The sequence below is a fragment of the Corallococcus sp. M7 genome (assembly GCF_054512695.1).
In genome coordinates, this window is record NZ_CM137252.1 from 5,414,139 (window position 1) to 5,469,531 (window position 55,393).

Here is a 55,393-nt window from a genome sequence, read left to right on the forward strand (position 1 = left end):
AACACCCCGCCGCGGCCTCCGCCGGGAAGGGATAGCCCTGGAACGTCACCCGCCAGTCCTTGGGGCCCAGCTCCGTGGAGGTGATCTCCACCGGCTCCATCACGGAGCGGAAGCTCAGCGCCACCCGCTTCATCGCGCGGTCCGGGCCCGCGACCTTCAGGGCCACGTTCACGACCTTGCCCACCAGCGTTTCGAAGTAGCCGCGCACCAGGTCCCGGCCCATCTGCCGCAGGGCCTCCTCGCGAGGCCGGCCCGCGTACGCGGCCTGCAGCACCAGGTTCTGACAGCGCAGGAACACCGACGCCGGATAGCTGGCCCTGGGTCTGTCCGGGTCATAGCCCGCCGCCGCCATGCGCTCGCGCAATGCGTTGTCCAACCGCACGCAGCGAAGCAGCGATTCGAACAGCGTGGACTGGATGACGACCTCGGCCGGGGACATGGGCGCTCGAATTGGGGAAACGCGTTGAAACCGGTAAGGCGCGCGACACTACCCTTTCGGGTCCTGGAAGCGAGCCCTCTGGCGATGTCACGTCCAACGCTTGTCGTTTCAAGGCTTTGGAGCGGCCAGGAGGGCAATCGAACGCCCTTGGAAACACTTTCCGGGCAGGGCCGTCCGTGAGCCAGACGATGGAAGGCGTCACGGACGAAGTGCTCATGGACCAGTTCTGCCAGGGAGACCAGCCAGCGTTCGAGGCGCTGTTCGCCCGCCACGCCGGGCGTGTGCACGGCTTCCTCGCCCGCATGGTGAGGGACGGGCCGTTGGCGGAGGACCTCATGCAGACGACCTTCCTGTCCGTCATCCGCGCCCGGGGCCGCTACGAGCGGGGCACGCGCTTCACCCCCTGGCTGCTCACCATCGCGGCGAACGCGGCCCGGGACGCCCTGCGGCACCAGCAGCACGTGGACGCGCACGCGCACGCACCGCCGGACGGGCCCACGTCGGTGGACGCACCGGATGGGGACCCGGCCATGCGCCGGCGCATCGAGGACGCGCTCCAGCAGTTGCCCCTGGAGCAGCGTGAGGCGGTGGTGCTGAGCAAGGTGGAGGGCTGGTCCTTCGAGGAGATCGCCGAGATGCGCGGCATCCGCGCGGGCGCGGCCCGGCTCCGGGCGCACCGGGGCTACGAGAAGCTGCGCGAGCTGTTGGGCGGACTGGAGGACATGTCATGAGCCCTCCGTCCGACCCTTGGCGGTCCGCCCCGCCCCGCCTGGACCCGAAGGCGATGGAGCGCGCGCTGGCGGCCTCGCGCGCGGAGCTGGCGCTGAAGCGGCCGGTGCGCGGGTGGCGTTCGCAAGCGGTGGCGCTGTTCGCGGCGTCCGCGGGCCTGGCGCTCGCGGTGATGGGCGTATTCCTGGCGCTGGGGCGCACTACGGGCTCGATGCTGATGGGCCGCGCGCCCATGCTGGCGATGCTGCTGTCCACGAGCGCGGTGTGCTCCTGGGGGGCGCTGTCCCCGCGTGGGCGCAGGCTGCGCTGGGTGGGCGCGGGCATGGCGCTGGCGAGCTCCGCGCTGCTGGTGCTGACGCGGGCCACCCCGCAGGGCCCCTCCACCCTCCCCGAGTGGGTGTGCACGGTAAGCCACGTGGCGCTGGCGCTGGTACCCCTGGTGGTGGCGCTGGTGGCGTTGCGGTCGGCGGTGTTCGACCCGCTGCGCGCGGCGGTGGCGGGGATGGCGGTGGGGACGGTGGGCGCGGTCGTGGGCGAGCTGGCGTGTGAGCAGGGCCCCGGCCACGTGGCCATCTATCACCTGGGGGCGTGGGCGCTGTTGACGCTCACGACCTGGGCGCTGTCGAAACGACTCAAACCCCGGACCTACGCACCATGAAGCACGATCCCTCGCTCATCTTGACGGAAGACGTGGACGGCGCGCCGGTACGCATGGGCGCGGCGGTGATGATCGTCCGCACCGAACAGGACGACTCCGTGTCGGAGCGATTCCTGGGCCGCGTGGGCGTCGTCGTGGCGCTGGTGTTCGACGATCCGCCCGTGCAGTACCCGGGCGACCCGCTCATCCAGGTGCGCGTGGCCGGCGTGGGCGAAGACCTGTTCTTCGCCCGGGAGATCGTCGAGGTGCCCCAGGGTCACTTCGTCGCGTTCGGGTCGTCCAGCTCCGGGTAGTGCCGGAAGATGCCTTGTTGGTTGAAGGGCTGGGCGCGCTTGGATTGCTTGTACGCGGCGATGCGGGGGCGCTCCGAGATGCGCTGACGCAAGGCCATCACGCCGGGGACCTCCGGGGCAATCCGGCGCATGGCATTGGGAAAGGCATACAGCAGGCCTTCCACCAGTTGGTACAGCGCGAGCTCCGGATAGGAGAAGTCGCGGCCCAGGAGGAACTTCCCGCCGCCCTGCGTGTTTGCCTTCAGCACTCGCTCGAAGTAGCCCAGGAACTTCGGGATGCGCTGGGTGCGGAAGTCCTCGGCGCGCTGCTTCGCGGCGTCCTTCTGCTCGTCGTAGTACTTCATGACGGCGAGCGGGTGATGCGTGTCGTGGGCCTCCGCGACCGCGTCCGCGACGGTGAGCTGGAATTGGCGCGCGTGGAGCCGCGAGCCTTCGTCCGAGGGGACCAGGCCGAAGCGCTCACCGAGGTAAGCGCAGATATTGGGCGCCTGGGATAAGACGACGTCGCCCACCTTGAGCACGGGCGGTGCGTACGCGGGCACGGGGCCCTTGGAAATCATGTCCGAGACGGCCTTGGCGCCGGATTGCAATCCCACGTCCACCCAGTCCGCGCCCGCCTCTTCCAGCACCAGCCGCACGAACTCGCCCCGGCCGGGGATGCCGGGCCAGTAGTACAGCTCGAACTTCGCGTCGCTCATCGCCGTCACCTCGCGTGATGGGAACCGGCGCGCATCCTGCGCTCGCGGGATGCGCGCTTTGGGAACCCATCCGCGGGGAGGGTTCACTCCCCCACGGTCGTGAGGTCAGTGCGTTCCGCTGGTGAACTTCAGTCCGATGATGGCGACGATCATCAGCGTCAGGAAGAACAGGCGCGAAGGCGTGGCGGGCTCATGGAAGAGCACCATGCCAGCGATGGCCGCGCCGGCCGCGCCAATGCCCACCCAGACCGCATAGGCCGTGCCGATGGGGAGCTGCTTCACCGCGAGGCCCAGGAGGCCCATGCTCGCGATGATGGCCGCGATCGTGAGCACGCTGGGAAGCGGCCGGGTGAAGCCCTGCGTGTACTTGAGGCCCAGCGTCCAACAGACTTCGAGCAGGCCGGCGATGACGAGAAGGATCCACGACGACGACATGACGCACGACTCCCGTGAAGGCGTCGTCTTGTCGTGACCGGGTACGGCGCACCTCGTCCGGGCTCGGAGGCCCCACCCCGGGGCCGCCGCACGCGACGCGGAAGCTAACCGGGATGGCGGGCATCCGCCACCCACTTGAGGTGGAGACTCAGGCTTCTTCGTCTGGCAGCAACGTGAGGAGGAGCTCGTCGTCGGGACCTAGGGGCCGCCAGCCCGGCGGTGGTGGATTGGCGCGGAGGGCTCGAATGGCCCGCTCGACCCGCTGCTCGTAGGCATCCGGAGCGTCAGTGGACCAGTAGGCGAGCGCCTTGGCGAGCTGAAATCGGGATTGATCATCCATCTCGGATGGCCATCCCCTCGGAAGGCTGTAGGCGAAGTGACGAACGAACACGTCGCGTACGAACCGTGTGACCTGCTTGCTCCGCTCCGCCTCTACAAGCAGTCCACGGAGGACCTGGACACCCGCGACATCGTCCTTCCCAAGCTCCTCGGCCAGCTCCACGAACGGCATGGCCGGATGCGCCTCGGCGAACGCGGTGAGCGACTTGAAACCACGCTCCTGAAGCCGCTCATGGATGCGGACCTTCCAGTTGCCATTCCAGGAACGCCCGTCCGTCATCGCCGGCTCCCGCGAACGAAGCACATGGGACGTCATTGAACTTCGTTCGCGGACCGGACTGAAGGGAATCAGAGGCTGTGGCTCAAGAGCCATGCGTAGACGTCGTGGCCCGCGGAGCCGTCGTAGGTCCGGCCCCAGGAGTCGTGACCCACTCCGGGATAGAGCGTCAGCAGGGCCGCCGGGTTCGCCTTGGGCGAGCAGGTGTTGTTCATCCGGTTCACCGGGTCGATGGAGCCGTAGGGCGACACCGTGCCGTCCGCCTGGCCGTGGAAGGCCCAGACCGGCAGGCCCGCCGCCGCCATGGGGCAGAGGTTCAGGCTGTTGCCGTTGCCCGCGATGGGCAGCACCGCCGCCAGCTTCGCGTAATGCACCGCCGCGTAGCCCCATGTCTGGATGGCGCCCGCCGAGACGCCCGTCAGGTAGATGCGGTTCACGTCCACCCGGTAGTGCACCTTCGCGTACTCGATGATGGCGTCGATGTCCGGCACTGGGATGAAGGCGTTGAACCGCTGCGGCGCGATGAGGATGAACGGGAAGTCGCGTCCGTTGCGGATCAGCCGCGGCGGCGCGTTCAGGTTCATCACCTTCTCCAGCGCCGCGGCGCTGCCGTTGCCCACCTCCCCCGTCCCGTGCAGGAAGACCACCAGCGGGAACTCCTCCGTGGGCGAGTCGTCGTACCCCAGCGGCAGGTACTCCCAATAGCCGTAGGTCATCCCCGGCACCGTCCCCTGGGGACGCGCCACGATCTCCCCTTGTGCCGCCAGTGCCGCCTGCGCGGAGAACAACACCCAGCCCACGCACCACATCAACAGCCGACGCTTCGCCGTCATGGAGCCTCCTGGAAGGGAAGCTTCACTCTAACAAGACAAACGAGTCATGAACCTGTTAAGCTAGAAAAACACGAAATAGCAGCAAAGACGCAAATTTTCAGTGGAGGCTTTTCAATGCGGTCCAAGCATTTCGCCGTCGTCGCTGGCGTGTCGTTGTTCGCGCTGGGGCTGAGCGCGCAGGCGGCGGAGATCTTCCGCAACACCGGAACGCTCACGGGCTGGAACTCGCTCAACCTGGAGCACAACGGTTCGCTCAAGGAGGTGACCAACGTCACCTACGAGGGCCCCACCGCCATCAAGGCCACGCAGGTCTACGACCCGAACTACACCGAGCGCTACCACTCGGAGGTCGTGAAGCACAACGTGTACCGCCGGGGCGACACGGGCTTCTATGGCTTCATGTTCCGGCTGCAGCAGGACTGGCAGTTCCAACCCCAGTCCTTCAACATCGCCCAGTTCATCGCGAACTTCTCCGACACGGGCTGCGATGGCCACATGCCCACCACCATGGTGTGGCTGTCCGGAAACCAGCTCACGACCCGCGTGAAGTACGGCACCGTCTGCGACCAGAAGACGACCACCTTCCGCAACCTGGCCACCGTCACCGCCGGCGAGTGGCACAAGGTCGTCATGCAGGTGAAGTGGGCCAGCGACAACACCGGCTTCATCAAGCTGTGGTTCGACGGCGTGAAGGTCCTGGAGCAGTTCAACCTGGCCACCACCGTGGCGGATGACCGGTACCTCCAGTTCCGCGTCGGCCTCTACGCCAATGGCTGGCACGACAGCGGGTACATGCAAGGCACCCAGGGCACCCGCAGCATCTGGATTGACGAAATCGCCGCCGGCACGACGTTCGCCGACGCCGACCCTGCGCAGTGGTAGTCCCGGTGGGCGCGGCGAGGTCCTCCCCCCGCCGCGCCGCCAACCTCACGGCAGCTGTGACTGGAACGCGCCCCAGCGCGTGTGCACCCACTGCCGGATGTACTCCACCTCCTCCGCGTGGGTCTTGAAGTCCTGGCGCAGGTGCCAGTCCGGGAAGTTGTGGTTGCCCCCCTCGCTCCCCGCCTCCGGCTTCGCGAAGTTGCGGTACTCCGTTGCCCAGCGCGCCTCGTCACGCTGCGCGTTGGGCCCCAGCTCCCGCACGTAGCCGTCGATCATCGCCTGCACCGCGGCCTCGCTCAGTTCGTTCTTCAGGGCCTGCCGGTAGCGCTCGCGCATGGGCCCCGCGATGCCCGGCTCCGCCAGCATCCGCTTGAAGAGCAGGTTGTCCGACGCGTAGGTGGGCCGCGCCGTGGCGCTGGTGCGCGTGGTGTCGTAGTTCTGCCCGAAGCTCGCGTCCAGGTCCCACGGGATGTAGCGCCAGGGGCCGCCCGCCTTCGGATCGAACGCGTGATAGGCGTTCTTCGCCTGCGAGTCATTGCCCTGGATGAGCGTATTGAAGATCCACCAGTCCTCGTAGTCGCGCGCCTTCAGCTTCGTGCCGAACTCCTGACGGAAGCGGTCGTTGCTGGAGTCCGCCACCCACGCGACGAAGTCGTGCAGCGTGCTGAAGTTGCCCGGCGGCGTGCCTTCGTCCTTCACGAAGCCGACGTCGAGGCTCGCCTTCGTCTGCCCGTTGCGCGTCAGGCGGGAGAAGTTGGCGTCCGCGGTGTCGGCCTTGTAGAGGTCCGAGTCGTCGTCGATGCCGTTCCACTCCATCAGCCGCTTGTCCACGTGGTCCGACGCCGTGTAGAGCCCGCGGTACTTGTTGTTCGCGTACACCACCACGCTGAAGGTGCGGATGCGCACGGCGTCCGGGGACAGCCGGTGCCACAGGTCGAACGCCAGCCGCGAGCGCAGGTAGGAGTTGTCATTGAACGTGGTGATGAGCACCACGCGCTTGCGGTCCTTGAAGCCGTCGCCGAAGACGGGCTCGGAGAACAGGTCGTCCTCCGCGAACTTGAGCGTCAGGCTGCGCTTGGGGAACACGCTGGACGTGGCCCCGCGGTACTTCGCCTCCATCGTGAAGCGGTGGCCCCGGTACACCACCTCCGCGGGCCGGTAATAGCCCGACGTCAGGCCCACGTCCGGGTCGAAGAACAGGTGCACCACGGGCAGCCCGTACTCCTCCGTGTAGGCCACGGGATCGACGATGTCGACCTTGCCCGGCGCGTTGTCGTTGTTGGCCACGCCCACCTTGAGCGTGCCCGTCTCGCCGGTGGTGCGCTCCTCCAGCGTGAGCATCCACACCGCGCCCTGGTTGAGCGCGGGCGTCCAGCGCAGCGTGGCGGTGGACTCGTCGAACGTGGCGCCCGCGGGCAGGTTCTTCACCCCGAAGCGCAGCCCGGCCTCCTTGAGGCCCGTCGCGCACGTCACCTGCGCGCTGAAGGACTCCCCCTCCAGCACCCAGCGCGTGTCGCCCGCGGTGGGCGCACAGGCCTGCGTGGCCGTGCCGGCGTCCCCGGCTCCCGCGTCCGGCGTCCCGGTGCCCGCGTCGGTTTGCGAACCCGTGCCCGCGTCGGACGAATGCTCCGTGCCCTCATCCACCGGGCCCGCGTCGGGCCTTGGCAGCCCTTCCGCGTCGTCGAAGCCCGCGTCGGGAGCAGTACCGGTCGTGGGAGCTCCCCCGCCGCACGCCACCACGGCAAGGCATGTCAGCCCCGCCAGTCCCCGCGCCCACCATCGCCTTGTTCGCACCGAGAAGCGTCCCCCTTGCGTCACCGGCCCGTGACAGACCGTGGAGGCAAGGGGTAGTCATCGTGCCGGAGTGCAGACACCCGCGCTCCAGGGCGATGTCTCACGCCCGACAGCGTCAACGTCAGTATGTCGCGATCAAGCCAGCGTGGAGGCTGGAGTACGTCTCCTCGGTCGCTCCGCCGTTGTTCCAACCGGTGAGCGTGCCGGGCCCGGAGAAGGTGTCCTTGAAGTGCGCCAGCCGCCAGGCCACGTCGTAGCCAAACGGCCCCCAGATGTCCCCGGACACGCCCAGCTCCGCGCTCCAGCCGAAGCTGGACACGGACGTGCCGTAGTTCCGGACCTCCAGCGCCCGCCGCCCCCCGTCCGCGTCCGGCGAGTGCCCCGGCTTGGGCGATAGCAACAGGCCGCCCGAAGCGTCCAGCCGCACCGAGCTGAACAGCGGCACGGACAGATCCAACGCCACGGACGGGAACACGCGGTGCGTGCCGGTCAGCGGGTTGTCCGTGGACTCCTCCACGTCGAACGCGCGCGTCTGGATGCCCGCGCGAGCGCCCACGTAGCCCTGCTGCGGCCGCGTCGTGCCGAAGCGGAAGTAGTAGCGGTACATCGCCTGCGCGGTGAAGGCCGTGTCCGTGGCGGACACCTCGCGCACCGGCGTCTGGCCGCCGTCCCCGGTGAGCGTCACGTCGGAGCTGGAGAAGCCCCGCTGCGCCGCCAGCAGGAACCCCAGCCCGCGCAGCACCGACGTGGTGTCGCGCGCCAGCGGCAGCACCTCCGCCTCCAGCGCCAGGCCCAGGTACGGATACGACGACGAGAAGTCCGACGTGTCCCCGAGCTGATCCTCCTCCGGCAGCCGGTCGTACGCCCCGCAGCTGTCCACGCCGGGCCGCGCGCAGAAGCGCCGCCACGTCGCCGTCAGGGACAGGTTGAGCCGCACCCAGGTGGGCGCGCCCACCTCTGGCTCCGCCTTCGACTGCGCCTTGCCCGAGGGCCCGGTGCCCAGCCGCAGCGACAGCCACGCCGGAGACTCCCGGGTGCCATGGAAGGCCGGCGGCGTCAGGACGTCGGAGGCCGCCGCGGCCGGAGCCGACAGGGCTCCGACGAGGGCCAGGGTCCGCGGCAGTCCCGAGAGGACCCTCGCGCTTCGGGTGGTCGTCATGCGCCGGTCAGGTTCACCCAGCGCCGGGGCGAAGTCCAGGCTCGGTGCTCAGGCGTTCATCACGTGACCCACGCTCGCCGTGGAAGGCACTGGCGCGGGCTGCGGAGTGAGCGAAGGCGAGGAATCCTGGGACACCACGGGAGCAGGCTGGGATTCCTGCGTACGACCCAGGAAGTCGCGCCGGTAGATGCGCACCATGGCCATGAAGATGGACGCGATGAGCGGCCCCACCAGCAGGCCCATCATCCCGAACACCGCCAGCCCGCCGAACATGGACAGGAAGACGAGCAGCGGGTGCAGCGCCATGCGCGAGCCGCACAGCCGGGGGCGGATGACGTTGTCGATGCTGCCCACCAGGAACGTGCCCCAGGCGAGCAGGAAGACGCCCTCGCTCACCCGGTTCGCCGCGATGAGGATGACGCCAATGGGCCCCCACACGAGCGCGGTGCCCCCCACCGGCACCAGCGCCACCAGCACCATGGCCGCGCCCCACACTCCGGCGTGCGGCACGCCCGCGATGAGCAGCCCCACGAAGCCCACTGCGCCCTGCACCAGCGCGGTGACGGTGTTGCCGTAGATGATGGCGTACGCGACGTCCGTGAACTCGTGGGAGAAGGCGTCGAAGTAGCGGCGCTCCAGGGGGATGAGCCGGGCCACCTCGTTCACCAGACGACGGCCGTCCAGGAAGAAGTAGTACATGGCCACCGTCATCAGGAACATGTTGACGAGCAGCTCCGTGCCGGCGCCCACCAGGTCCGCGAGCAGCCCCGCGCCGCCCGACACCGCCGTCATCAGCAGACGCTCCGTCTCCGAGCTCTCCGGATCGAAGTGCACGTAGCGGGAGAGGCCCCGGGGCAGGCTGTTGAGGAAGTGGTGGCGCAGGTCCACCTGATCCAACAGGTCCTGCGCCTGGCCCACGAACTGGAGCACCTCGCGGGCCACCATCCAGCCCACCAGCGCCAGCGGGACCAGGATCAGCAGGAACACCGCGAGGGTGGACAGTCCGGCCGCCAGGGACTTGCGGCCCTGGAGCCGCCGGTCCAAGGAGTCCTGGATGGGCATGAACAGGACGACCAGGAAGCCGCCCAGCAGCACCGGCATCAGGAACGGCAGCAAGATGCGTGAAAAGAGAATCAGCGCGAGCGCGAACAGCCCCGCGAAAATGAAATTGGACCACCGCTTCGAGTCGCCCGCCGTCACCGCCCCACCCCGTCCCCAGACCTGCCGCACTCAACGTAGGAACGGATATTCCCACCAGGAAGTCCGCCACTCCCTTCCCCACGAGGCCATCCATGACTTCTGGACGTTTCGCTCCCCTGGCGGCCGTTGCCACGGCCGTGGTGTCCAGCACCTTCCTGATGCTCGGTCCCGCCGGCTGTGACGAGAGCCAGAGCGTGGCCTGCACCGACAACTGCCCCGCCGTGGAGGGCGCGTACCCCCTGACGTTCATCGGGGACGCGGGACAGCCCGCCGAGTGCACGAACCTGAACGTGCAGCCGCTGCCCAACGGCGAGGTGCTGACCCTGGCTCGCGGCGAGGGCGGCATGCTCACGGGCACCCTGGCGGGGGTGGCGCTGACGGGTCAGGTGTACGCGAACGGCGCGCTCAACCTGACCGGCCTGCCGCCACCCAGCGGCGACGGCGGGGTGAGCACCATCTACACCCTCACCGCGACCCACACTGGATCAGCCTCGACCGAGGACGGCGGCCTGGGCCCCGGCAGCCTGTCCGGGAACTTCAACGGCCAGTTCTCGCGCGTCCAGGGGACCAGCGCGCTGAGATGCAACGTGGCGCGCCCCTTCACGGCGACCCGGCAGTGAAGCCAGGGCCGCCGGGAGCGGCGCCAGGGAAGACGAACTACTTCTTCTTGCCTTCGGCGGCGGCGGCCTTGGCGGCTTCCTTCTGCTTCTTGATCCGCTTCTTCCAGTGCTGACGGATCTTCATCTGCACGCGGCGGTGCTTGCTCTTGCTGTTGGCCATGTGGGTGGCTCCTGGTCTCCGGAATGGAGCAAAGGGGGGCTTACCTATCAGAAGCCTACGGGCTCCCGGAAGAGGAACCCTCGGGGTCCTCCGGGACGGGCTTCGCGTCCGCTTCCGGCGCGGGGGCGGGGCCTGCGTCCGGCGGGGGCTCGTTGGGGGCCGGACGGGTCGGGAAGGGAATGCCCTCCGCGCCGCGCACCTGGGTGGGGAGGGCGCTCCCCAGGGTCACCTCCCCCTCCCGGTCCTCGTCGCTGGGGCGCTCCCTGGAGGCCGGCACGCTCGTCTGGTGGGGGCGCTTCTTCACCGAGGCGAAGATGGGGCGGCAGGCGTCCACGAAGCGGCGGACCTCGTCCAGGGGCAGCGCGGGCGAGTAGTTGTCGTTCACCCCCGTCATGGGCTCCGCCATGCACATGGCGTTGAGGATGGCCTCCTCCGTGGCCTCCATCACGGCCTCGTAGAGGGGGTCCAGGCGCTGATCCAGGAGGATCTTCATCTTGTAGACCATCTTCTGGGTGCGCCTGGGGATGATGTTCGCGGTGGAGAAGCCCACCACGATCTCACCCGAGCCGTGCGCCGCGTAGCTGCCCACCCGGCCGATGCCCAGGCCCACGCGCTTGCACAGGCGGTTGATCTGATGGCTCAGGAGCGGCGCGTCCGTGGCGACCACCGCGATGATGGAGCCATAGGACTTGCCGCGGTGCGGGGTGTTCTTGAACTTCTCCACCAGCACCTCGCCCACGGGCAGGCCGCCCACGCGCAGGTTGTGCATCTTCCCGAAGTTGGACATCACGAGCACGCCCAGCGTGTAGCCGCCCAGCACCTCCGGCAGCTTGCGCGACGACGTGCCGATGCCGCCCTTGAAGTCGCACGTCACCATGCCGGTGCCGCCGCCGACGTTGCCCTCCTGCACCGGGCCGGACTTCGCGGCGTTGATGGCGGCGAAGACGTGCTCCTGGCGCACGTGGCGGCCGGAGATGTCGTTGAGCCACGAGTCGTCGCACTCGCCCACCACGGGGATGATGACGTCGTGCTCGTCACCGATGCCCGGGTAGCGCTGGACGAGGTAGTTGGCCACGCCGTCGGACACCGCGCCCACGGCCATGGTGTTGGTGAGGAGGATGGGCGTTTCGATGAGGCCCCACTCCATGAGCTGCGTCATGCCGGAGACCTCGCCGGCTCCGTTGAGCACGAAGCCGCCTCCGCTCATGCGCTCCATGAAGATGTTGCCCAGGTTGGGCAGGATGGCCGTGACGCCCGTGCGCACCGGACCGTAGCCGGGCCGCAGCGGCCCCGAGCCTTCGATGAGCGTGGCGTGGCCCACCAGCACGCCCTCGACGTCGGTGATGGCGTTGTACTTCCCCGGCTTGAAGCGCCCCAGCGGAAGCCCCAGCTCCCGCGCCCGGACCCTCGGCCCATTCTCTTCCGGTATCCGCACCATGACACCGACCGTACCCGACAATCTCCGACGGTCAACCCTGCTTCCCTACCAACTGTCGCGCAGCTTCAGCCGCGCGCGGGCGGCCTCAGCCCCTCGACGAGCAGCCGCGTCTGCACGCGGGCGAGCGCCTCCGCGGCCTCCGCGCCCTGGGGCGATTCACCGAGCTGCCGATCCACGAACAGCGAAGCGAGCCCGTGCACGAGCGACCACGCGGTGAGCGTGAGGGGCCGCGACTCGCCGGGGCGCAGCAGGCCCGCGGCCTGTGCGGCCTCGATGCTGCTCACCAGGAGCGTGAAGGCGCCCTGCTCTCCTTCCGGCTCTGGGGGCGGTGACATGGGCCGGGTGAAGTGCGGGCCGAACATCACCCGGAAGTGCGGCGGGTGGCGCACGGCGAACAGCACGTAGGCCTCGCCCGCCGCGTACAGCCGCTCCAGGGGGCTGGTGTACGGGGCCATGCGCTCGCGCATCTCGCGCGCCATGGCGCGGAAGCCCTCGTGCGCCACCGCCTCCAGCAGCGCCTCCTTGTCCGCGAAGTGCCGGTACGGCGCCGCGTGGGAGACGTCCGCCCGCCGGGCCACCTCGCGCAGGGTCAGCGCGCCGAAGCCCTCCTCGGCGATGAGCGCCACCGCCGCGTCCACCAGCGCCTGACGCAGGTCTCCGTGGTGGTAGCGGCCCTTGTCCTCCGGTGCCTCCGCCGCCTGCTTCCGCTTGCCCCGCGTCGCCAACGTCCGTGCCTCCTCATGCGCCTGGTGTCGCCTGCGCGACTTGACCATCCACCGCGCGAAGTTACCAGCGTCAACATCCATGTTGACACCGACAACATGCGATGTTTACAGTGTCTACACGATGGGCGGCGCGGGGTCCTCCCGCGTCGTTACGCTGCACTGGAAAGGGAGCCGTCATGACGACCGCGATGAAGCAGACGATGTCCTCCTCCGCGCCGGGCTGGCTGCGGGCGTTCCGCACGCTCCCCCGCCAGCACGGCTTCGAGCCGCTGCGGGTGGAGGGCCAGGTGCCGGAAGGGCTGCGCGGCTCGCTGTACCGGGTGGGGCCGTGGACGTTCGACGTGCACGGCCGGGCGTACCAGCACTGGTTCGACGGGGACGGCGGGATGCTGGGCGTGCGCTTCGGCGCGGACGGGGTGACGGGCGCGTCGCGGCTGCTGGACACGCCCACCATGGTGGCGGAGCGCAAGGCGTCCTCGCAGCGCTACGGCGGCTACGGCACGCCCACGCCGCTGCTCCACAAGCTGAGCCAGGTGCGCAAGAACTCCGCGAACACGTCCGTGATGGCGTGGAACGGCAAGCTGTACGCGCTCTTCGAGGGCAGCGTGCCGGTGGAGGTCTCCCCGGAGGACCTGTCCACGCTGGGCGAGACGGACTTCGACGGCACGGTGGTGGAGACGTTCTCCGCGCACCCGCACCGCGTGCCGTCGCGCAAGGCGTCCTACAACTTCGGCATCCGCTACGGCCGGTTCACGCTGGCGGACCTCTTCGTCCTGCCGGACGGCGGCAAGGCCCAGCGGCTGGGCTCGGTGAAGCTGCCGGGCGCGACGATGGTGCACGACTTCATCGCCACGGACCGGTACCTCGTCTTCTTCCTGTCACCGCTGCGCTTGAACCTCTTCCGCGCGCTGCTCCAGGTGGGCTCGTACTCGGAGAACCTGCGGTGGAAGCCGGAGGTGGGCACGGACGTGCTGGTGGTGCCCATCGACGACGTGGAGCACCCGGTGCGCATCACCACGGACGCCTTCTACCTGTGGCACTTCGGCAACGCCTATGAGCAGGGCGACACGCTGGTGGTGGACTACGTGCGCTACCCCGACTTCACGACGAACCAGTGGCTGGGAGAGCTGGTGCGCGGCAAGACGTCCACCGACGCGAAGGGCATGCTGCACCGGGCGGTGGTGGACGTGAAGGCGGGCACCTTCCGCACCGAGCAGCGCGCCGACATCAGCTGCGAGTTCCCCCGCGTGGCCCCCGGCGTCGTGGGCCGCGAGCACCAGACCGTCTACCTGGGCGTGCACCAGAGCGATGAAGCCCGGCGCGGCCTCTTCGACGGCGTGGCGCGCATGGACATGGCCACGGGCCGCATGACGACGGCGTCCCTGGGCGAGGGCACCTACCCCTCCGAGCCCATCTTCGTCCCCCGCCCCGGCGGCGGCGCGGAGGACGACGGCTGGGTGCTCACCCAGGTGTTCGACGCGAAGACGGACACGTCCCACATCGCCGTGCTGGACGCGCGCCGGATGGAGGACGGCCCGGTGGCGCGCTGCCACTTCGACCACGCCCTGCCGCCCACGTTCCACGGCGGCTTCGCGCCCGGGAAGTGACACTGACTCCTGCTTTCTCTGCTTTCCATACCATTTCAGCTTAAATGGTTGGAAACGGAGAAACGGAGGCAGGCCATGAAACGGTTGTTGGCGGTGGCAGGACTGGTGGTGCTCGCGCTCACCGGGTGTCAGCCCGAGGCGCAGACGGATCCGAACCTGGCGGAGCAGGCCCAGGGTGCGACGAACGTGCCCGGGCTCTACGCCGTCTTCAACCAGCCGGACAACACGGGCACGCGGGACTACCGCATCAAGGACGAGATTGCCCGGCTCATCCAGAACAGCCCCAAGGGTTCCTACATCCGCATCGCCATGTTCCTGTGGACGACGGACCACCTGAACGCGGCCATCAAGTCCGCGCTGTGCCGGGGCGTCATCGTGCGGCTGGTGGTGGACGAGCAGAACGGCGGCGCCGCTTCGGAGTTCGCCTCCGGCGGCGTCATCCATGACCTGAGCAGCTACGTGCCCCCGGCGGCGACGTGCCCGGACGGCTTGAGGCTGGAGCTCACGCGGTGCAACGGCACGGGCGCGGGCAGTGCGTGCATCGCGGGCTTCGACCGCGAGGGCACCATCATGCACGACAAGATCTTCACCTTCTCCACCACCACGGATCCGCAGGGCAACCGCATCCAGCGCGTGGTGGTGCAGGGCTCCTGGAACAACACCTACTCCCAGAACAACTACTGGAACGACATGGTCGTCAGCTACGAGGACTGGGACTGGTACGACTACTGGGTCGGCTACCACAACGACCTGCGCGGCGGCACGAAGACGACGGACTACTACAACCCCACCACGGGCCAGGGTTACTACAGCTCCCCCAACGCGCCGTGGACCGCGTACTTCTTCCCTCGCGAGGGCAACGACAACGAGCTGTCCAGCGACACCGTGACGAACAACTTCACGGACTACATCAAGACGGCCGTGTCGGGCTGCACGCTGGACGTGAACCAGAACCACTTCAACGACAGCCGCGCCATCGTGGCCACGGAGCTGGTGCGCATTGGCAAGCTGGGCTGCCGGGTGCGCGTGCTCTACACGGACATGGACGCGGGCATCAAAACGAAGCTGAGCGGCGCGACGAACATCACGATCCGCCAGCTCTATGACGCCTCCGCCAACAACGTGAAGACGAGCGACGGCACGCCGCGCGAGGTGCTCACGCACAGCAAGCACTTCGTCTACTCGGGGAACTTCAACGGGACGGTGCGCAAGATGGTGCTGACGGGCTCGCACAACCTGTCCAAGAACTCGCTGCGCTACAACGACGAGAACCTAGTGAAGTTCTACTCGGACGCGCTGTGGCAGGCGTACCACGACAACTTCGAGAAGGGCTGGGCGCAGGCGCTCAACGACGGCTGAAATGAAACGGGGACGGCGCCTTCCGGGCACCGTCCCCTTCCCTGCCCGCGCTTCAGCGGTGGCTCAGGACTTGAGCTCCGGACGCGGCGCGGACGGGTTCTCCGCGGGGGCCGCTGCATTGGCCTGCGCGGTCTGCTCTTCAATCCGCTGCACGACTTTATTGAGCGGCGGCGCGTGCGCCCCGGCCGGGTTCTCCGTCTGGGCCCGGCGGGCCTCGCGCTCCTTGTAGCGGCGGATGGCGGGCGCCATGATCTCGCCAATCAGCGTCCGGTAGTCCATGCCGGCGCCCTGGGCGATGAGCACCAGGTCGCTCCAGCCGGGCGTGAGGCCGGGCAGCGGGTTGCACTCGATGAAGTAGATGCGCCCCTTGTCGTCCATGCGGAAGTCGATGCGCGCCACGTCGCGGCACCCCAGCGCCATGAACGAGTTGCGCGCCGCCGTGCGCAGCTTCTCCAAGAGCGCGGGCTCGATCTTCGCGGGCGCGTCGTAGCGGATGCGGTCCGTCCAATCCAGCTTGTGCTGAAAGCTGTAGACCGGGTTCTTCTCCGCCTTGTCCAGGAAGACGATCTCCATGGGCGGCAGCACGCGCGGGCGACGCTCGCCCAAGAGGCCCACCGTGAACTCACGGCCGCCGATGTACTCCTCAATCAGCGCGGGCTGCTGGTACTTGCCGGCGATCTCCTTCACCACGTCGCGCAGCTCGGCCTCCGAGTAGCAGACGCTCTTGGTGACGACGCCCTTGGAGCTGCCCTCCGCCACCGGCTTCACGATGAGCGGGAAGGAGGTGAACTCCTTGTTGAGGCGCTCCTTGCCCGTGACCATCAACTGGAAGTTGGGCGTGAGGATGCCCGCCTGACGGACGATCTTCTTCGCCAGCGCCTTGTCCAGCGCGAGCGACAGCGTCGCCGGGTCGCTGCCCGTGTACGGGATGTCCAGGAGCTCCAGCATCGCCGGCACCTGGCTCTCACGGTTGCGGCCCTTGAAGCCCTCCGCGATGTTGAAGACGATGTCCAACGGCGTGCTGGAGAGCACCGTGGGCAGCTCCGCCGTGGCCTCCAGGTCGATGACCTCGTGGCCCCACGACGCGATGGCCTCGCGGATGGCCTGGAGGGTGTTGGGCGAGTCGTACTCGGCCTCGCTGTCCTCCTGCACCGTCTCCGCCGTGGCGCTGGGCTTCACGCGCTTCACGTTGAAGCTGAAGCCCACGCGCAGCGGACCGGACTTGCGCGCGGGCCTGCCCTGGCGGCTCTTGTTGTCGCGGATCTTGTGACGCTTGCCCGCGCTCTGGATGATGGAGTTGATGACCCCGTCCAGGTGCAGCCCTTCCAGCTCCGCCGCGGCGTAGATGCCCGCGCCCGGCTCCAGGCTGGGCAGCGCGTTGATCTCCAGGAAGTACGGCACGCCCGCGTCGGACACGCGGAAGTCCAGCCGGCCCAGGTCGCGGCAGTCCAGCACCTGGAGGATCTTCTGCGCCATGGTGCGGACGTCCTCGGACATCTTCGCCGGGATGTTCGCGGGGGCGCGCACGGACACGGACTTCTCCCGGCGCGTCTTCAGCTCGTAGTCGTAGATGGCGTACTTGCGGCCCTGCGCGGCCTCCGGGTCGATGACGTACTCCACCGGCGCGAGCACGCCGTCGTAGTCGTTGTCCACCGCGGCCAGGAACGGCACCGTGAGGTCGCGCCCGCTGATGTACTCCTCCACCAGCACGCCCGCCGGGTACTTCTCCAGCGCCTTCGCCACCTTCTCGCGCACCTGCTCCAGCGTCTCCGCGACGGAGTCCTGGGTGATGCCCTTGGAGGAGCCCTCGAAGTTGGGCTTCACGATGACGGGGAAGCGCAGGTTCTCCGGCTGCAGCTCGTTGAGCTTCTCCACGTACTGCCAGCCCGGCGTGCGGATGCCGTGCTTGGAGAGGATGAGCTTGGTGAGCTGCTTGTCCAGCGTGAGCGCCAGCGCGTACGCGTCCGAGCCCGTGTACGCGAAGCCCAGCTCGTCGAAGAGCGCCGGGTAGAACGCCTCACGGAAGCGGCCGCGGCGGCCTTCCGCCGTGTTGAAGATGAGGTCCGGGCTGTACGCCTCCAGGCGGGCGACGGTGCGCGAAGCGGGGCCGCTCACCTCGAAGCGCTCCAGGCGGTGGCCCAGCCGCTCGATGGCTCCCGCCAGCGTGTTCACCGTCTCCTGCGTGTCGAACTCCGCCTCTTCTTCCGAGTCCGAAAGCCGCAGGTTGTAGGTCAGCGCGATGCGCATGGCTTACCCCGTCTCCCTTTCCTGAATGCCTTGCCGCGGCGCACCTTGGCCGCGGACATCAACCGTCCGGGAGCGCGCGTGGCGCCCACCGGCGTGCGGGCTGCAACCGTCGCGCCCGCCACAACCTTCCCGTCCACCACCTGCGTCTGCGCCCAGGTGTCCCCCAGCCGCAGGCCCAGCGGGTCGCGCAGCACGCGCCACGCCTCCACGCCGCCAATCACCACGAAGCCCGCCAGGGCGGCCACCACGCCGTGCGGCGCGGGCATCATCCCCAGGAGCACCACCAGCGCGAGCGGCGCGTTGCGAAGCGTGCTGTCACGGTGCCGCGCGGCCGAGCGCGTGGGCAGGTGCATCACCTTCACGCCGCAGATGCGCTTGCCCACGCTCTGCCCCTGGAGCATCCCGTCCGCGAGCAGCAGGAACAAGAGCGCCACCACCGCGCCCGCCGCGCCGCACACCACGTACAGGCCCCAGGCCACCGCGCAGTCGATGACCCGTGCGCCCAGGCGCAGGAGCAGCGACGCCTTCGGGTACGGTGAGTCCGGCTCCGCGTCCTCCTGCACCAGCCGCAGCACGCGGCCCGCGCTCCGGCCCTCCGCCATGAGGCTGCGTTCAGGGGCGGTGCTCACTCCTCGGGCTCCAGCGTGAGCCCCTCTTCGGTGGGCTCCGGCTCATCCAGCCCCGCCAGCTTCGCCAGCCGCTCGTGCGCGGACAGCGGGTGGACGAAGGGGACCACCGTCTGCGCGTGCTCTCCCGCCGCTTCCGCCGCGAGCTGGGCCGTGGGGCTGCCCGTTTCGGACATGCGCAACAGCTTCTGCCGCGCGTCGTCCTCGTCGTGCCGCGCGGCCTCGCCCTCGCGGGTGAAGAAGACGAAGGCCATGGCCGGGCGCTTGGAGGACTCGCGCATCGCGAACTGCACGCCGTCCAGGTTCCAGCCCCTGGCCGTCCACTCGTTCAAGGTGCGCTCCAGCGCTCCCTCGTCCACGGTGGACAGCTCCACCACTTTGTACTGCAACGGCCCGGGCTCACGGATGACGGGAGCGCGGCCCTTCCCGGGGCGCTGGCCCGACCTGGAGCGCGGCGACTGGCTCTTGCGAGTCGTCCGAGCCTGGGGGCTCGTCGCGGCGCCACGTCTGGGCGGAGGCTTCTCGGTTCTACGTCCGGGCCGCTTCTTCTGGGTGGGCATCGTGTGCGGACCATTTGGGCGCAAGCGGCGGAAGCGATCAAGCCTTCCGCCGAACACGGGCGCCCGGGGTGTCGCCTACAGGAGCTTGGCCGCTTCCAGGGCGTGGTAGGTGATGACCAGGTCGGCGCCGGCGCGCTTGATGGACGTGAGGACCTCCAACATCACGCGCTCGTAGTCCACCCAGCCGTTCTGCCCGGCGGCCTTGAGCATCGCGTACTCGCCGGAGACGTTGTACGCGGCGAGCGGCAGGTCGAAGTTCTCCCGCAGCGCGCGGATGACGTCCAGGTACGACAGCGCCGGCTTCACCATGATGAAGTCCGCGCCCTCCTCCACGTCCAGCGCCGTCTCGCGGATGGCCTCGCGCACGTTGCCGGGGTCCATCTGGTAGCCGCGGCGGTCGCCGAACTGCGGCGTGCTCTGCGCGGCCTCACGGAACGGGCCGTAGAAGCCGGAGGCGTACTTCGCCGAGTACGCCATGATGGGCGTGTCCTGGTGCTTCACCTCGTCCAGCGCCTTGCGGATGGCGCCGATGCGGCCGTCCATCATGTCCGACGGCGCGATGATGTCCGCGCCCGCCTGCGCGCAGGTGACGGCCATCTGGGCCAGGAGCGGCAGCGTGGCGTCGTTGGCCACGTGGTTGCCGTCCAGCACGCCGCAGTGGCCGTGGTCGGTGTACTCGCACAGGCACACGTCCGCGATGACCTGGAGGTCCGGCTCCGCCGCCTTGATCTCCCGGATGGCGCGCTGGACGATGCCGTCCGTCGCGTACGCTTGGGTGCCGCGCGCGTCCTTGTGGTCCGGGATGCCGAAGAGGATGACGGAGGGCACGCCCAGCGACTTCGCGAGCTTCGCCTCCTTCACCGCGTGCTCCAACGAGAGGTTGAAGATGCCCGGCATGGAGGAGATGGGCCGGCGCACGTCCCGGCCTTCCACGACGAACAGCGGATAGATGAAGTCCGTGGGCGAGAGGCGCGTCTCTCTCACCATGTCACGGAGGGCCGCCGAGCGGCGCAGCCTGCGGGGACGGTGGACGGGGTGGGCCATGGGTCGCCGGTATAAACCGCCGGGCCCCGCGCTTCACCCCTTCCGCGTCGCGAATCCGCCTGCTCAGCCGGCGACGGGGCGCCAGGTCAGCTGCTGGCGGCGGGAATCGCGCGCCATGCGGTCGGCCCGCCGGCCGGCCAGGTCCGCCTCGTACAGCGCCCGTGCGTAGCGCACCCGCGCCGCCTCGGTCCCGGTGCTCAGCTCCCGCTCGGCGGCCTCCAGCTCACGGCGCGCGTCCTGAAGCTGCTGCTCGGTCCCGTTTGCCCACGTCATGCCCATGTCTCCTGTGTGGTGTGGCCGCGAGGGCGGTTGGCTTTCGTGCCCCGCGGGTCGCTGACAGGCATTGCAGGGCCTGGACCAGGGGCACCGTTGGAACCCCGAGGAGTGCAACATCCGGGAATAACGAGGTGTCGCGTCGCGCCACGTGCGCTCCGGGTGCGCAATGACTTTCCCAGCGGCGCGAACAGGGGAACGCGCCACGGAAGCCCGCATGCAGGGCCGCCCGTCCCTCCCTCGGGGGCTGCCTGCTTCCATGCGGGTGCAATCATCCGCCCACCGGGTCGTCTACAGTCGTAACCGTGACGACCCCACCTCCCGCTCTCGAAGTGCAGGGCCTGCGCAAAACGTATCGCCGAGCGTTCGGACGTGGCGGCCATGAGGCCCTGCGGGGCATGGACCTCCACGTCCCGGCGGGCAGCGCGTTCGGGCTGATTGGCCCCAACGGCGCGGGCAAGACGACCTTCATCAAGAGCGTGCTCGGCATCGTGCGACCCACCGCGGGCACGGTGCGGGTGCTGGGCGGGTCGCCGGAGGATCCCGCCATCCGCGCGCGCATCGGCTACCTGCCGGAGCGGCTGCACCTGCCGGGCACGTGGAAGTCGCCCGCGTTCCTGGCCACCGTGGCGCGGCTCAAGGGGCTCAAGGTCGACGCGGGCGCGCACGCGCGGCTGTTGGAGCGCGTGGGACTTTCGGACGCGCTGGACCGGCGCATCGGCGGCTACTCCAAGGGCATGCGGCAGCGGCTGGGGCTGGCGGCGGCGCTCCTGGGAGATCCGGCGCTGCTCGTGCTGGACGAGCCCACGGACGGCATCGACCCCATGGGCCGCCTGGAGGTGCGCCGCATCCTCCAGGAGGAGGTCCAGAAGGGCGTGACGCTGTTCCTCAATTCGCACCTGCTGGCGGAGACGGAGCGCGTGTGTGACCGCGTGGCCATCCTCGCGGACGGGCGCGTGCTGCGCGAAGGACGGCTGGAGGAGCTGGCGAAGGCCGGGGCCCGCTGGCGCGTGCGCTTCGCGCCCGGCGCGGACCGGGAAGCGCTGGGGACCGCGGGCTTCATGGCCGTGGCGGATCCAGCGCGGGGACCAAGGACGGACGGAGCGCCCGCGGGCGGTGGCCGGGAGGATGGCGTGTACATGGTGGACGCGGCGGACGTGGCGGTGCTCAACGCGGCGCTGGACAAGGCGCGGGCGTCGGGCGCGCTCTTGATGGAGCTCAAGCGCGAGGGCGCGGACCTGGAGGCGGTGCTCGTGGGCGCGGTCGGCGGGCCGGGGGTGGCGGCGTGAAGAGCCCTGTCTTCGTCATCGCCGGTTACGTGCTGCGCGAGGCGGCGTCGCGCAAGTTCATCATGGCCTTCATGGTGGGGCTCACGCTGGTGCTGGCCACCGTGGCGCTCAGCCTCAAGCTGGAGGTCGTGGACGGAGCGCTCGCGGCGACGCGCCTGTTCGGCGAGGTGATGCGCTCCAACATCATGTCCGTGGATGTGGCGCTGCGGCCCATGTACCGCGCGGCGGCGTACCTGGTGTTCTACGGCGGCATCCTCTTCGGCATCGTCGCGTGCTCGGACTTCGCGCCGGGGCTGCTGTCTCCCGGCCGCATCGAGCACCTGCTCGCCCTCCCCTTGCAGCGCTGGCACCTGCTGGCCGGCACGTTCCTGGGGGTGATGACGCTGGCGGTGGGCGGCACGGTGTACGCCGCGGGCGGGCTGACGCTCATCTTCGGGGTGAAGACGGGGTACTGGACGGTGGGGCCGCTCATCGCCGGGGGCCTGGCGTGCGTGGGGTTCGCGGCGGTGTACGCGGTGATGCTCACCACGGCGACGCTGGTACGCAGCGCGGCGCTGTGCTCGGCGGCGGGCTTCGTGCTGCTGGTGGGCGGCATCCTCGCGGGCTTCCGCGCGGACGTGTCGCGCTACCTGGAGTCGGGCTTCGGGCGCACGGCGTTCGAAGCGGTGACGCTGGTGCTGCCCCGGCTGTCCGCGCTGGCGTCGCGCGCGGCGGACCTGGCCAGCTCCACGCCGCTGGAGAAGGGTTCGCTGGGAATGCTGCTGGGTGGCGTGCTGGTGTTCGGACTGGGGGCCCTCTCCGTGGGCTTCTGGCACTTCGAGGGAAAGGACTGCTGAACCATGGATTCGCGCGGGCGCAGGAGGGTGTGGCTGCTGGGGGCGCTGCTGTTGTTCGCCGGGGGCGCGGTCCTGATGTTCACGGGCCAGGGCGACAAGCCTCCCGCTGAAGCTCCGGACGTGGAGTTCCCCCGGCGCATGAAGGGCGCGGACCTGGAGCGCGCGGAGAAGCGGCGCACCTGGGTGATGCCCGCGGTGGTGGACGCGGGCGTGGCCGCGCCGGTGAAGCCGAGGGATCCGCTGCTCGCGGCGCTGCCCCGGGGCCCGGGCCGCACGGCGGTGGTCATCGAGGCGAACGCCCTGCGCTACTCGCCCGTGGGTGAGCTGCTCATGGACTGCCTGCTGCGCGACGGCGGCAAGAACCTGGAGCAGTTCAAGGCGATGAGCGGCGTGGATCCGCTCCAGGACCTGGACCGGCTGGTCGTCACCGACGAGGGCGTCATCCTCTCCGGCGACTTCAGCAAGGCGAAGTACCAGGAGCTCCTGGGAGAACGCGTGGCGTCCGACCACGGACCGGGCGCGCGCGTGTACGAGCCGGGGGACACCACCTTCGCCCTGCCGGACGGCGGCACGCAGCGCGGGCGCATGGACACCGCGGTGGGCACCTGGAACAACCAGATGCTGGTGTTCGGCAAGTCGCCGGACTCCGTGAAGACGGTGTTGGACCGCATGGACGGGCGCGGCCAGGAGGAAGGGCCGCCGCTGCTGGATGAGAACAGCACCTACGGTGAGATGTACGGCGTGCTGGCGGTGGAGACCCTGGCCAAGCTGCTGGGGCCGGGCCAGGAGGAGCTGGCGCGGCGGCTGACGGACGTGGCCCAGAACGTGGAGCTGCACCTGGACACCAGCGGCGACGTGGCCATGGTGGCCAACGTGACGGGCCTGGACGCGGAGAAGATGACGGACCTGGGCAAGTCCCTGGGCGGCGCGCTGTCCATGGCGCGCATGAAGGCGCAGGCGGACGGCAAGGAGGACCTGGCGCAGCTGCTGGACTTCGCGAAGGTCCGGCCGGACGGCTCTTCCTTCAAGCTGGAGCTGGCCGTCCCCCTGGCCACCCTCCAGGAGCAGCTCGCCTGGTGCCGCCAGGAGCGCCAGGCCGCCGAGCGCGCGAAGCCGGCGCCCTAGCGGGCCCTGGGAGGCTCCGCGCCGCTGTTTTCTCCGGCGCGGTCCTTAGGGAATACTGCGGCACCGCAAGGGGCCGCGACCCGCCACGGACACAGGGCGCGCGGACCCCTCGAGGGTCCAATGAACGCGCGCGTTGGGAGGGTGGCACCCCTCCTCTTCGGTTCGGGGCTTTGCGCACTCGTCTACCAGACGGTGTGGCTCAGGGAGTTCCGCCTCATCTTCGGGGCGTCGACCGCCGCGTCCGCCGCGGTGCTCGCCATCTTCATGGCGGGGCTGGGGCTGGGCAGCGCGCTCCTGGGCGCGAGGGCGGACCGGCAGGCACGGCCGCTGGCCTTCTACGCGAACCTGGAGCTACTCATCGCCGGGAGCGCCGCGCTGAGCCCCTTCCTCGTGGAGGCGGTGCGCGCCATCTACATCGCCCTGGGCGGCACGCCGGTGATGGGCCTGGGGCCAGGCACCGTGGTGCGGCTGGCGCTGTCGCTGCTGGTGCTCGCGGTGCCCACCGTGCTCATGGGCGGCACGCTCCCCGCCGCGGCGCGCGCGGTGCTCTCCGACGCGGATCCGCACCGCCGCGACCTCGCCCTGCTCTACGGCGTCAACACGCTGGGCGCCGTGACGGGCACGGTGGCGTCCACGTTCCTGCTGCTGGAGGTGCTGGGCAACCGCGCCACGCTCTGGTCGGCGTGCCTGCTCAACGCGCTCGTGGCCATCATCGCGCGCTCCGTGAGCCGGTCGATGGAGCCCGGGGAGCCCGCCGCTCCGGCCACGCCCGCGCCCGCCGGCGGGCCCACGGCTCCTGCTCCCGTGGCCGACGCGGGCGCCCTGCCGCCCCGGGGCTTCGTGCTGGTGACGGCCGCCGTGGTGGGCTTCGCGTTCCTGCTGATGGAGCTGGTCTGGTACCGCATGCTGGGGCCGCTGCTGGGCGGCACGACGTTCACGTTCGGGCTCATCCTCGCCCTGGCGCTGCTGGGCATCGGCCTGGGCGGCACGGCCTACACCGTCTTCTTCCGCCACCGCCCGGCCACGCTCCTGGGCTTCGCGCTCACGTGCGCGGCGGAGGCCGTGCTGATGGCGGTGCCCTTCGCGCTGGGGGACCGGCTGGCCATCCTCGCCGCGCTGCTGCGTCCGCTGGGGGCCCTGGGCCTGGGCGGCATGGCGCTGGGCTGGACGTTCATCACCTCCATCGTGGTGCTGCCCGCCGCGTTCGTGTCCGGCGTGCAGTTCCCGCTGCTGCTCGCGCTCATCGGGCGCGGCCGCCAGGACGCGGGCCGGCAGGTGGGCCAGGTGTATGCGTGGAACACGGGCGGCTCCATCGTGGGCTCGCTCGCGGGCGGCTTCGGGGTGATTCCGCTGCTCACCGCGCCCGTCACCTGGCAGGCCGTGTCGGGGCTCCTCGCCGCGCTGGGCCTGGGCGCCGCGGTGCTCTCCTTCCTGCGGGAGCGCCAGCGTGGCGCGCTGCTGGCACCCGCGCTGGCCACCGGACTGGCCGTGCTGCTGCTCACCGCGCAGGGGCCCACCGCCGCGTGGCGCCATTCGGGCGTGGGCGCGGGCCGCGCCAGGCTGGGGGACGCGGACAGCCAGCAGTTGGACCGGTTCCGCTCCGCCATCCGCGCCGCCATCTCCTGGGAGCATGAGGGCGTGGAGAGCAGCGTCGCGCTCGCGGACGGCAACGGCCTCAACTTCATCGTCAACGGCAAGGTGGACGGCAACGCCATCGACGACGCGCCCACCCAGGTCATGTCGGGCCTCATCGGCGCGCTCCTGCACCCCTCTCCGCGCACGTCGCTCGTCATCGGCCTGGGCACGGGCAGCACCGCGGGCTGGCTGGGGCGGGTGCCGGGGATGGAGCGGGTGGACGTGGTGGAGATCGAGCCCGCCATCCTGGAGGTGGCGCGCCGCTGCCACGCCGTGAACGCGGGCGTGATGGACAACCCGAAGGTGCGCACCACCATCGGGGACGCGCGCGAGGTGCTGCTCACCACCCGCGAGCGCTACGACATCATCTTCTCCGAGCCCTCCAACCCCTACCGCGCCGGCATCTCCAGCCTCTTCACGCGCGAGTTCTACCAGGCGGCGAAGGAGCGGCTGGCCGAGGGCGGCCTGTTCCTGCAATGGCTCCAGGCCTACGAGGTGGACGCCCTCACCGTGCAGAGCGCCTACGCCACGCTGTCCTCGGAGTTCGCGTCGGTGGACACGTGGCAGACGCACACCGGAGACCTGCTGCTCGTCGCCTCCACCGGGCCGCTGTCACATGACCTGGAGCGGCTGCGCGCCCGCATCACGCAGGAGCCCTACCGCACCGCCCTGCACGCCATCTGGCGCACGGACGAGCTGGAGGGCGTGCTCGCGCACTTCATCGCGAACGCGGAGCTGGCGAAGCTGGCCGCGGAGCACGGCGAGGAGATGATCAACACCGACGACCTGTCCTCCATGGAGTTCGCCTTCGCGCGCAGCCTGGGCCGGTCCGTCTTCTTCTCCCCTTCCGAGCTGCGCCGCACCGCCGCCGAGCTCAAGGTGGACCGGATGGCGTTCGCGAACGGAAGCCCGGACTGGCACCGCGTCGACGAGCTCCGGCTCTGGCTGGGGTACACGGTGCCCGGGCCGCGCTCCGAGGCCTTCCGCGCCTACGACGCCTTCGTCGACGCGGCGGTGGCGGGCCGTGACGCCCAGGTGGTCGCCCTGTGGCAGCCCCTGAAGCGGCAGGCCCGGGGCCCGCGGGAGGAGTACGCGCTGGCGCACGCCCTGGTGATGACCCGGCATCCGGACGCGCTCACCGCCGTGCGCTCCCTGGAGGAACGCTTCCCCGTGGAGGCCACGATGCTGGAGGCCCTGCGGCTGGAGTCCCAGGGGCAGGATGCCCCGGCGGTCGCGCTGCTGGAGCGGGCCTTCACGGCCTTGCGCCAGAATCCATGGCCGGTCCCCGCGTTGACGGAAGAGGCCCTGAACACCGCCTTCCGGCTGGGCCAGCGCTCGCCGGAGCTGGCGCGCAGGCTCTACGCGGTGCTCGAACAGCCCTTCGCGGCGAGCGCGGCCTCCGACCAGCGGGAGCGGATCCGCGCCGGGCTCGCGGTCACTGCGGGAGGCGTGGAGCTGTGCGTGGAGGGACTCGCGCCCCTGGAACCGCACGTCCCCTGGAACCGCGACCTGCTGCTGACCCGCGCCGACTGCTATGCCCGGCGACGCGACCCCCGGGCGGAGGCGGCGCGGGAGGACCTGGAGCGATTCATGGCCCAGGAGCCTCCCGCCTTCCTCGCGGGCGTCGAAGCGGAAGACGCGCCACGCGCCGCGGAGGCCTCGGAGGGGAAGTAGGCCCCGCGCTCAGTTCGCCGGGCGCGGGCTCTTCGCCTTCGCCTGGGGACGCTGCGGGCGCCAGCCCAGGACGACGCGGCCATACAGCGCGGGCCCCATGTCCAGCCCGCGCACGTTCAGGCTCTCGCGCTCGCGGTCCAGCAGCGCGTAGTCGTTGATCAGCGACAGGCCCACCGACGAGCTCAGCCACAGGTCGCGTCCCAGATGGACGTTCACGGTGGGCCCCACGCGGACCTGCGTCTCGCGCAGGTAGCTGGCGTTCAGCGCCTGGAGCTCCGGGTCGAAGCGGGTGCGCAGCACCTGCATGTCCAGCGCGCCCACCAGCCCCAGCTCCACCGTGTCGCCCAGCCTGCGCAGCAGCGTGAGCCGGGGCAAGCCCACCTCCAGGACGTACGGGCCCCGGTTGTAGGTCAGGCTCAGCATGGGGATCACCGGCAGCGCGTCGAACGGCCACAGCGCGACCACGCCGAACGTCAGCCCGAGCCCCGGCGTGTCCTCGAACTGGTAGTTGGCCATCGCGAACGCCACCCACGACGTGTCCAGCGCCATGTCGAAGGACGACCGGAAGTCCGTGCGGGTGCTGGCCGTCACGCCCGTGACGAGCAACCAGCGCGGCGCCAGGGGCCGGACGGCCGTGAGCCCCAGTTGGATGCGGTGGTACTGCTGATCCACCGTGTCGTCCTTCAGGGTGGGCACGTTCGCGCCCATCCACCGCGTCTCGTAGCCCACCGACGGCAGCAGGTACGTGCGCCCCACGACGAGCGGCGGCAGCGGCACGCGCAGCTCCAGGGTCCGCCGCTCCTTGATGCGGGCGCCTCCCGCCTCCAGTGAGCCGCCGCCGGAGAGGCCGTAGCTCAGATAGAGCCGGTCCGCCTGCGTCTGCGCCTGCGCGCTGGAGCCCAGCAGCAGCGCCGCCACGGCCCAGCAGCCCAGGACCGGGGCCAGGAGTCGCCATCGCACGGCGCGGTGGAAGTCCACGCGCATCACACCCTGCCTTCGCAAAGACGGGGCGGCCGGTCCCGGCCCCGAGGCCGGGGAGTCTACCCTGCCCCGCCGCACCCTGGGTGAAGCGAAAGTCGTGTGGGTGTGTCAGCCGACCATGGCGTTGACCTCTTCCGTGAAGGCCGCCTCCTCGTCCGCGTGGACGAAGAGCGGCGGCAGCACGGTGAGGTCCGCCCGGCCGCCCTTCACCGCGTGGAGCAGCACCAGCTTCGCGGGCCGGTCCGCGCGCGGGTGCACCATGCGCACCGTGCGCGGCTCCAGTTGCAGCGTGCGCAGCACCGACACCAGCTCGCTGAAGCGCGACGCCGGGTACACCATGCACAGCGCTCCCCGGGGCACCAGCACGTACGCCGCGGCGCGCACCACGTCCGGCAGCTCGCAGGCAATCTCATGCCGCGCGAGCGCCTTCTCCCGGGACAGGTTGCTCTGGCCCGTGGTGCGCGCGCGGTACGGCGGATTGCACAGCACGTGACCGAAGCTGCTCGCGGGGAACGTCTCCGTCACGTGCCGCAGGTCGCCCTGCACCAGCGTCACCGCGCCCTCGCAGCGGTTGAGGTACACGTTGCGCTCGGCCAGGGAGAACAGGCCCGGCTGCAGCTCCAACGCGGTGATGTCCGCCCTCCCGAACCGGCGGGCCAGCACCAGCGGGATGATGCCGCACCCGGTGCCCAGGTCGAGCAGCCGCCCCCGGTCCGCTCCCGCCTCGAACACCGCGAAGTGCGCCAGCAGCACGGGGTCCAACGTGAAGCGGTAGCCCAGCCGGCGCTGGAGCACCTGCACCTCACCTCCGCAGATGGCGTCGAGCGTCTCCCCCGGGCCCGGCTCCAACCGCAGCCGCACCCGCTGGGGCCAGTCCTGCGCGGTGCCGGTCAGCGCACGCACTCAGGGGGCCGTCAGACTTCGGGATCCAGGAAGAGCAACCCCGCCGGCACGCGCGGCTCCACGCTCAGGGTGCGCGGCGGCAGCGTGGCCTGGGCCTCCATCACCGCCCTCACCTCCCACACCGGCGGCGGGTTGAGCGCGAAGCCCGCCTGGAAGGTGCCGGCCTCCACACCGGCCACCAGCGCCTCCAGGCCGTGCACCGGGAAGACTTGAGGATGTCCGGACGCCTCCGGCTCCTGGATGCCCAGCACCGTGCGCAGCACCAGCGCGTTGAGCAGCGCCAGGTCCAGGCTGCGCAGCGTGGGGTTCCGGGGCGCGCCCTTCAGGTGCGCCAGGTCCAGCCCCTGACGGAAGCGCAGGATGCGGCCCCGGCCTCCCGGCAGCACCAGCAGCACGGCGTGCTGTCCGGGCACCAGCGTGGCCAGCCGCTCGCGCGCCGCGGCCAGTCCCTGCGGCGTGGTGAGGGGCGCGTCCAGTTCCGTCACGCGCGCGTACGCGGCCACCAGGGTGAGGAAGGTTTCTTCCTGGAACGTCTCCACGCCCTTGAGGGCACGGTGGATGGGGCACAGCTCCAGGCCCGGCTCGGACAGCGGCACCACCGCGGCCAGCGTCCGGCCCTGCTCGCTCAGGGCCGCCAGGGGCCGCATGGGGGCCTCGTCCAGCACCGCCTGCAGGCGCTTGGACACCGGAGACGGTTCGATGCGCAGGAGCGACACCGGGCTGCCGTCGTACTGCCCCTTCCAGACGGAGATGCCGCGCTCGGCCGCCTCCGCCAGCAGGGCACGCAGGGCGCCGTGGTCATCCGCCACCAGCGTGACGGCGGGCTCCACCTCCCACGCGCGGGGCCGGTACGGGTCCTGCTCCAGTGACGGCACCGCGTCCGGCGTCAGCGCGCACAGCAGGTAGCGCACCGGAGGGCCGGAGAAGGCGCCCGCGGGGCCGTGCAGCTCCACGACGTAGAGGGCGGGACGTGCGTCCTTCAACAGACCGCCCGAGTCGCGCATCCGGCGCAGCTCCGCGCTCGGGTTCGCGGCCTCCAGCAGGGGCCGCACGTGCGTGGGCAGCGGGGCCGCGTTTCCGCGAGGAGGACCGTCCCCGGGCTCCAGCGAGGAGCCCAGCGAGGTCAGGAGGGCCGAGAACGGGAGGACGCGCGCCATACCGGGGAAAGGTGATGCCGCCCCTTCCCCCGCGCCATGACGCCTGCTCGCCCGTCCGCCAGGCCGTCTACCACCAGACGTTCTTGTAGGGCCGGTCCTTGGCGCTGCGCAGGGCGGACCGGTCCACGCTCTCCTCCCACAACAGGCTCACGGTGGTGATGGCGCCCGCGGAGCCCAGGAAGGACAGCACGTAGGGGGTGGACTGGTTGAAGCCGCCCAGCACCAGGCCGGAGATGAGCAGCACCGCCGCGCCCACGCCGCCGCCGAAGAGGTCCGCGCGCAGGATCTGCGACGCCGTGGGGTTGTAGCGCATGGTCGCCAGGGCCAGCACGCCCGCGCCCACGCCCGGGGAGATGAGCAGCATGTCCTTCCACGTCTTGCCGGAGATGGCCGTGCCGGAGAAGTGCACGATGGCGAGGAACAGCGCGCTGTACGCCGCCGCCCAGCCCGCGCCGGACGCCACCAGCAGGCCGTCCGACAGCGGCAATTGACCGCCGCCGATGCCCGCCGTCAGCCACGCGCCCAGCTCCGCGCCCAGGAACGCGGACCAGGTGAGCACGCCCGGGTCCTGGGTGATGAGGTCCATGAAGCCCGCGAGGAACATGCCGCCAATGCCCGAGTTGAGGATGGTGAAGTTCGCCATGGGCGTGTCCACCCAGTTGTTGAACTGCCACCACGCGGAGGCGCCGAAGCCCAGGCCCGCGCCGATGAGGGTGCCCGCGAGCATGGACTCGCGCGAGCTGCGGTCGAAGTTGAACTCCTTGGAGAACGCCTGCGTGAAGAAGCCGCCCAGCGCGCCCAGGGCCGTGTGGTGCAGCACGAAGCGCGTGCTGCCCGGACCGGAGAGGAACGGCCCCCGGCGGCGCTGGCCGTCCAGGAACACGCCGTTGTCCTCGGGCGGCGGGCGGATCCGCGAGGCGGCCGTCGCGGTCTCGTCGCGGATGGACTCCGGGCGCACCTCCCGCGCGCCCTCGGTCAGCGGCGCCTGCGGCTCGGTGCGCAGGCGGTCCGGATCCGGCGGCGCGAGCGGCGCGTCGTCCGCGCGGGGAGGGACTTCATCCGGGTTCGTCTGGGGCGCGGCCTGCGTGGGCGGAGGCATCTGCTCGTAGCCGCCGCTGGAGGGCGACACGGGCTGGGGCTCTTCCGCCTGGGGTTCGGCCTGCGAGGACGGCGCGGGGTACATGCCCGGCGCGGGCGGAGGCGGCGGCTGCGGCGCCGGATAGACGCCCGTGCCACCCGCCTGCGCGAGTGCGAGGCCCGGCAGCATCAGCGCGATCGCGAGGACGGTGACAGGGAGGTTCCAGGTTCGACGGTGTGACACGCGAGGGGCTCCTTGGGTCCGGCCGTCCGGCAGAAAACCACAACCGGTGCGAGCGTGTTGGTTTTCCGCCGCGTGTCGAAGATTCTCGCGCGCCCATGCCTGAAGGCATCTCCTGGTCCGAACTCGGCGTCGACTCCGCCCGCGTGCAGGCGGTGAACGAGGCCCCCTTCCCTCCCGGTCAGCGCGACTTCGTCCTCTACTGGTGCATGGTGAACCATCGGTGGGAGGAGAACCACGCGCTGGACGCCGCCATCGCGCTGGGCAACCACCTGGGCCTGCCCGTCGTCGTCTACCAGGCCATCCGCCCGGACTACCCCTACGCGTCGGAGCGGCTCCACGCATGGGCCCTGGAGGGCATGGCGGACATGGCGAAGGGCTGCGCCGCGCGCGGCCTGCCGTACTGGCTGGAGCTGCCGCGCACGAAGAAGGAGCACAAGCCGAGGCTCGCGAGCCTGGGCCGGCGCGCGGCGGCCGTCGTGTCGGACCTGTTCCCCACGTACATCATCCCGGGCCACCTGAGAGGCGCGGCGAAGGCGCTGCGGGTGCCGCTCATCGCCGTGGACGCCTCCTGCGTGGTGCCCATGCAGCGCATCCCCGCGGCCCAGGTGGGCGCGTACGCGCTGCGCCCCAAGCTGCGCAAGCTGTGGCCGGAGTACCTGGAGCGCACGCTGCCCAAGCGCAAGCCGCGCGTGTCGGGCGCGAAGCTCCAGCCGGACTTCGAGCTGTCCGACGCCGTGAAGGTCCGCGCCGCGCTGGACACGTTCGCGCTGGATCATTCCGTGAAGCCCCTCTCCGAGCGCGGTGGACGCAAGGCGGGCCTCAAGGCCCTGAACGCGTTCCTGCGCGAGCGGCTGGAGGGCTACGACACCGGCCGCAATGATCCGGGCCTGGGCCAGCAGTCCAACCTGTCGCCCTATTTCCACTGGGGAAACCTCTTCCCCGGCGAGGCGGCGCGCGCGGCCATCGCGGCGAAGGGCAAGGACCACCCCGCAGTGCAGTCCTTCGTGGAGGAGCTGCTCGTGCGCCGCGAGCTGGGCTTCAACTACTGCTTCCACACGCCCGGCCCGAAGCAGCTGAGCACGGACTCCCTGCCCGCGTGGGCGCGCGAGACACTGTCACGCCACCGCAAGGATCCGCGCCCGCACCTCTACTCCTTCGAGGAGCTGGATCAGGGCCGCACGCAGGACGCGCTCTGGAACGCGTCCCAGCGCGAGCTGCGGGAGCGCGGGCGGATCCACAACTACCTGCGCATGCTCTGGGGGAAGAAGATCCTGGAGTGGAGCCCCACGCCGGAGGAGGCGCTGGCCCGCATCGCGCGGCTCAACGACACCTACGCGGTGGACGGGCGCGACCCGGCGAGCGTCTCCAACTTCATGTGGGTCCTGGGGCTGCACGACCGGCCCTTCCAGGAGCGCCCGGTGATTGGAAAGGTCCGGCCCATGAGCTCGCTGCGCACCGCGGAGAAGTTCGACCTGGACCCGTACCTGGAGCGCTGGGGCGCCCGGTAGGCAGCCGGTGGACATCCCATTGAAGACGGCGGTTCACTTTCCGGCCCGAGGTCACTAAACCGGATGGACGCACCCGCTTTCGCGGAATGAATCAGGAGTCAGCCATGGGCACGATGAAGTTCGAGGTCCCCCACAACCTTCCTAAGGACGAGGTCAAGAAGCGCGTCGAGCAGCTCCTGCAGTACTGGGGCTCCAAGTACGGCGTGAAGTCCGACTGGCAGGGCGACGAGGGCGCGAAGCTCGTCGGCAAGGTGATGGGCATCAACCTGGACGCCAGCTTCACCATCACGGACAAGGCCATCTCCGGCGAGGGCACCGACCCCGGAATGCTGCTGCGCAACCAGGCCAAGACGTACATCCAGAAGAAGTTCGGCGCGGTGCTGGATCCGTCCAAGAGCCTGGATCAGGTGAAGGGCAACCTGGACTGAAGCCGTCCGCCGGGCTGTGGCTTCTTCTTCAGCCCGGCTGCTGCTCCTCCAGCGCGGCCAGCGCATAGCGGGCCGCGCGGGAGATGGCCTCCGCGGAGTCGAGCATCTCCGGGTAGTGCCCCGCCAACGGGCGCTGCGGGTACTTCAACTGCGCGACGGCGTTGCGGTAGCTGCGCCGGGCCGCCTCGAAGTCCTGCGTGCGCTCCTGCACCTGGGCCAGCAGGTAGTGTCCAATGGCCAGCGTGGGCTCCAGGAACAGGGCCTTGGCCAGCTCGGAGCGCGCCTCCACCAGGCTCCCCGCCTGCATCGCCGCCACCCCGCCAAAGACGCGCGCCTCCACGCACAGCGGCTCGCGCTGGAGCGCCTGACCGAAGGTGTCGCGCGCCTCGTTGATGCGGCCGGTGAGCGAGTACAGGTTGCCCAGCGTCAGGAGCGCGTCCAGGTCGGAGGGCTCGTCCACCAGGAGCCGCTTCACGCCGTCGATGGCGGCGGGAAAGTCACCCTGCGCCATCTTCCGCACGGCCATGTTCAAGCGCTCCGCGGGCGGCAGCAACTGGGGCCATGAGCCGCTGGGGCGCGCGGGCGTCGCTTCCGGCGGGGGCCGCGGCGTGGGCGGCTCCACGCGCACCGCGGCGAAGGAGCCGGTCGTCGCGGTCCGGCGCGGAGGCTCTCCGGGACGGGGCGGATCCAGCTTGATGGCGGGGAACTCGCCGGTGCGGGCCGGTTCCGGGCGGACGGCGGGGAACTCCCCGGTGCGGCGGCCCCCGAGCGCGCCCAGGGAGGGCATCTCCAGGGTGGGCCTGCGCACGGGCGCGTCCGGAGCCCTGGCACCCGCCGCGTCGCTCACGCCTCCCGCGCGCAGCCGGGCCGCGGTCTCCGCGCTGGCCTGCATCCGCTGGCGCAGCTCCACCGCGAAGGACTCCGGGCTGCCCGGCCGGGGTTCCGTCGCCATGGGCGCCAGCGGCGGCGGCGGACGGGGGCGCTCGCCCAGCGGGCGCCGGTACACGAACGCGCCGTCCACTTCGATCATCTCGAAGCGGTCATAGACCTTGAACAGGCTCTCCGAGTACCCCAGGAAGAGCAGCCCGCCCGGACGCAGCGCCGCGAGGAAGCGGTCCATCAGCCCGCGGATGGTGGGCAGGTCGAAGTAGATGATGACGTTGCGGCAGAGGATGAGATCCAACGACGCGGGCGCCACCTTGTCGAACACCGGCGCGGCCAGGTTCTGGCCATCGAAGCGGATGTACTCGCGCAGGATGGGCGACGCCTCGTAGCCGTCCTCCACGGGCCGGAAGAAGCGCTTGAGCCGCTCCGGGCCAATGGCCATCGCGCGGCGTGAGGAGAAGCGCCCCTGCCGCGCGGCCTCCACCGCGGCCAGGTTCAGGTCGGTGGCCCACAGGTCCACCTCCACCGCGAGCGCGCCCAGCTCCGCCATCACCAGCGCCAGGCTGTAGGGCTCTTCTCCGGTGGCGCAGCCCGCGGACCAGATGGACACCTTGCGCATCTCGCGCCGGGCCCGCGCGAGCAGCTCCGGCAGCACGCTCCCCTCCAGCGCGCGGAACTGCTTCGCGTCGCGGAAGAACTCCGTGTGCCCCACCGTCACCAGCGGCAGGAGCGCGCGCAGCTCCTCCTCGCCGCTCGCGCTCATCAGCTTCTGCAGGTACTTCTCCGGGTCGCTCAGCCCCAGCACGGGCATGCGCGTGGACAGGGCGAGCCGCAGGCTGTGATACCCATCCAGGGTGATCTTCAGCCCCGCGCGTTCCAACAGGAGCGCGGACAGCTGTTGGAGCACCTTGTTGCCCACGTTCAGCACGCGTCCACCCATTGCACGAGCGTCGGAGCGATGACGTCCAGCGGCAGCACCTGCTGCGCCGCTCCCAGCAGCACGGCCTCGCGAGGCATGCCGTAGACGACGCACGTGGCCTCGTCCTGCGCGATGGTGCGCCCGCCCCGCTCGCGAATCTCCTTCAGCCCCCTGGCGCCGTCTCGGCCCATGCCCGTCAGGATGACGCCAATGCACCTCTTGCCGAAAGACTCCCCGGCCGAAGTGAGCAGCATGTCACACGAGGGGCGGAAGCCCCGCAGGGCAGGTCCTGTATCCAGTTCCAGACGGCCGTCCGGCTTCACCAGCAGATGTCCTCCCGAAGGGGCGATGTACACCGTGCCCGGCTCCATCCACGCGTCATGCGTCGCCTCGACGACGCGGAGCGCCGTCTCCGTGGACAGCCAGTGCGCCAGGCCTTCCGTGAAGCCCTGGCTGATGTGTTGACAGTAGGCGATGGGCGCGGGGAATCCCCGCGGAATCATCCGCAGCACGGACGCGACGGCCTTCGGCCCGCCCAGCGAGGCAGCCAGCGCGACCAGGGGGAACGGCGCGGTGGGCCCCTCCTGCACCGGCTGCCTGGCCTTGGGCGAGACGGGCGGCGAGCGCACGCCCTTCACCTGCGCCAGCATCACCAGCTTGCGGTTCACCGCGTGCCAGAAGTCCGGCCCCGGCGTCATGGGCCGGTCCATCACGTCCAGCGCGCCCAGGGCCAGCGCCTGGAACGCCTGCTGGCCGGTGAGCACGCCCGGGTGTAGCGCGAGGATGGGCGTGGGGCGCTGGGCCATGATGCGCTCGATGGCGGAGAGCGCCTCCGAGGACGTCAGGTCCACCAGCAGCACGTCCGGGAAGTGGCGGCGCACCACCGCCTCCGCCCCCACGAAGTCCGCCTCCGGTGGACCCACGGCGACCAGGGACTCTCCCTCGAAGAGCCCGCGCACCAGCCCGCGCAGGCCCCGCCCCACCAGGAGTACCCGGAACGCCAGTCCCATCACCGCCGTGCCGCCGCCCACGAGAGGCTCCTCAGGTCAGCCGATCGATGGACTGCGCCAGGATCTCCACCCCCAGCTCGCCCTTCACCAGGTACGCATCCGCGCCCGCATCCAGGCCGCGCCGCTTGTCCTCCGGCGACGCGAGCGACGACAGGATGATGACCGGGATGCGCGCCACGGCGGGCGTGCCCTTCAGCCGCCGCGTGAGGGAGAAGCCGTCCAGCTTCGGCATCTGCACGTCCGTGAGGATGAGGTCGTACGTGTTCGACTGCACCTTCACGTACGCCTCCTCGCCGTCCTGGGCCTCCTCCACGGAGTGGCCCAGCGCCTTGACGAGCGCGCCTTCCGTCGCGCGCGCGATGGGCGAGTCGTCCACCAGCAGCACGCGCAGCCGGCGGCTGGCGGGCGCCTGGGTGACGGGGCGGGCCATGCGGCGCACCTCCGTCATGATGTCCGGCACGTGCAGCAGCACCGCGATGCGCCCGTCCTCCAGCGCCGCCGTGCCCGCGATGAACGGCGCGCCCTTGAGGAACTCGCCTCCACAGGGCTTCACCGCCACCTCGCGCTCGTCCACGAAGCCGTCAACCACCAGCGCGGCGTAGTCGTCGCCGTGGCGCACCACCACCGCGGGAGGCTTGTCGAAGCGGTTGCCGCCGTTGAGGCCCAACAGCGGCCCCAGCGCCACGAGCGCCGTGGGCTTGCCCCGGTGCCGCACCGCCAGCGTCCCGAAGACCTCCATGCGGTCATCCGGCTTGATGCGCATGACGGCCACCACGTCCGCGGCGGGCATGCCGTAGACGTCGTCGCCCAGGCGCACCAGCAGCACCTTCATGAGGGCCAGCGACTGAGGCAGGCGCAGCGTGATGGTGGTGCCGCGGCCCTGGCGGCTCTGCACGCCCACGGACCCGCCCAGCGTCTCCACCTTGCGCTTCACCACGTCCATGCCCACGCCGCGGCCGGACAGCTCGCTGACCTGCTCGCGCGTGGAGAAACCCGGGCGGAAGATGAGCTCGATGGCCTCGCGCTCCGACAGCGCGGCGGCCTGCACCGGCGACAAGAGGCGCTTGTTGATGGCCACCTGCTTGAGCCGCTCGGTGTCCATGCCGCGGCCGTCGTCCTCCACCTCGATGTGGAGCATGTCGCCGTCCACGCGCACGCGGATGCGGATGCGGCCCGTGGCGGGCTTGCCCATCTGCTGGCGGAAGTCCGGAGACTCCAGGCCGTGGTCCACCGCGTTGCGCAAGAGGTGCACCAGCGCGTCGCGCACGTCGGCCAGCATGGACCTGTCCACGCCGATGTCGGCGTTCTCGATGATCAGGTCCACTTCCTTGTTCTGCGTCTTCGCGATGTCGCGCACCGCGCGAGGGAACGCGTCGAACACGGTGGACAGCGGCACCAGGCGCGCCTCGGCCACGTGGTCCGCCAGCTGGGCCAGGTTGCCGTGCAGCGTGTTGATGCCGTCCCCGTTGCGGCGCACGAAGCGGAACGCGTCGTCGCGCAGCATGTGCAGGTCCGCCTCCGCGCGCTCCAGTTCCTTGCGGATGTCATCCGGGACGTCCACGTCCTCGGAGATGCGCAGGAAGCGGTCGCCCAGGCGGCTGAAGCGCTCGAAGAGCTGCGCCGTCTCCGTGCTGCGAAGCCGGCCGCGGGCGCTCTCCACCAGCAGGTCGCCGGCGAGCAGGCCCAGCGAGTCCAGCACCTCCACGTTCACGCGGATGCTGCGGTCCGCGATGGTGTTGCTCTTCGCGGCGCTGGGCGCTTCCTCCTCCTTCGCGGCCGGCGGAGGCGGCGCGGCCACGGCGACGGGCTCCGCCACGCGGGGCGGGGCCTGCACGGACACCGGAGCCTGGGCCACCGGAGCCTGGGCCACGGGCGCGGCGACAGGTGGGGCCACGGGCGCCTGCACCGCGGGCTTGGGCGGAGGCTGCGCGGAGGCGGCGGGCTTGCGCACCGGGCCCAGGGCGGGCACGGGGTGGCCGGACACCTCCGACAGCGCCTTCACCATCTCCTCGGTGGCGGACGTGCCGGTGTGGGCCGCGTCCAGATCCTCGATGAGGTCCGACAGCACGTCGCAGGCACGGAGCATCACGTCCGTGGCCGTCTCGGTGGCCGTCTTGCCTTCGCGCTCGGCGCGCAGGACGTCCTCGGCGGCGTGCGCCAACTGACCGATGGCGGCCAGGCCCAGCATGCGGGCCTCGCCCTTCATCGTGTGCAGCTCGCGCGCGACGTCCTCCGCGGCCTGCTCCGCGGTCTCCTTCTCCAGGTCGATGACTCCCAGCTGGATCTTCTGGAGTCGGTCGGCCGTGACCTCCTGGAACTTCTTCAGGAGGGATTTCTTGAGGGCCTCGGTGTCCATGGGTCGCGGGCGTCAGGGCGCTGTGCACGCCCCTCGACCCATTTCTCCCCTCAGGAGAACGCCTAGTCGGCCTTGAACCGCTTGATGAGCTCCGCGAGCCGGCCCGCGAGCTGGGTGAGCTCGGCGGCCGCCCCGGTGGCCTGCTTGGACGCCTGCGTCGTCTGGCGCGTCACGTCCTCGATCTCCGCCATGGACGCCACCACCTGCTCGGTGGCCGTGCGCTGCTGCTGGGTCGCCAGGTTGATGACCCGGGCCGCGTCGCTCGTCTCCTGCACGCCGGCGAGGATGCCCTCCACCGCCTGCGCCGCCACCGCGCCCAGCTTCTCGCCGGACTCCGTGGCGTGCTTGGACGCGTCCGCGGCGCCCGCGGCGGCCTGCGTGGCCTCGCGGATCTCGGTGATCAGGTTCTTGATCTCCTTGGTGGACTCCAGGACGTTCTCCGCCAGGCGGCGCATCTCCGCCGCGACGATGGAGAAGCCCTTGCCCGCCTCACCCGCGCGGCTGCCTTCCAGCGCCGCGTTGAGCGCCAAGAGGTCGGAGCGGTCCGCGATCTCGTCAATCACTTCCACCACCGTGCCAATGCGCTCCACGCGCTTGGACAGCTTGGAGATGGAGTCCGCCACCGCGACGCCGTCGCTGCGGATCTGCTGCATGGCCTGGATGAACTCGCCAATGGCGCCACGGCCCGCGCGGGCCGCGCCCAGCGTCTCTTCCGCCACGCGCGCCACGCTGCCCGCGTTCTCCGCGATCTGCGCGGAGGCGTGCTTCAGCTCCTCCATGGTCGCGGTCGTCTCGTGGATGGCCGCGGCCTGCTCGGTGGAGGACGTCTCGTGCTGCGTGGACGCCGCCAGCACCTGGTTGGCGGAGGACGACAGCCGCAGCGCGGCCTCGTTGATCTCCCGCACGAAGATGCGCAGCGTCTCGATGACCTTGCCGAAGCCCTCGAGGAGGGGCCCGAGCTGGGGGTCCTCGGTGGACGTGTTCCAGCGCGACAGGTCGCCCTCACGCACCAGGATGATGAGCGAGTCGAGCGCCTGATCGATCTCCTGGGCCGCCACCTGCTTGCGGTGCTCGGCGGAGGAGAACTGCTCCAGCACCTGGTTGAGCAGGTGGCCAAAGCCGCTGGCATCCGCCTGCACGCGGTCCTGCGGGACGCGCGCGTTCAGGTTGCCGGACAGCACCGCCATCAGCGTGTCGGTGAAGGGCTTGAGCGGATCCGTCACCGTGTTGGCGATGACGGACTCCGTGCCGGCCTTCACGCCCGGGGACTTCCTCGCGCCGCGGGACTTCGCGGGCTTCTCGTTGGGGCTCTCCAGGGACATGTGTGTCAGTGCCTTCCTTGCGTCTTCAAGGTTTCCGCCAAATCAATGAGCAACACGGGACGGCCCGCCTCTTCATCCAGGTCGAGGCAGACGCCCACCGCATACGAAGCCGCCGCGGCGGCGGCCGGCATGCGGCGCAGCCCGGCGAGCGGGATGGAGCGCACCCCGTTGACGGCGTCCACCTTCAGGTGGCCCTCGCCCTCGGGGGTGTCGAACACGAGCGCGCGGTGGCCCTTGTGGGGCAGCCCCAGGTCGCGCACGGTCAGGTCGTCCGGGAGCGCCCGGTCGATGCGCAGCACGGACGACGCGTCCGTGCCGTACTCCGAATCACCAATCTGGAAGAAGAGGACGTCCACCTCTCCCACGACCCGTTCCTGCTCGGGGACTTCCTCATCCAGCAGGACGTTGCCGCTCATCGCACCACCGCGCGCTGACGGGCCGTCTGCAGGAGCTTGGAGAAGTTGAGCAGGTTGAGGCCATCCGCCGGCCCCGAGCCCTGCACCACGCCCAGGAGGTGCTCTGCGGCCTGATCACCGCCCAAAGGCGGCGGCAGGATGTCCGCCACGGGGATGCGGCGCAGGCCGAGCACGGTGTCCGCGACCACGCCGGACACGTAGCTGCCGCTGACGCCCACGAAGATGCGGGTGCGCGGACCGATGCGCGCCTCGCCCTTGCTGAGGAAGCGCAGGAGGTCCACCACGGGAAGCACCTGGCCTCGGTGGCCGGTGACGCCCAGGATGAAGGACGGCGTGCGCGGCAGCGGCGTGAGCAGCCCGGCGCGCAGCACCTCGAGCACGTTCTCACTGGGGACGCCGAAGCGCAGCTCGCCCACGCGGAAGCAGAAGAATTCCTGCTCCGGCCGGACCTGGGCGGCCACCGTACGGTCTGGCGCCATGCGCAAGGCGCGTTGGAGGGGGGAGGAGTTCGGGGTCAAGGCAGCGAAGTATCCAAGACCGGGAGAAAGGGGGTCAAGGGTCCATCGTCCAATGCCGGACCGGCCGCCTGCTCTCCGTTTCGATGGTCCATCGTGACCCAAAGGTGTAGGGTTGTGCGCTGGAAGCCCTTGAGGAGGACGATGTCCCGCGTACTGGTCATTGACGACAGCCCGATGCTTCTGGAGCTCACCGTCCGGGCCCTGACGGCCGCCGGCTACGAGGCCATTGGCGCGCCGGACCTGGCTACGCTCAACCAGAAGCTCACCGAGGGCCCGTTCGCGCTCATCCTCATGGACGTGAACATGCCGGAGATGTTCGGCGACGATGTCGTCGAGTACCTCCGCACACAGAAGGGCGTCACCTCCAAGCTCGTCCTCTACTCGGACATCTCCGAGCAGGAGCTGGAGGCGAAGGTGAAGAACTCCGGCGCGGACGGCTACATCCTCAAGAGCGGAGGCCTGGAGGGCGTGCTGGGGGGCGTCATGGGCATGATCGGCGCCCCGGCGCTGAACATCCCCGTCCCCTCCCCTGCCCCGGCCGCCGCGCCCGCCGCCCCTGCTCCCGCCGCGGCTCCGGCCGCACCCGCCACGGGTTCCGGCGGACTCCCCAAGGCCCCGGTGGCCGCCGGGGGGCGCAAGCCGCGCATCCTCATCGTGGATGACAGTGAGATGACCGCGCGGATCATCGAAGCGGATCTGGTCTCCAAGGGCTTCGAGGTCCACGTCGCGGACACCGCGGACAAGGCCACGAAGATCATCCTGAAGAAGCAGACGCGCCCGGACCTGGTGCTCCTGGACGTGCGCATGCCCAACGTGAACGGCGAACAGTTCTGCCGCTTCATCAAGAGCAACAGCCTCTTCAAGGGCATCAAGGTGCTGCTGTGCTCCGGCGAGAACGTCGAGGAGCTCCAGCGCATCTGCCGCGAGGCCGGCGCCGACGGCTACATCCCCAAGGACGCCGTGATGGGCAACCTCGTCGCCAAGGAGCTGATGCCCCCTGGCGCCGAGTAGTCCCCGCGCGCTTCAGGGCTTCGCCGCCGCCTCGGGCGTCACGGATGCGTCGGGCGCCGCCGCGGCCTCCGGGGCCGGGCAGCTCGTCTTGGCGGCCCGCTCCTGCAACTGCTCCTGGACCTCCGCGGACTTCGCCTCGGAGGGCTTCGCGTTCTCCACGAAGCGCTGGTACGCGGCGAGCGCCTCGCAGGGCTTGCCCAGCGCGTCGTAGGTCTTCACCAGCGAGTTGAGGATGGGACGCTGGCCGGGCTGAAGGTCGAAGGCCTTCTGCAGCTCCGTCGCGGTCTCCTCGGTGCGCCCCAGCGCCTCCAATGAGAGGCCGCGCCACACGTGGTAGCTCGCGTTGTCCGGCTGCGCCGTCACCAGCGCGGTGGCGGCCTTCAGCGCCAGCTCCTTCTCCCCGGCGCGCGCGTTGGCCGTGTACGCCAGCTGGAGCAGGACGATGTTGGGGCCGCACTTCTCACCGAACGTGTCCGTCACGCGGGTGAGGCCCTTCATGTCGCCGGTGTCCAGCAGCAGCTGCGCCAGCTGCTGCGCCTTCGCCTTGTCGCACGGCGTCTCCGCCAGCTCCTCGCGCAGCTTGCGCACGAGCGGCTTCTTCAGGCCGTGGTCGAACTCCGGCTCCTCGGGCGCCTTGCTGCACGCACCGAGGACGGCACCGGAGGAGAGACAGAAGACGGCGAGGCGGAACGCGGAACGGAAGGAGGAAGCGGACATGCCGTCCTGCGTAACCCTTCCCTCCCGGACGGTCAAACCTCCGGTGAGCCCGCGGCGTTCTCCCGCTCGTCCAGGCCGCGCGCGAAGTTGCCGATGATCAGCCCCGGCCGCGCCGCCTTCAGCCGCTGGAGCAGCGTGCGGATGCCCACCGGCTCGCCGCCCGCGCCCACGCCGCGCGCGACCTCCAGGTACTGGAGCGGATCAATGCACAGCGAGCGCGTCTGCACCTGATCCACGCGGTACTTGCGCACCAGGTTCTCCAGCGCCCGCACCTCGCCCTCGCGGTCGGTGACGCCGGGGAACAGGAGCAGGTTGAGCGCCAGGTATGCGCCCCGCTCGCGCGCCAGCGCGATGGACGCCTCCACGTCCTCCCAGCCGTACTTCACCGGCTTGTAGTAGGCCTCGTAGAGCCCCTTGGACGCGGAGTTGAGCGACACGCGCACGGCGTCCAGCCCCGCGTCCAGCAGGGCCTTGAGCCCGTGCGTGAGGCTGGCGTTGGTGTTGATGTTGATGGAGCCCTTGTCCGTCTTCGCGCGCATCAGGCGGATGGACTCCGCGATGAACTTCCAGCGCGTCAGCGGCTCGCCCTCACAGCCCTGGCCAAAGCTCACCATGGTGCGGCCCGGCGCGTGCTCCAGGTGGTACAGGCCGATGGCCGCCATCTCCTCCGCGGAGGGGCCGTCATCCATGCGCTCGTGCGAGGCCGGCGGGCCGTCCGCGGGCTGATCCGAGATGCAGCCCACGCAGCGCGCGTTGCACATCACCGACGCGGGGATGGCGCCCTCGTCGCGCGCGTAGAAGATGTTCTGCGACGTGAAGCACCGGTACAGCAGCGCGCACGTCTTCAACTGCTTGAGCACGCGGCTGTCCGGGAAGCGCGCCATGTGCGCCGTCACCAGGCCCTTGAGCTCCGGCGTGGAGTACGCCTCCGGCTCCCAGTGCGAACGCCGGTCCGTGTGGATGGCCCACGCGAGCGGCCCCTTCTCTCCCCACGCCGCCGCCGTGTACGCCCACTGCGGCAGCACCGGCCCGCTGCCCTTCACCTCTCCGGGAAGGAACGTGCGCGTATAGCCGGGAGGCAGCAGCGCGCCTACGGCATTGGGCACGAAGGTCTTTCCGCCCACCTTCATCTCGCGCACCAGCTCCAGCTCACCGGAGTCCGGGTTGAGCCCCACGGGCAGGCGGCCAGGCAGGTGCACCAGGCGCCCGGCCGCTGGCAGGGCGATGGGCTTGTCCTGCGGGGGCACCAGCTCCTCGCCGCTGCGCAGGGTGGCGATGAGGTAGGGATGCTCCATGACCCGGCCCTTGGGGTCCGCGAAGAGCAGTTTCGGCGCGTGCGTCATGCGCTGTTAACTAACACGGGTGGGCCGCCCTGCGTCCAACGCCTCGCGTCATGTGGATGGATGAATGAGGCCCATCACGGCAGACCCGTTTCCACGCCAGAGCGCGCCTTGAAAGCGCTCATGCCCTGGTCTATGGGTCCGCCACGTTTTCCAGGCAGTCCCCCATTCGTCGGAGGCAGTCGTGATCGTCGGAGTCCCCAAGGAGATCAAAACCCGCGAGTACCGTGTCGGCATGGTGCCTGCGGGCGTGCGCGCGCTCACCATGGCGGGGCACACGGTGCTGGTCGAGACGAACGCTGGCGTCGGCTCCGGCATCCCGGATTCGGAGTACCAGCGCGTCGGCGCGCAGATCATCACCAGCGCGGATGAGGTGTGGAAGCGCGCGGAGATGATCGTGAAGGTGAAGGAGCCCATCGCGCCGGAGTACGAGCGCATGCAGCCCGGGCAGATCGTCTACACGTACTTCCACCTGGCCGGCGTGGACCCGGAGCTCACCAAGACGCTCATCAAGAAGAAGGTGACCGCGGTCGCCTACGAGACCCTCCAGCTGGACGACGGCAGCCTCCCGCTGCTCAAGCCCATGTCCGAGGTGGCCGGCAAGATGGCCATCCAGGTCGGCGCCGCGTGCCTGGAGAAGGCCCACGGTGGCAAGGGCATCCTGCTGGGCGGCGTGCCCGGCGTGCGCCGCGGCCGCGTGGCCGTCATCGGTGGTGGCGTGGTGGGCCTGTGCGCCGCCAAGGTCGCCGTCGGCATGGGCGCGGAAGTGACCATCCTGGACGTGAACCTGGAGCGCCTCACCTACCTGGACGACGTGTTCCTCGGCCGCGCGCAGACGCTGGCGTCGGACACGGAGTCCATCGCGCGCACCGTGCGCGAGTCGGACCTCGTCATCGGCGGCGTGCTCATCCCCGGCGGCAAGGCCCCGAAGCTGGTGTCGCGCGAGCTGATTGGTGAGATGGAGCCCGGCTCCGTCGTCGTCGACGTCGCGGTGGACCAGGGCGGCTGCATCGAGACCTGCAAGCCCACCACGCACGACAACCCCACCTTCACCGTGAGCGACGTCGTCCACTACTGCGTGGCGAACATGCCCGGCGCGGTGCCCCAGACGTCCACCTTCGCGCTCACCAACACCACCCGCCCCTACTCGCGGAAGATCGCGGACCTGGGCCTGGTGGAGGCCGTGAAGTCCGACCGCGCCCTCCAGCGCGCCATCAACACCTACAACGGCCACATCACCTACGAGGCCGTCGCCAAGGACATGGGGTACGACTACGTGCCCCTGATGGACGCACTCAGCGGCAAGAAGTGAGCTGAAGGCAGCTTGCCCCACAGCCGGCCAGCCACGTGCTGGCCGGTTGTCCGGTCGGCCTCGGGGGACGGGTGTGGTGTCCGGTTCCCACCCTGAGGAATAAATGATCCTGCCGGGCGTCTCCGCACTCCAGAAGCGGGCATGCGGGCGGCGTGGCAGGGGAAAGCGTTGTTGACCCGTCTGTTCCGGTGCATAGATTGACCGTTAGGCAGGCGACGCATTCCCCAATCATTTCGGGCCCCTGGAAGGCGGGAGCATGATGCTGGACTTCAGGCAACCCAACCGGACGAAGCAGGAATTCGAAGAGCTGGCGCTGGCGCACCTGGACCCGCTGTATTCGGCGGCGCTCCGGTTGACCAAGAACGAGCGCGACGCCGAGGACCTGGTGCAGGACACCTGCATGCGGGCCTACCGCTTCTTCGACAAGTTCGAGCGCGGGACCAACATCAAGGCCTGGCTCTTCAAGATCCTCACGAACACCTTCATCAACCGCTATCGCCGCAAGGTGAAGGAGCGCACGGTGGTGGAGGGCGTGGAGCGCGAGGCGGTGCATGAGCGCTTCGTGAGCCGGGACGCGACGGACTTCGCGGCCAACCCGGAGCAGTACTTCTTCGACCGGCTGCTGTCGGACGACGTGCTGCGCGCCATCGACTCGCTGCCCATCGACTTCCGGCTGGTGGTCATCCTCGCGGACCTCCAGGAGTTCTCCTACAAGGAGATCGCGGAGATCCTGGAGTGCCCCGTGGGCACCGTGATGAGCCGCCTCTTCCGTGGCCGCAAGCTGCTGCAGAAGACGCTGCGCGAGTACGCCGAGGGTCAGGGCGTCTTCCGGCACGACGGGGAGCCGGTGCAGGTTCCGGCGGACCTGGAAGAGTACCGCCGCCGGAAGAAGGCAGGCTAGAAAGAGGTTGGAGGGGCGTCGCAGTTCCCTCCGCCCACCTCATCGAGCGCCCATGACCTGCCAGGAACTCGAGCGGTTGCTGTACCCGTACCTCGACGGCGAATTCCAGCCCGAGGAACGCCATGACGTGGAGTCGCATCTCGAAGGCTGCGAGGCGTGTGTCGCGCGCGTGGACGAGGAGATGCAGCTTCGTCAGACGCTTCGCCGCGCGGCGAAGCACTCCATCTCCGCCCAGGGTACGCGCGCGCCGGCGTCGCTGCGCGCGGGCATCCAGTCCGGCCTGCACCGCGAGCACCGCCGCGCGCAGGTGAGCCAGTGGCTGCGCGCCGGGGCCATGGCCCTGGTGGTGGTGACGGTGAGCGGCGGCTGGATGATGTATCAGTCCGGCAAGGCGCAGAAGGCCACCATCCTGGAGGCCGTGCAGCGCCACACGCGCCAGCGGCCCCTGGAGTTCGTCGCGGGCACGCCGGAGCAGATCGAAGCGTGGTTCAACGACAAGGTGGAGCACCGCATCACCCTGCCCCGCCTGCAGCAGGCGCGGCCCGTGGGCGCGCGCTTCTCCACGCTCAACGGCCAGGAGGTCGTCTACGTCAGCTACGAGACGCAGCCCCGCCTCACCAACGAGCCCAAGCGCAACATCGGCGTGTTCGTCTATCCGGCGACGGGGCAGCGGGTGATCAAGGACGAGGGCCCCACGGTGGAGAACGTCGCCGTGGACTCGAGCCAGGCGTACAACGTGGTGACGTGGCGTGATCAGGACGTCACCTACGAGCTGGTGACGGACCTGGATGACGCCGCCATCCTGCAGATGCTGCGGGATCAGGAGCACCGCTCCAACGGGCTCGTGCGCCCCGCGCAGATGAAGCCCGCGGTGAGCGTGCAGCCGGTCTCGCTACAGCCCTGAAGCCCTCGCGAAGCGGGGGCTCGGGTGGTCGCCTGCTCAACTGAATACCGGGCGTTGCGCCCGGTGTGAAGATTGACGGTCCCACACATGGCCGATAGCCTCGACGGCGTCTTCACTCTCGCGCGCCGCCGCTGCTGTCTCACGCGGTGAAACACCGCGCGCCGCACCCCCAGGATGGCCGTCCCTTCATGTCCAAGCGAATCCTGATCGTCGAAAGCGACGCCACCCTCGCCACCACCCTGCAGCAGGCCCTGGAGTCGCGAGGCTTCTCCGCGCAGACGACGGGCGACGGCAAGGGCAGCGTGGAGCTGATCCGCCGTGAGCGGCCGGACCTCGTGGTGCTGGCGGTGGACCTGTCCGCGGGACAGAACGGCTACCTCATCTGCGGCAAGCTGAAGAAGGACGACGAGCTGAAGACGGTGCCCATCGTCATCATCGGCAGCCCGGACGGCTTCGCGGCGCACAGCAAGCTGAAGGCGCGCGCGGACGAGTACGTGGCGAAGCCGGTGGACACCGACGCCCTCATCGAGCGCGTGGGCGGCGTCATCGGCTTCCCGGAGCCGCCTGTCAGCAACGAGGTGGTGGAGGACGAGAGCCTCACGCTGGACTCGCTGGGCGAGGAGCCCGCGACGGACTTCGGCTCGGAGGAGATCGCCGTCGACACGGGCGAGGACGCCCCGGTGGCCGGGGAAGACCTGGACATGCTCGACGACGCCTTCAGCGACATGTCCGAGCCCGTGACAGGCACGCCCGAGGAGCCCGTCGTCGCGCCGCCGGAGGAGATGGAGTCCCCGTCCGACCTGGAGGAGATCTCCGCGCTCGACTCGCTGGGCCCTGACAGCAACGACGACTCGCTGGACATGCTGGGCGGCCTGGACGAGCCGGAGGAGAAGACCGTCGTCGGCTTCATGCCGCCGGTGGATCCGGAGCCCGTCGCCGCCCCCACCCCGCCGCCCGCGCGCGCCGCCGCCACGCCGCTGCGCGCGGTGCCGCCGCCCGCCGCCACGGCGCGCCCCGCCGCCGTCGCCGCTCCGGTGACGCCGGCCGCCGCCCCGGGCCCGTCCGCCGCGGACCTGGCGGAGCTGCGCAACCTGCGCGCGAAGGTCGCGGAGCTGCAGAGCGCGCTCGAGGACGCGCGCGCCGAGACGACGCAGGTCGAGGAGCGCGTGCAGTCGCTGGAGTCCGAGCTCCAGGCGAAGGCCACGGAGCTGGAGGCGTCCCGCTCCACCGCCGGCAAGAGCGACAAGGACACCTTCGCGCTGCGTGACACCGTCAACAAGCGCGACAAGGAGATCCTGCGGCTCAAGTCGGAGCTGAACCAGAAGGACCAGGAGATCATCGAGCTGAAGGATCAGCACCTGGAGCTGGAGCAGAAGGCCTCCACCTCCGAGGACGAGCTGAACCGCCGCGACGCGCAGATCAAGACGCTCACCTCGCGCACCGAGCAGCTCACCACGGAGCGCAAGCGCGTGGATCAGCAGCTGGCCGCCGCGAAGGAGGAGGCGCGCGGCGCCACCGCGAAGCTGGGCACGCTCCAGGAGGAGCTGGATCAGCACCAGGCCCAGGCCCAGGCCCTCCAGGCCGAGGCGGACAGCCTGCGCGCCCAGGTGGCCCAGCAGGACGCGGACCTCCAGGCGGCGCGCGAGGAGGCCGAAGGGCTGCGCTCTCAGGTGGAGGCGGCGCAGGGCGAGCTGGAGGGCCTGCGCGGCCAGCTGGAGCAGGCCCAGGCGGACCTGTCCAACCAGAGCGCCCAGGCGGCCTCGGAAGCGGACGGCCTGCGCGCGCGCATCACCGAGCTGGAGCAGGCGGCGGTGCGCAACGACGAGCGCGTCACCAAGCTCTACGCGCGCATCAAGGGCGACGAGAAGCTGCGCGAGAAGACGAAGAAGGCGCTGGCCATCGCGCAGCAGCTCTTGGACGAGCCGGGCACCGCCGTGGACGCCGACGCCGACGAGGAAGCCGCGGCCTGAAGCACCGGGGGGAAGGCTCGGTTGAACCGCCCTCCCCCACCCCACTGCCCGGCTACTTGCCGCCGGGCAGTTGCTTCGGAGCCGTCTTCTTCTCGTGCAGCTTCTTGGCGAAGGACTGCACGGCGGCGGGCACGTTCTTGTCGCGGGAGAGGTCCTTCAGCTCCGCGTCGCGCAGCGTGTTGAGGAACTTCATGGTGACGGTGAGCGGCACCTTGGGGTTCTTCACCAGCGCGAGCTTCACCTTCTGCATCTTCGTCCACTCGCGGTTGTTGTAGATGACGCGCAGCACGTCCTCGTTGATGGCGCGGTTCGCGGCGCACGCGAGCACCTCGCCGTCCGTGATGCGGGGGCTGCGGATGACGGCCACGCAGACGAGCTTGTTGGTGTCGCGGATGAGCGCGGAGCGGGCCTCCTTGTTGCCCAGCGTGCCCAGCTTGATCTTCTCCGCGATGGACATCTTCATGATGCGCTGCGCGAGCGTCAGGCGCTTGCCCTCCTCCATGGGAGCGGCGTCCTCGGACTGTGCCTCCGTGCCCAGCTCCTGGAGCACCTCCTCCGCGGTGGGGCCGGGGTCCGGCGGCGCGGCGGCGGCTTGCGGGCCGTAGATGCGCACGCGCGCGGCCTGCATCGCGGGCACGTCCGCCAGGACCAGACCGCTGCGGACCGCGAAGTCGCAGACGCTGTCCACCAGCGAAACCGGGACGCCGGGGTTGGCGCACAGGCCGCGGAGGATGTCCTCGTTGCGCAGCAGGCGCAGCTGGTTCTGGGAGATGATCTCCGCCACCTTCGGGCTGCACGAGGACGCCACGCTGGCCACGGCGTCGTCCGGCGTCTCCGAGTTGAGGACGAGCATCTCCGCGTAGGCTTCCTTGTCCTTGAGCAGGCCCAGGAAGTAGCCCAGCACGGGCGGCTGCACGCCCTCGTCGCGCAGCGCGGAGCCGAGGATGCGGTCCGGCAGCCCCGAGGACGTCTTGGCGGCCGTCTCGCGCACGCCCGCGTCCGGGTCGAACGTGAGCATGTAGAGGGCGCCCAGCATGTCCGCCGGGTTGAGCGGCACCAGGGACTTGGCCGCCATCATCCGCAGGGGCACGGGGGCGTTGGGGTCCACGTGCTTGCGCAGGTTGGGCGGCAGGAACTCGGAGTTGAAGGGGCAGCCCGGGGGCGGGGCCGGAATGCTGGGGTCAGCGGCGGTGCTCATGTCGCGTGATTCCTTCCGTAGATGATGCGCAGCCCCTCCAGGGTGAGGAACTCATCCACCTCCTGGATGGCCTTCGATTCACTGGCCACCAGCGGGGCCAGGCCCCCGGTGGCCACCACTTTCGCGGCGAAGCCCATCTCCGCCTCCATCCGCGCGCACATGCCGTCCACCATGCTCACGTAGCCGTGGACCAGGCCGGACTGCATGGAGTGCACGGTGTTGCGGCCCACCACGTGCGGCGGCCGGGCGAACTCGACGCGGGGGAGCTTGGAGGCGTTCTGGAACAGGGCCTCCATGGAGATGTTGATGCCGGGGCAGATGGCGCCGCCCAGGTACTCGCCCTTGGGCGTCACCGCGTCCAGCGTCGTCGCGGTGCCGAAGTCCACGACGATGAGGCCGCGGTGGTGCTTCTCGTAGGCGGCGACGGCGTTGACGATGCGGTCCGCGCCCACCTCACGTGGGTTGTCGTAGAGGATGGGCATGCCCGTCTTCACGCCCGGGCCCACGAACATGGGGCGCGTCTTGAAGTAGCGCTCGCTCATCTTCTCCAGGATGAACTGGAGCGGCGGCACCACGCTGGACACCGCCACGGCCTTCACCTGGTTCGCGTCGATGCCGCTCCACGCGAAGAGCTGGCGCACGAGGATGCCGTACTCGTCCGCGCTCCTTCGCGCGCTCGTCTCCAGGCGCCAGTGGTCCAGGAGCCGCCGGCCCTCGTACACGCCCAGGACGGTGTTGGTGTTGCCGACGTCGATGGCCAGGAGCATCAGGGGCGCACTCTAGCGCTGGGGACGCAACTGCTCCACGTCCCCCGCCAGCACGCGCTCCACCCGTCCGTCCGCCGTGCGCACCATCAGCGCGCCCGTGGGGTCGATGTCCTCCGCGAACCCCTCCCAGTCCCCCCGGTCCGTCCGCACCCGGACCTGGACTCCCAGGGTGCTGGAGAGCGCCTTCCAGCGGGTGCGCACCGCGTCGAAGCCGGTGGCCAGGTACGTGTCCAGCCAGGTCTCCAGCCGGTTCCACAGGGCCGCGGCGAAGGGCGCGCGGGCCACGGGCCGCCCCAGCGCCAGGGCGAGCGACGTGGCCGTGGCGCGCAGCTCGTCGGGGAAGTGCTCCTCGCCCGAGTTGAGGTTCACCCCCACGCCCACGATGACGAAGTGCACGCGCTCGGGTTCGGCGGACAGCTCCGTGAGGATGCCGGCCACCTTCCGGCCGCCAATCTGCACGTCGTTGGGCCACTTGATGGCGGCGTCCGCGCCCGCGTCGCGCAGCGTCTCCGCCAGGGCCACGGCGGCCACCAGCGTGAGCTCCGGCGCGCGCTGCGGGGGCAATTCCGGGCGCAGGATGGCGGAGAAGTACAGGTTGAGGTTCGGCGGCGACACCCAGGCGCGCCCCCGGCGTCCCTTGCCGGCGGTCTGCTGCTCTGCCACCACCACCGTGCCGTGCACAGCGCCGTCCTGGGCCAGCCGGAAGGCCGCCGCGTTGGTGGAGCCGATGGTGTCGTGGTGGTGCAGCACGCGGCCCACCGCGCGCGTGGCGAGCAGCGGGTGGACCTCCAGCGAGGAGAGCCGGTCCGGCCGGCCCACCAGCCGGTAGCCCTTCGCGGGCACCGCTTCGATGCGGTAGCCCTTCAGCCGCAGGGCCTCCACGTGCTTCCACACCGCCGTGCGCGACAGGCCCAGCCGGTTGGACAGCGCCTCCCCGGAGATGAAGCCCTCCCCGCCTTCCGCGAGGAAGTTCAGGATGCGCGCGTCCTGCGTGAGCTCATTCGTCGTTTCCACGCTTCAGTGGGGAGCTGGCGCGGCGGCATCCGCCTTGTAGGAGATGAGCTCCAGCTCCGTCTGCGGCACGCGCTTGCCCTCGTGCTCCGTGGCCACGTCCACGCGGACCAGGCCCACGCCCGCGGCGAAGGTCATCGTGTTGACGAGCGTCGTCTGCGCGTCGACCTTGTTGCGGCCCTCCACGCTCACGCAGTTGGGGAACGAACCCGCGGGCACCTTGCAGGCGAAGCCCACCTGCACCAGCTGGTAGCGCTCCGTGGAGGACACGGACACGACGTTGTTCCAGCCGCGCCCGGCCTCCAGCGGGCCGCGCAGCAGGTAGCGCTTGGGGTCGCGCAGGCCGAAGGCGTCCACGGTGAGCTGGCCGCCCTGGTTGTCCACGAAGTAGCCGTCCTGCTCCTTGACGATCTCCACCGTGACGGGTTTGTCGTCGCGGCCGTCAATCCGGTACGTCCACGCGTTGCCCACGGCCAGCGGGTAGTACTGGGCGATGGACTCGGGCGAGGGGCGCGTGTCCGACTCGACGCGCTTCGCGCAGCCGGAACCGACGAGCGTGGAGGCCAGGAGGGCCAGGCCCCCCACCATGGACAGCGATTGCTTCATCATGCGCTAGGGGTCCGCGTGGCCCTGGCCACGCGCCTCCGCGGTTGCGTGGTTGCGTGATGCGTAGAGCGTGTCCAGCGCCTGCTGCGCGGCGGCCTGGACCGACGGCGTGTCGTGGCCCTGGGCCACCGTGTACAGGTACGCCTCCGCCTCCGGGCCGCCAATCTCGCCCACCGCGAAGACGATCTCCTGCAGGAAGCCCGAGTCGCGCCCGCGCGCCAGGTCGATGAGCGCAGGCACCGCGCTCTTCGCCTTCATCTCCGCCAGCGCGCCGATGGTGCGGCGCACCTGCTCCGCGTCGCCGGTCTCCTTGAGGCGCTCAATCAGGAGCGGCGCGGCGGCCGGGTGCTTGCGCTCGGCCAGCGTGCGCAGGGCGAACTCACGGATGCGTGAGTCGTTGGCCTGGAGGTCCGCCACCAGCGCCTCGTCCGAGCGGTCCAGCGCGGCGAGCTGCAGCACCGCGGCCTCCGTCACCTGCCGCAGCACGCTCTCCAGCGCGCTGCGCATGGCGGCCCGCCGCCCTTCCGCCGAGTCCACCTCCACCGCCGCCTCGCCCAGGCCCACGACCTCGTAGCGCTGGGGCGTGTTGCCGCCAAAGCGCTCCAGGGACAGGTTGGCGCCCACCTCCGCGAAGCTGTGCGGATTGCCGTCCTTCAGCACCTCGCGGGTGAAGGGCACGTCCAGCGACAGCCGCCAGGGGCGGGCCTTCTTGGGGGACTCGTCGGCCACCAGCTCGAAGCGGCCGGAGGACTCCAGCGCGTCATCGAACAGGTCCCGCACGCCTTCCGGGCCGAAGCCCAGGAGGGCGTTGTCCCGCAGGGTGGTCCCGGAGAGCTCCACCGGCGCCACCGGATAGCGCGGGGCCTGCGAGCGGCAGGCCCCGAAGATCAGCACGCAGGAGGTTAGCAGCAGGGCCGGCTTCATGGCCTCCACAGGCTAACACTCCCGCGTCCACCGCACCTGATTCCGTGCGGGGATCAGCCTTCCTTGTTGCCCTCGGACGAACCGTCCGTCCCAGGCGACACCGGCGCTTCGTGCACCTCGCGGGCCTCGCGGACCTCCACGGGCGGCGAGGACGCCTCGGCGGGGGCCTCTTCCGGAGGCAGCGCCTGCGCGGCGACCGGGGTCACCGCGTCGGACGCGGCCTGAGCGGCTTCGGCCCGGGCCCGCGCGGACTCGTCGGACTCCGGCGAAGCCTGCACCGCTTCGCCCGCCTGCCAGGCGTTGCCCGCGGAGGGCGACGTGGCGTCGGCCTCCCCGTTCGCGGGGCGAGCCTCCGTCGTCACGGGCAGGGCCTCACCCGCGAGCGCGACCGTCTCGCCGGTGACGCTGCCACCCGGAGACGGCGCGGCGATGCCACCGGACGCGCTCCCCGTGGCGGCGTCGGCCGCGGAGGAAACGTTGCCCTCACCGGCGGCGACCGCGGCCACCGTGGTGGCACCGGCCTCACCCGCGCTGGCACCGGCCTCACCCGCGCTGGCACCGGCCTCACCCGCGCTGGCGGCGGCCTCACCGGCGGGAGCGCCGGCTTCACCCGCGGGCGCGCCCTCCGCTCCGCGCGAGCCACGGCCACGACGGCCCCGGCGACGGCGGCGGCGGCGCTTGCGCTCGGAGGCGTTGCCCTCGGCGGCACCGGCCTCGGCGCCCTCCTTGGCTCCACCCACGAAGGCGCTGGCGGCCTCCAGGTCCTCGTCCTCACCCTCGTCGTCGCCCTCCTCGGACTCGTCCTCTTCCGAAGCGGGCGTGAACCCGGCGGCGGCCGGCGGCGCGGGGGCCACCGGCGAGGCCTTGGCCTCGGAGCCTTCGACAGCACCGGACTTGTCGGCGTCGCGGGCCTCGGCCCGTTCACGCTGCCGGTCGCGGCGGCGCTCGGAGCGCTCCTGACGGTCGCTCCGCTCGGGACGCTCCGCGCGCTCCGGCTTCTCGGTGGTGGCGGCGACCTCGACCTCGCCGCCGCCCTCCTCGCGGGCCTGCTTCTCGCTCTTGCGCTCCTCGCGGCGGCGCTGGGCCTCCTCGGCGTCCAGCTTCGCGGCCTCGAAGAAGCGCTCGTCGATGTCGTACAGCTCCACCTGGGTGACGGTGACGGCGGTCTTCGCCTCCAGGAACTTCTCGCCCAGGGCGTCACCGCACCACAGCATCACCAGCGAGCCATTGGCCTGCGCCTCCGAGCGCGCGTCGCCGCGCACCTCGCCCGCGCTCACCAGCAGGCCCACCTGGGCCGAGTAGTGGCCCAGGTCGCGCCGCAGCTCCTGCACCGTCTTGCGGTCGATGCCCGGCGTGCCCTTGAGCATGCGGACCGCGTAGCGCAGCTCCACGCTGCCCTCGCGCTTGCGCGCGGTGAGCAGGGGGCCTTCCTTGGAGCGCTTGGCGACCTTCAGCTCGCGGAAGCCCAGCCCGTGCATCATCTTCACCACGGACTTCTCGAAGGTGCCCACGTCCGCGTCGCCCAGGCGCTTGCGCAGCCCGCGCGCCACCGCCCGGCGCGCGTCCTTGAGGGCCGTGCGCGCGGTGGTGATGAGGGCCTCGTCCACCAGGGGCTCGCCAGCGGCGGCGGGCTTGCCCAGCACCGGGCGGCCCCCCTCCAGCGGGATGCCCAGGGCCTGCGCGAAGGCGGCCTGGAGCTCCAGGGGCGGCGCCTCGCTCGGCGCGCCCGCGCGCTCCAGGGACACCTCGCCGGTCTCCTGGTTGAAGGCGTACTGGGGCCGGCGGCCCGCGTCGATGCGGCGCTGGTTGTCCTCCAGCAGGGCGGTGAGCACCGCCTCCACCGTGGTCTCCTCGGCGCACAGCTCCTTGCCCTTGGCGCGCTCGATGAGCTGATCCGTGCGCAGCGCGGCGTCCGCCTCGCTGAGGATCTCGAACACCACCTCCGGCAGCGGCGGGAAGCGCTTGCGGCGGCCACCCCGCTCCTCGTCGCCCTCGTCACGGCGGCGCTTGCGCTCCGTGCCACGGCCCGACGCGCGGACGTTGTCCGTGCGGGG

Annotated in this window: 52 protein-coding genes and 1 riboswitch (2 of these 53 only partly in view); of the genes, 18 read left to right on the forward strand and 34 right to left on the reverse strand. The window is 70.5% G+C overall.

Going from position 1 to position 55,393, the window contains the following annotated elements; translation table 11 throughout:
* A protein-coding gene (locus ACX114_RS21455) for a DUF2378 family protein (protein ID WP_459287300.1) crosses the window boundary here: on the reverse strand, positions 1–439 show its 5' portion. 98 nt of this gene lie to the left of the window's left edge; only the first 439 of its 537 coding nucleotides appear in the window; it begins with the start codon at positions 437–439; its stop codon lies off the left edge, out of view.
* Between the two features lie 188 nt (positions 440–627).
* On the opposite strand from ACX114_RS21455, the gene ACX114_RS21460 reads away from it, so the two are divergent.
* From ACX114_RS21460 to ACX114_RS21470, 3 genes are read left to right on the forward strand one after another with little or no spacing between them, the layout of a single operon-like run.
* Complete coding sequence (locus ACX114_RS21460) at positions 628–1,170, forward strand: RNA polymerase sigma factor (RefSeq protein ID WP_459300227.1); 543 nt, start codon at positions 628–630, stop codon at positions 1,168–1,170.
* Positions 1,167–1,826, forward strand: a complete 660-nt coding sequence (locus ACX114_RS21465) for an NrsF family protein (RefSeq protein ID WP_459287302.1) — start codon at positions 1,167–1,169, stop codon at positions 1,824–1,826. The genes ACX114_RS21460 and ACX114_RS21465 overlap by 4 nt, the downstream gene beginning before the upstream one ends.
* Positions 1,823–2,119 carry a Carotenogenesis protein CarS gene (locus ACX114_RS21470; protein WP_459287304.1) on the forward strand — a complete coding sequence of 99 codons (297 nt, stop codon included), beginning with the start codon at positions 1,823–1,825 and terminating at the stop codon, positions 2,117–2,119. Before ACX114_RS21465 ends, ACX114_RS21470 begins: the two co-directional genes overlap by 4 nt.
* On the opposite strand, the gene ACX114_RS21475 is transcribed toward ACX114_RS21470, so the two are convergent.
* The 4 genes from ACX114_RS21475 to ACX114_RS21490 form a co-directional block, all read right to left on the reverse strand.
* Positions 2,083–2,817 carry a glutathione S-transferase gene (locus ACX114_RS21475; protein WP_459287306.1) on the reverse strand — a complete coding sequence of 245 codons (735 nt, stop codon included), beginning with the start codon at positions 2,815–2,817 and terminating at the stop codon, positions 2,083–2,085. The genes ACX114_RS21470 and ACX114_RS21475 overlap by 37 nt on opposite strands.
* A 105-nt stretch (positions 2,818–2,922) precedes the next feature.
* The gene (gene sugE / locus ACX114_RS21480; RefSeq protein ID WP_459287308.1) at positions 2,923–3,252 is read right to left on the reverse strand and encodes a quaternary ammonium compound efflux SMR transporter SugE; all 330 of its coding nucleotides are present in this window, start codon (positions 3,250–3,252) and stop codon (positions 2,923–2,925) included.
* A gap of 17 nt (positions 3,253–3,269) precedes the next feature.
* A riboswitch (guanidine-III (ykkC-III) riboswitch) is annotated at positions 3,270–3,339 on the reverse strand.
* Positions 3,340–3,400: 61 nt separating this feature from the next.
* Positions 3,401–3,871, reverse strand: a complete 471-nt coding sequence (locus ACX114_RS21485) for an NUDIX hydrolase (protein WP_459287310.1) — start codon at positions 3,869–3,871, stop codon at positions 3,401–3,403.
* 68 nt (positions 3,872–3,939) lie between these two features.
* Positions 3,940–4,701 (reverse strand): carboxylesterase family protein, encoded by a 762-nt coding sequence (locus ACX114_RS21490; RefSeq protein ID WP_459287312.1) that lies wholly within the window; start codon positions 4,699–4,701, stop codon positions 3,940–3,942.
* Positions 4,702–4,815: 114 nt separating this feature from the next.
* Here ACX114_RS21490 and ACX114_RS21495 point away from each other — a divergent pair, with 114 nt between their 5' ends.
* Positions 4,816–5,583 (forward strand): polysaccharide lyase, encoded by a 768-nt coding sequence (locus ACX114_RS21495; protein WP_459287314.1) that lies wholly within the window; start codon positions 4,816–4,818, stop codon positions 5,581–5,583.
* A gap of 45 nt (positions 5,584–5,628) precedes the next feature.
* Here the strand turns inward: ACX114_RS21495 and ACX114_RS21500 are convergent, their stop codons facing one another.
* The 3 genes from ACX114_RS21500 to ACX114_RS21510 form a co-directional block, all read right to left on the reverse strand.
* Positions 5,629–7,377: a CotH kinase family protein gene (locus tag ACX114_RS21500; protein WP_459287316.1), complete on the reverse strand. Its 1,749-nt coding sequence runs from the start codon at positions 7,375–7,377 to the stop codon at positions 5,629–5,631.
* A gap of 121 nt (positions 7,378–7,498) precedes the next feature.
* Positions 7,499–8,536 (reverse strand): hypothetical protein, encoded by a 1,038-nt coding sequence (locus ACX114_RS21505; RefSeq protein WP_459287318.1) that lies wholly within the window; start codon positions 8,534–8,536, stop codon positions 7,499–7,501.
* Positions 8,537–8,584: 48 nt separating this feature from the next.
* Positions 8,585–9,736: an AI-2E family transporter gene (locus ACX114_RS21510; protein WP_459287320.1), complete on the reverse strand. Its 1,152-nt coding sequence runs from the start codon at positions 9,734–9,736 to the stop codon at positions 8,585–8,587.
* A 92-nt stretch (positions 9,737–9,828) separates the two neighbouring features.
* Between ACX114_RS21510 and ACX114_RS21515 the strand changes: the two genes are divergently transcribed.
* A complete protein-coding gene (locus ACX114_RS21515) occupies positions 9,829–10,356 on the forward strand; it encodes a hypothetical protein (protein ID WP_459287322.1) in 528 nt (175 codons plus the stop codon).
* Positions 10,357–10,393: 37 nt separating this feature from the next.
* Here the strand turns inward: ACX114_RS21515 and ACX114_RS21520 are convergent, their stop codons facing one another.
* The 3 genes from ACX114_RS21520 to ACX114_RS21530 all read right to left on the reverse strand — a co-directional run bounded on the left by ACX114_RS21520 (position 10,394) and on the right by ACX114_RS21530 (position 12,679).
* Positions 10,394–10,516, reverse strand: coding sequence for a hypothetical protein (locus tag ACX114_RS21520; protein ID WP_014396669.1), 123 nt, complete (start codon positions 10,514–10,516; stop codon positions 10,394–10,396).
* Between the two features lie 55 nt (positions 10,517–10,571).
* Positions 10,572–11,954, reverse strand: a complete 1,383-nt coding sequence (locus tag ACX114_RS21525; RefSeq protein WP_459287324.1) for a DmpA family aminopeptidase — start codon at positions 11,952–11,954, stop codon at positions 10,572–10,574.
* A 65-nt stretch (positions 11,955–12,019) separates the two neighbouring features.
* Complete coding sequence (locus ACX114_RS21530; RefSeq protein WP_459287326.1) at positions 12,020–12,679, reverse strand: TetR/AcrR family transcriptional regulator; 660 nt, start codon at positions 12,677–12,679, stop codon at positions 12,020–12,022.
* Between the two features lie 176 nt (positions 12,680–12,855).
* Here ACX114_RS21530 and ACX114_RS21535 point away from each other — a divergent pair, with 176 nt between their 5' ends.
* Both ACX114_RS21535 and ACX114_RS21540 read left to right on the forward strand, forming a co-directional pair.
* Positions 12,856–14,286, forward strand: coding sequence for a carotenoid oxygenase family protein (locus ACX114_RS21535; protein ID WP_459287328.1), 1,431 nt, complete (start codon positions 12,856–12,858; stop codon positions 14,284–14,286).
* 75 nt (positions 14,287–14,361) lie between these two features.
* Complete coding sequence (locus tag ACX114_RS21540) at positions 14,362–15,645, forward strand: phospholipase D-like domain-containing protein (RefSeq protein WP_459287330.1); 1,284 nt, start codon at positions 14,362–14,364, stop codon at positions 15,643–15,645.
* Positions 15,646–15,708: 63 nt separating this feature from the next.
* Here ACX114_RS21540 and ACX114_RS21545 read toward each other — a convergent pair whose 3' ends face one another.
* The 5 genes from ACX114_RS21545 to ACX114_RS21565 all read right to left on the reverse strand — a co-directional run bounded on the left by ACX114_RS21545 (position 15,709) and on the right by ACX114_RS21565 (position 20,395).
* Positions 15,709–17,892, reverse strand: coding sequence for a D-alanine--D-alanine ligase family protein (locus ACX114_RS21545; protein ID WP_459287332.1), 2,184 nt, complete (start codon positions 17,890–17,892; stop codon positions 15,709–15,711).
* Complete coding sequence (locus tag ACX114_RS21550) at positions 17,877–18,521, reverse strand: RDD family protein (RefSeq protein WP_459287334.1); 645 nt, start codon at positions 18,519–18,521, stop codon at positions 17,877–17,879. Before ACX114_RS21550 ends, ACX114_RS21545 begins: the two co-directional genes overlap by 16 nt.
* Positions 18,518–19,078 carry a hypothetical protein gene (locus ACX114_RS21555; RefSeq protein ID WP_459287335.1) on the reverse strand — a complete coding sequence of 187 codons (561 nt, stop codon included), beginning with the start codon at positions 19,076–19,078 and terminating at the stop codon, positions 18,518–18,520. Before ACX114_RS21555 ends, ACX114_RS21550 begins: the two co-directional genes overlap by 4 nt.
* A 75-nt stretch (positions 19,079–19,153) precedes the next feature.
* The gene (gene hemB / locus ACX114_RS21560) at positions 19,154–20,122 is read right to left on the reverse strand and encodes a porphobilinogen synthase (RefSeq protein WP_459287337.1); all 969 of its coding nucleotides are present in this window, start codon (positions 20,120–20,122) and stop codon (positions 19,154–19,156) included.
* 63 nt (positions 20,123–20,185) lie between these two features.
* Positions 20,186–20,395, reverse strand: a complete 210-nt coding sequence (locus ACX114_RS21565; protein ID WP_206794083.1) for a hypothetical protein — start codon at positions 20,393–20,395, stop codon at positions 20,186–20,188.
* 398 nt (positions 20,396–20,793) lie between these two features.
* On the opposite strand from ACX114_RS21565, the gene ACX114_RS21570 reads away from it, so the two are divergent.
* From ACX114_RS21570 to ACX114_RS21585, 4 genes are all read left to right on the forward strand, one after another.
* Positions 20,794–21,684 carry an ABC transporter ATP-binding protein gene (locus tag ACX114_RS21570; RefSeq protein ID WP_459287339.1) on the forward strand — a complete coding sequence of 297 codons (891 nt, stop codon included), beginning with the start codon at positions 20,794–20,796 and terminating at the stop codon, positions 21,682–21,684.
* A 62-nt stretch (positions 21,685–21,746) separates the two neighbouring features.
* Entirely contained in the window at positions 21,747–22,520 is a 774-nt protein-coding gene (locus tag ACX114_RS21575) for a hypothetical protein (RefSeq protein WP_459300229.1), read from the forward strand.
* A gap of 3 nt (positions 22,521–22,523) precedes the next feature.
* Positions 22,524–23,645, forward strand: a complete 1,122-nt coding sequence (locus ACX114_RS21580; RefSeq protein ID WP_459287341.1) for a hypothetical protein — start codon at positions 22,524–22,526, stop codon at positions 23,643–23,645.
* Positions 23,646–23,786: 141 nt separating this feature from the next.
* Entirely contained in the window at positions 23,787–26,954 is a 3,168-nt protein-coding gene (locus ACX114_RS21585; RefSeq protein ID WP_459287343.1) for a fused MFS/spermidine synthase, read from the forward strand.
* Positions 26,955–26,963: 9 nt separating this feature from the next.
* Here the strand turns inward: ACX114_RS21585 and ACX114_RS21590 are convergent, their stop codons facing one another.
* From ACX114_RS21590 to ACX114_RS21605, 4 genes are all read right to left on the reverse strand, one after another.
* The gene (locus tag ACX114_RS21590; RefSeq protein ID WP_459287345.1) at positions 26,964–27,914 is read right to left on the reverse strand and encodes a DUF6268 family outer membrane beta-barrel protein; all 951 of its coding nucleotides are present in this window, start codon (positions 27,912–27,914) and stop codon (positions 26,964–26,966) included.
* 129 nt (positions 27,915–28,043) lie between these two features.
* A complete protein-coding gene (locus ACX114_RS21595) occupies positions 28,044–28,838 on the reverse strand; it encodes a tRNA1(Val) (adenine(37)-N6)-methyltransferase (RefSeq protein ID WP_459287347.1) in 795 nt (264 codons plus the stop codon).
* An 11-nt stretch (positions 28,839–28,849) separates the two neighbouring features.
* Positions 28,850–29,995, reverse strand: a complete 1,146-nt coding sequence (locus ACX114_RS21600; protein ID WP_459287349.1) for a DUF1015 family protein — start codon at positions 29,993–29,995, stop codon at positions 28,850–28,852.
* A 67-nt stretch (positions 29,996–30,062) separates the two neighbouring features.
* Positions 30,063–31,316, reverse strand: a complete 1,254-nt coding sequence (locus ACX114_RS21605; protein ID WP_459287351.1) for a hypothetical protein — start codon at positions 31,314–31,316, stop codon at positions 30,063–30,065.
* Between the two features lie 95 nt (positions 31,317–31,411).
* Here ACX114_RS21605 and ACX114_RS21610 point away from each other — a divergent pair, with 95 nt between their 5' ends.
* Both ACX114_RS21610 and ACX114_RS21615 read left to right on the forward strand, forming a co-directional pair.
* Complete coding sequence (locus ACX114_RS21610; protein ID WP_459287353.1) at positions 31,412–32,824, forward strand: deoxyribodipyrimidine photo-lyase; 1,413 nt, start codon at positions 31,412–31,414, stop codon at positions 32,822–32,824.
* A gap of 104 nt (positions 32,825–32,928) precedes the next feature.
* A complete protein-coding gene (locus ACX114_RS21615) occupies positions 32,929–33,252 on the forward strand; it encodes a polyhydroxyalkanoic acid system family protein (RefSeq protein WP_459287354.1) in 324 nt (107 codons plus the stop codon).
* A gap of 28 nt (positions 33,253–33,280) precedes the next feature.
* On the opposite strand, the gene ACX114_RS21620 is transcribed toward ACX114_RS21615, so the two are convergent.
* The 6 genes from ACX114_RS21620 to ACX114_RS21645 all read right to left on the reverse strand — a co-directional run bounded on the left by ACX114_RS21620 (position 33,281) and on the right by ACX114_RS21645 (position 40,639).
* Positions 33,281–35,065, reverse strand: coding sequence for a CheR family methyltransferase (locus ACX114_RS21620; RefSeq protein WP_459287356.1), 1,785 nt, complete (start codon positions 35,063–35,065; stop codon positions 33,281–33,283).
* Entirely contained in the window at positions 35,059–36,060 is a 1,002-nt protein-coding gene (locus ACX114_RS21625) for a chemotaxis protein CheB (RefSeq protein ID WP_459300231.1), read from the reverse strand. The genes ACX114_RS21620 and ACX114_RS21625 overlap by 7 nt, the downstream gene beginning before the upstream one ends.
* A 37-nt stretch (positions 36,061–36,097) precedes the next feature.
* Positions 36,098–38,422, reverse strand: coding sequence for a hybrid sensor histidine kinase/response regulator (locus ACX114_RS21630; protein ID WP_459287358.1), 2,325 nt, complete (start codon positions 38,420–38,422; stop codon positions 36,098–36,100).
* A gap of 62 nt (positions 38,423–38,484) precedes the next feature.
* Positions 38,485–39,744 carry a methyl-accepting chemotaxis protein gene (locus ACX114_RS21635; protein ID WP_459287360.1) on the reverse strand — a complete coding sequence of 420 codons (1,260 nt, stop codon included), beginning with the start codon at positions 39,742–39,744 and terminating at the stop codon, positions 38,485–38,487.
* Between the two features lie 5 nt (positions 39,745–39,749).
* Positions 39,750–40,160, reverse strand: coding sequence for a Frizzy aggregation protein FrzB (locus ACX114_RS21640; protein ID WP_459287362.1), 411 nt, complete (start codon positions 40,158–40,160; stop codon positions 39,750–39,752).
* Entirely contained in the window at positions 40,157–40,639 is a 483-nt protein-coding gene (locus tag ACX114_RS21645; protein WP_459287364.1) for a chemotaxis protein CheW, read from the reverse strand. Before ACX114_RS21645 ends, ACX114_RS21640 begins: the two co-directional genes overlap by 4 nt.
* A 180-nt stretch (positions 40,640–40,819) precedes the next feature.
* On the opposite strand from ACX114_RS21645, the gene ACX114_RS21650 reads away from it, so the two are divergent.
* Entirely contained in the window at positions 40,820–41,689 is an 870-nt protein-coding gene (locus ACX114_RS21650; RefSeq protein WP_459287366.1) for a response regulator, read from the forward strand.
* A gap of 12 nt (positions 41,690–41,701) precedes the next feature.
* Here the strand turns inward: ACX114_RS21650 and ACX114_RS21655 are convergent, their stop codons facing one another.
* Both ACX114_RS21655 and ACX114_RS21660 read right to left on the reverse strand, forming a co-directional pair.
* The gene (locus ACX114_RS21655; RefSeq protein WP_459287368.1) at positions 41,702–42,406 is read right to left on the reverse strand and encodes a hypothetical protein; all 705 of its coding nucleotides are present in this window, start codon (positions 42,404–42,406) and stop codon (positions 41,702–41,704) included.
* A gap of 32 nt (positions 42,407–42,438) precedes the next feature.
* Complete coding sequence (locus ACX114_RS21660; protein ID WP_459287370.1) at positions 42,439–43,749, reverse strand: radical SAM protein; 1,311 nt, start codon at positions 43,747–43,749, stop codon at positions 42,439–42,441.
* A gap of 181 nt (positions 43,750–43,930) precedes the next feature.
* On the opposite strand from ACX114_RS21660, the gene ald reads away from it, so the two are divergent.
* The 4 genes from ald to ACX114_RS21680 all read left to right on the forward strand — a co-directional run bounded on the left by ald (position 43,931) and on the right by ACX114_RS21680 (position 48,833).
* A complete protein-coding gene (ald, locus tag ACX114_RS21665; RefSeq protein WP_404362210.1) occupies positions 43,931–45,058 on the forward strand; it encodes an alanine dehydrogenase in 1,128 nt (375 codons plus the stop codon).
* A gap of 259 nt (positions 45,059–45,317) precedes the next feature.
* Positions 45,318–45,959: a sigma-70 family RNA polymerase sigma factor gene (locus ACX114_RS21670; RefSeq protein WP_370645426.1), complete on the forward strand. Its 642-nt coding sequence runs from the start codon at positions 45,318–45,320 to the stop codon at positions 45,957–45,959.
* Between the two features lie 52 nt (positions 45,960–46,011).
* Entirely contained in the window at positions 46,012–46,863 is an 852-nt protein-coding gene (locus ACX114_RS21675; protein WP_459287372.1) for an anti-sigma factor family protein, read from the forward strand.
* Positions 46,864–47,051: 188 nt separating this feature from the next.
* Positions 47,052–48,833, forward strand: coding sequence for a response regulator (locus tag ACX114_RS21680; protein WP_459287374.1), 1,782 nt, complete (start codon positions 47,052–47,054; stop codon positions 48,831–48,833).
* A gap of 52 nt (positions 48,834–48,885) precedes the next feature.
* Here ACX114_RS21680 and ACX114_RS21685 read toward each other — a convergent pair whose 3' ends face one another.
* The 6 genes in view from ACX114_RS21685 to ACX114_RS21710 are tightly spaced (at most 53 nt apart) and all read right to left on the reverse strand, a layout consistent with a single transcriptional unit that may run on beyond the window.
* Positions 48,886–50,031 carry a hypothetical protein gene (locus tag ACX114_RS21685; protein ID WP_459287376.1) on the reverse strand — a complete coding sequence of 382 codons (1,146 nt, stop codon included), beginning with the start codon at positions 50,029–50,031 and terminating at the stop codon, positions 48,886–48,888.
* Complete coding sequence (locus ACX114_RS21690) at positions 50,028–50,798, reverse strand: type III pantothenate kinase (RefSeq protein ID WP_459287378.1); 771 nt, start codon at positions 50,796–50,798, stop codon at positions 50,028–50,030. The genes ACX114_RS21685 and ACX114_RS21690 overlap by 4 nt, the downstream gene beginning before the upstream one ends.
* A gap of 12 nt (positions 50,799–50,810) precedes the next feature.
* Positions 50,811–51,812: a biotin--[acetyl-CoA-carboxylase] ligase gene (locus tag ACX114_RS21695; protein ID WP_459287380.1), complete on the reverse strand. Its 1,002-nt coding sequence runs from the start codon at positions 51,810–51,812 to the stop codon at positions 50,811–50,813.
* 3 nt (positions 51,813–51,815) lie between these two features.
* Positions 51,816–52,418, reverse strand: a complete 603-nt coding sequence (locus ACX114_RS21700) for a hypothetical protein (protein ID WP_459287382.1) — start codon at positions 52,416–52,418, stop codon at positions 51,816–51,818.
* 3 nt (positions 52,419–52,421) lie between these two features.
* Entirely contained in the window at positions 52,422–53,339 is a 918-nt protein-coding gene (locus tag ACX114_RS21705) for a HEAT repeat domain-containing protein (protein WP_459287384.1), read from the reverse strand.
* Positions 53,340–53,392: 53 nt separating this feature from the next.
* Positions 53,393–55,393, reverse strand: partial view of an HTH domain-containing protein gene (locus tag ACX114_RS21710; protein WP_459287386.1) — the 3' portion only. The gene runs 321 nt beyond the window's last position; only the last 2,001 of its 2,322 coding nucleotides appear in the window; its start codon lies beyond the right edge, outside the window — the gene reads right to left on this strand; the stop codon is at positions 53,393–53,395.

What these genes read in the sequence shown, in the direction of transcription:
- ACX114_RS21555 (WP_459287335.1), bottom strand. Translation starts at nt 19,078, where the DNA reads ATGCCCACCCAGAAGAAGCGGCCCGGACGTAGAACCGAGAAGCCTCCG.
- ACX114_RS21675 (WP_459287372.1), top strand. Translation starts at nt 46,012, where the DNA reads ATGACCTGCCAGGAACTCGAGCGGTTGCTGTACCCGTACCTCGACGGC.
- ACX114_RS21580 (WP_459287341.1), top strand. Translation starts at nt 22,524, where the DNA reads ATGGATTCGCGCGGGCGCAGGAGGGTGTGGCTGCTGGGGGCGCTGCTG.
- ACX114_RS21685 (WP_459287376.1), bottom strand. Translation starts at nt 50,031, where the DNA reads ATGAGCACCGCCGCTGACCCCAGCATTCCGGCCCCGCCCCCGGGCTGC.
- ACX114_RS21575 (WP_459300229.1), top strand. Translation starts at nt 21,747, where the DNA reads ATGGCCTTCATGGTGGGGCTCACGCTGGTGCTGGCCACCGTGGCGCTC.
- ACX114_RS21460 (WP_459300227.1), top strand. Translation starts at nt 628, where the DNA reads ATGGAAGGCGTCACGGACGAAGTGCTCATGGACCAGTTCTGCCAGGGA.
- ACX114_RS21565 (WP_206794083.1), bottom strand. Translation starts at nt 20,395, where the DNA reads ATGACGTGGGCAAACGGGACCGAGCAGCAGCTTCAGGACGCGCGCCGT.
- ACX114_RS21465 (WP_459287302.1), top strand. Translation starts at nt 1,167, where the DNA reads ATGAGCCCTCCGTCCGACCCTTGGCGGTCCGCCCCGCCCCGCCTGGAC.
- ACX114_RS21600 (WP_459287349.1), bottom strand. Translation starts at nt 29,995, where the DNA reads ATGGCGCGCGTCCTCCCGTTCTCGGCCCTCCTGACCTCGCTGGGCTCC.
- ACX114_RS21495 (WP_459287314.1), top strand. Translation starts at nt 4,816, where the DNA reads ATGCGGTCCAAGCATTTCGCCGTCGTCGCTGGCGTGTCGTTGTTCGCG.
- sugE (WP_459287308.1), bottom strand. Translation starts at nt 3,252, where the DNA reads ATGTCGTCGTCGTGGATCCTTCTCGTCATCGCCGGCCTGCTCGAAGTC.
- ACX114_RS21645 (WP_459287364.1), bottom strand. Translation starts at nt 40,639, where the DNA reads ATGGCGCCAGACCGTACGGTGGCCGCCCAGGTCCGGCCGGAGCAGGAA.
- ACX114_RS21520 (WP_014396669.1), bottom strand. Translation starts at nt 10,516, where the DNA reads ATGGCCAACAGCAAGAGCAAGCACCGCCGCGTGCAGATGAAGATCCGT.
- ACX114_RS21640 (WP_459287362.1), bottom strand. Translation starts at nt 40,160, where the DNA reads ATGAGCGGCAACGTCCTGCTGGATGAGGAAGTCCCCGAGCAGGAACGG.
- ACX114_RS21535 (WP_459287328.1), top strand. Translation starts at nt 12,856, where the DNA reads ATGACGACCGCGATGAAGCAGACGATGTCCTCCTCCGCGCCGGGCTGG.
- ACX114_RS21690 (WP_459287378.1), bottom strand. Translation starts at nt 50,798, where the DNA reads ATGCTCCTGGCCATCGACGTCGGCAACACCAACACCGTCCTGGGCGTG.
- ACX114_RS21615 (WP_459287354.1), top strand. Translation starts at nt 32,929, where the DNA reads ATGGGCACGATGAAGTTCGAGGTCCCCCACAACCTTCCTAAGGACGAG.
- ACX114_RS21470 (WP_459287304.1), top strand. Translation starts at nt 1,823, where the DNA reads ATGAAGCACGATCCCTCGCTCATCTTGACGGAAGACGTGGACGGCGCG.
- ACX114_RS21475 (WP_459287306.1), bottom strand. Translation starts at nt 2,817, where the DNA reads ATGAGCGACGCGAAGTTCGAGCTGTACTACTGGCCCGGCATCCCCGGC.
- ACX114_RS21650 (WP_459287366.1), top strand. Translation starts at nt 40,820, where the DNA reads ATGTCCCGCGTACTGGTCATTGACGACAGCCCGATGCTTCTGGAGCTC.
- ACX114_RS21610 (WP_459287353.1), top strand. Translation starts at nt 31,412, where the DNA reads ATGCCTGAAGGCATCTCCTGGTCCGAACTCGGCGTCGACTCCGCCCGC.
- ACX114_RS21485 (WP_459287310.1), bottom strand. Translation starts at nt 3,871, where the DNA reads ATGACGGACGGGCGTTCCTGGAATGGCAACTGGAAGGTCCGCATCCAT.
- ACX114_RS21635 (WP_459287360.1), bottom strand. Translation starts at nt 39,744, where the DNA reads ATGTCCCTGGAGAGCCCCAACGAGAAGCCCGCGAAGTCCCGCGGCGCG.
- ACX114_RS21705 (WP_459287384.1), bottom strand. Translation starts at nt 53,339, where the DNA reads ATGAAGCCGGCCCTGCTGCTAACCTCCTGCGTGCTGATCTTCGGGGCC.
- ACX114_RS21700 (WP_459287382.1), bottom strand. Translation starts at nt 52,418, where the DNA reads ATGATGAAGCAATCGCTGTCCATGGTGGGGGGCCTGGCCCTCCTGGCC.
- hemB (WP_459287337.1), bottom strand. Translation starts at nt 20,122, where the DNA reads ATGGCCCACCCCGTCCACCGTCCCCGCAGGCTGCGCCGCTCGGCGGCC.
- ACX114_RS21525 (WP_459287324.1), bottom strand. Translation starts at nt 11,954, where the DNA reads ATGGTGCGGATACCGGAAGAGAATGGGCCGAGGGTCCGGGCGCGGGAG.
- ACX114_RS21670 (WP_370645426.1), top strand. Translation starts at nt 45,318, where the DNA reads ATGCTGGACTTCAGGCAACCCAACCGGACGAAGCAGGAATTCGAAGAG.
- ACX114_RS21570 (WP_459287339.1), top strand. Translation starts at nt 20,794, where the DNA reads ATGGACCTCCACGTCCCGGCGGGCAGCGCGTTCGGGCTGATTGGCCCC.
- ACX114_RS21540 (WP_459287330.1), top strand. Translation starts at nt 14,362, where the DNA reads ATGAAACGGTTGTTGGCGGTGGCAGGACTGGTGGTGCTCGCGCTCACC.
- ACX114_RS21630 (WP_459287358.1), bottom strand. Translation starts at nt 38,422, where the DNA reads ATGGACACCGAGGCCCTCAAGAAATCCCTCCTGAAGAAGTTCCAGGAG.
- ACX114_RS21515 (WP_459287322.1), top strand. Translation starts at nt 9,829, where the DNA reads ATGACTTCTGGACGTTTCGCTCCCCTGGCGGCCGTTGCCACGGCCGTG.
- ACX114_RS21660 (WP_459287370.1), bottom strand. Translation starts at nt 43,749, where the DNA reads ATGACGCACGCGCCGAAACTGCTCTTCGCGGACCCCAAGGGCCGGGTC.
- ACX114_RS21505 (WP_459287318.1), bottom strand. Translation starts at nt 8,536, where the DNA reads ATGACGACCACCCGAAGCGCGAGGGTCCTCTCGGGACTGCCGCGGACC.
- ACX114_RS21545 (WP_459287332.1), bottom strand. Translation starts at nt 17,892, where the DNA reads ATGCGCATCGCGCTGACCTACAACCTGCGGCTTTCGGACTCGGAAGAA.
- ACX114_RS21655 (WP_459287368.1), bottom strand. Translation starts at nt 42,406, where the DNA reads ATGTCCGCTTCCTCCTTCCGTTCCGCGTTCCGCCTCGCCGTCTTCTGT.
- ACX114_RS21680 (WP_459287374.1), top strand. Translation starts at nt 47,052, where the DNA reads ATGTCCAAGCGAATCCTGATCGTCGAAAGCGACGCCACCCTCGCCACC.
- ACX114_RS21490 (WP_459287312.1), bottom strand. Translation starts at nt 4,701, where the DNA reads ATGACGGCGAAGCGTCGGCTGTTGATGTGGTGCGTGGGCTGGGTGTTG.